This window comes from Herbaspirillum rubrisubalbicans (assembly GCF_003719195.1).
GTDB classification, from domain to species: Bacteria; Pseudomonadota; Gammaproteobacteria; order Burkholderiales; family Burkholderiaceae_D; genus Herbaspirillum; species Herbaspirillum rubrisubalbicans.
The window spans coordinates 5,457,218-5,514,683 of record NZ_CP024996.1 but is presented as its reverse complement, the minus strand read 5'-3'; the positions used below and the strand labels follow the sequence as shown (position 1 = coordinate 5,514,683).

48 protein-coding genes are annotated in these 57,466 nt (G+C 62.5%); 27 read left to right on the top strand and 21 right to left on the bottom strand.

Going from position 1 to position 57,466, the window contains the following annotated elements; all coding sequences use genetic code 11:
• Positions 1-377 precede the first annotated feature (377 nt).
• From RC54_RS24490 to RC54_RS24480, 3 genes are all read right to left on the bottom strand, one after another.
• Complete coding sequence (locus tag RC54_RS24490) at positions 378-1,205, bottom strand: ferritin-like domain-containing protein (RefSeq protein WP_058897371.1); 828 nt, start codon at positions 1,203-1,205, stop codon at positions 378-380.
• A 179-nt stretch (positions 1,206-1,384) separates the two neighbouring features.
• Positions 1,385-3,106: a sensor domain-containing diguanylate cyclase gene (locus RC54_RS24485; RefSeq protein ID WP_061788610.1), complete on the bottom strand. Its 1,722-nt coding sequence runs from the start codon at positions 3,104-3,106 to the stop codon at positions 1,385-1,387.
• Between the two features lie 14 nt (positions 3,107-3,120).
• Complete coding sequence (locus tag RC54_RS24480) at positions 3,121-4,449, bottom strand: ABC transporter substrate-binding protein (protein WP_061788609.1); 1,329 nt, start codon at positions 4,447-4,449, stop codon at positions 3,121-3,123.
• Between the two features lie 456 nt (positions 4,450-4,905).
• Here RC54_RS24480 and RC54_RS24470 point away from each other — a divergent pair, with 456 nt between their 5' ends.
• From RC54_RS24470 to RC54_RS24405, 14 genes are all read left to right on the top strand, one after another.
• The gene (locus RC54_RS24470; RefSeq protein WP_061788608.1) at positions 4,906-6,129 is read left to right on the top strand and encodes a Bcr/CflA family multidrug efflux MFS transporter; all 1,224 of its coding nucleotides are present in this window, start codon (positions 4,906-4,908) and stop codon (positions 6,127-6,129) included.
• A gap of 289 nt (positions 6,130-6,418) precedes the next feature.
• Positions 6,419-7,114, top strand: coding sequence for a FadR/GntR family transcriptional regulator (locus tag RC54_RS24465; RefSeq protein WP_058897366.1), 696 nt, complete (start codon positions 6,419-6,421; stop codon positions 7,112-7,114).
• Between the two features lie 91 nt (positions 7,115-7,205).
• The gene (locus RC54_RS24460) at positions 7,206-8,858 is read left to right on the top strand and encodes an ABC transporter substrate-binding protein (RefSeq protein ID WP_061788607.1); all 1,653 of its coding nucleotides are present in this window, start codon (positions 7,206-7,208) and stop codon (positions 8,856-8,858) included.
• Positions 8,859-8,992: 134 nt separating this feature from the next.
• On the top strand, positions 8,993-9,946 hold the full coding sequence (locus RC54_RS24455) for an ABC transporter permease (protein ID WP_058897364.1): 954 nt from the start codon (positions 8,993-8,995) through the stop codon (positions 9,944-9,946).
• 1 nt (position 9,947) lies between these two features.
• Complete coding sequence (locus RC54_RS24450; protein ID WP_017452818.1) at positions 9,948-10,853, top strand: ABC transporter permease; 906 nt, start codon at positions 9,948-9,950, stop codon at positions 10,851-10,853.
• Positions 10,850-11,941, top strand: a complete 1,092-nt coding sequence (locus RC54_RS24445) for an ABC transporter ATP-binding protein (protein WP_017452819.1) — start codon at positions 10,850-10,852, stop codon at positions 11,939-11,941. Before RC54_RS24450 ends, RC54_RS24445 begins: the two co-directional genes overlap by 4 nt.
• On the top strand, positions 11,934-12,935 hold the full coding sequence (locus tag RC54_RS24440; RefSeq protein WP_061788606.1) for an ABC transporter ATP-binding protein: 1,002 nt from the start codon (positions 11,934-11,936) through the stop codon (positions 12,933-12,935). Before RC54_RS24445 ends, RC54_RS24440 begins: the two co-directional genes overlap by 8 nt.
• Before the next feature lie 43 nt (positions 12,936-12,978).
• Positions 12,979-14,169, top strand: coding sequence for an amidase (locus tag RC54_RS24435; RefSeq protein WP_061788605.1), 1,191 nt, complete (start codon positions 12,979-12,981; stop codon positions 14,167-14,169).
• Positions 14,156-14,677: an ureidoglycolate lyase gene (locus RC54_RS24430; protein WP_174526045.1), complete on the top strand. Its 522-nt coding sequence runs from the start codon at positions 14,156-14,158 to the stop codon at positions 14,675-14,677. The genes RC54_RS24435 and RC54_RS24430 overlap by 14 nt, the downstream gene beginning before the upstream one ends.
• A gap of 131 nt (positions 14,678-14,808) precedes the next feature.
• Positions 14,809-15,705: an EamA family transporter RarD gene (gene rarD, locus RC54_RS24425; RefSeq protein ID WP_061788603.1), complete on the top strand. Its 897-nt coding sequence runs from the start codon at positions 14,809-14,811 to the stop codon at positions 15,703-15,705.
• A 41-nt stretch (positions 15,706-15,746) separates the two neighbouring features.
• Positions 15,747-17,414, top strand: coding sequence for an energy-dependent translational throttle protein EttA (gene ettA / locus RC54_RS24420; protein WP_017452824.1), 1,668 nt, complete (start codon positions 15,747-15,749; stop codon positions 17,412-17,414).
• A gap of 148 nt (positions 17,415-17,562) precedes the next feature.
• A complete protein-coding gene (locus RC54_RS24415; protein ID WP_058897359.1) occupies positions 17,563-17,856 on the top strand; it encodes a putative periplasmic lipoprotein in 294 nt (97 codons plus the stop codon).
• A 225-nt stretch (positions 17,857-18,081) separates the two neighbouring features.
• Positions 18,082-18,996 carry a ketopantoate/pantoate/pantothenate transporter PanS gene (panS, locus tag RC54_RS24410; protein ID WP_058897358.1) on the top strand — a complete coding sequence of 305 codons (915 nt, stop codon included), beginning with the start codon at positions 18,082-18,084 and terminating at the stop codon, positions 18,994-18,996.
• 152 nt (positions 18,997-19,148) lie between these two features.
• Positions 19,149-19,742 (top strand): putative pterin-binding protein, encoded by a 594-nt coding sequence (locus RC54_RS24405; protein ID WP_058897357.1) that lies wholly within the window; start codon positions 19,149-19,151, stop codon positions 19,740-19,742.
• Positions 19,743-19,781: 39 nt separating this feature from the next.
• Here the strand turns inward: RC54_RS24405 and RC54_RS24400 are convergent, their stop codons facing one another.
• Positions 19,782-21,422, bottom strand: a complete 1,641-nt coding sequence (locus tag RC54_RS24400; RefSeq protein WP_061788602.1) for an acyl-CoA synthetase — start codon at positions 21,420-21,422, stop codon at positions 19,782-19,784.
• Positions 21,423-21,611: 189 nt separating this feature from the next.
• Between RC54_RS24400 and RC54_RS24395 the strand changes: the two genes are divergently transcribed.
• From RC54_RS24395 to hisC, 3 genes are all read left to right on the top strand, one after another.
• A complete protein-coding gene (locus tag RC54_RS24395) occupies positions 21,612-22,286 on the top strand; it encodes a Crp/Fnr family transcriptional regulator (protein ID WP_058897356.1) in 675 nt (224 codons plus the stop codon).
• 78 nt (positions 22,287-22,364) lie between these two features.
• Positions 22,365-23,027 (top strand): hypothetical protein, encoded by a 663-nt coding sequence (locus RC54_RS24390; RefSeq protein WP_058897355.1) that lies wholly within the window; start codon positions 22,365-22,367, stop codon positions 23,025-23,027.
• 93 nt (positions 23,028-23,120) lie between these two features.
• Positions 23,121-24,209, top strand: a complete 1,089-nt coding sequence (gene hisC / locus RC54_RS24385) for a histidinol-phosphate transaminase (protein WP_058897354.1) — start codon at positions 23,121-23,123, stop codon at positions 24,207-24,209.
• Between the two features lie 103 nt (positions 24,210-24,312).
• Here hisC and RC54_RS24380 read toward each other — a convergent pair whose 3' ends face one another.
• Entirely contained in the window at positions 24,313-25,521 is a 1,209-nt protein-coding gene (locus RC54_RS24380) for a YbfB/YjiJ family MFS transporter (protein ID WP_061788601.1), read from the bottom strand.
• Between the two features lie 87 nt (positions 25,522-25,608).
• Positions 25,609-26,208, bottom strand: a complete 600-nt coding sequence (locus RC54_RS24375) for an HD-GYP domain-containing protein (RefSeq protein ID WP_058897352.1) — start codon at positions 26,206-26,208, stop codon at positions 25,609-25,611.
• Positions 26,209-26,477: 269 nt separating this feature from the next.
• Between RC54_RS24375 and RC54_RS24370 the strand changes: the two genes are divergently transcribed.
• Positions 26,478-27,638 carry an MFS transporter gene (locus RC54_RS24370; protein WP_061788600.1) on the top strand — a complete coding sequence of 387 codons (1,161 nt, stop codon included), beginning with the start codon at positions 26,478-26,480 and terminating at the stop codon, positions 27,636-27,638.
• An 84-nt stretch (positions 27,639-27,722) separates the two neighbouring features.
• A complete protein-coding gene (locus tag RC54_RS24365) occupies positions 27,723-28,418 on the top strand; it encodes an alpha/beta fold hydrolase (protein ID WP_058897350.1) in 696 nt (231 codons plus the stop codon).
• A 46-nt stretch (positions 28,419-28,464) separates the two neighbouring features.
• Here RC54_RS24365 and RC54_RS24360 read toward each other — a convergent pair whose 3' ends face one another.
• Complete coding sequence (locus RC54_RS24360) at positions 28,465-28,734, bottom strand: hypothetical protein (RefSeq protein WP_044531612.1); 270 nt, start codon at positions 28,732-28,734, stop codon at positions 28,465-28,467.
• 407 nt (positions 28,735-29,141) lie between these two features.
• Entirely contained in the window at positions 29,142-30,116 is a 975-nt protein-coding gene (locus RC54_RS24355; RefSeq protein ID WP_058897349.1) for an NAD(P)H-dependent flavin oxidoreductase, read from the bottom strand.
• Between the two features lie 301 nt (positions 30,117-30,417).
• On the opposite strand from RC54_RS24355, the gene RC54_RS25560 reads away from it, so the two are divergent.
• On the top strand, positions 30,418-30,573 hold the full coding sequence (locus RC54_RS25560; RefSeq protein WP_017452837.1) for a hypothetical protein: 156 nt from the start codon (positions 30,418-30,420) through the stop codon (positions 30,571-30,573).
• Between the two features lie 73 nt (positions 30,574-30,646).
• On the opposite strand, the gene RC54_RS24350 is transcribed toward RC54_RS25560, so the two are convergent.
• On the bottom strand, positions 30,647-32,359 hold the full coding sequence (locus tag RC54_RS24350; protein WP_244216416.1) for a ShlB/FhaC/HecB family hemolysin secretion/activation protein: 1,713 nt from the start codon (positions 32,357-32,359) through the stop codon (positions 30,647-30,649).
• Positions 32,360-32,558: 199 nt separating this feature from the next.
• Here RC54_RS24350 and RC54_RS24345 point away from each other — a divergent pair, with 199 nt between their 5' ends.
• From RC54_RS24345 to RC54_RS24330, 4 genes are all read left to right on the top strand, one after another.
• Positions 32,559-41,714 carry a two-partner secretion domain-containing protein gene (locus tag RC54_RS24345; protein WP_082803048.1) on the top strand — a complete coding sequence of 3,052 codons (9,156 nt, stop codon included), beginning with the start codon at positions 32,559-32,561 and terminating at the stop codon, positions 41,712-41,714.
• Positions 41,711-41,965 carry a hypothetical protein gene (locus RC54_RS24340; RefSeq protein WP_058897345.1) on the top strand — a complete coding sequence of 85 codons (255 nt, stop codon included), beginning with the start codon at positions 41,711-41,713 and terminating at the stop codon, positions 41,963-41,965. Before RC54_RS24345 ends, RC54_RS24340 begins: the two co-directional genes overlap by 4 nt.
• A gap of 209 nt (positions 41,966-42,174) precedes the next feature.
• Positions 42,175-42,522 carry a hypothetical protein gene (locus tag RC54_RS24335; RefSeq protein ID WP_061788598.1) on the top strand — a complete coding sequence of 116 codons (348 nt, stop codon included), beginning with the start codon at positions 42,175-42,177 and terminating at the stop codon, positions 42,520-42,522.
• Between the two features lies 1 nt (position 42,523).
• On the top strand, positions 42,524-42,811 hold the full coding sequence (locus RC54_RS24330; RefSeq protein ID WP_061788597.1) for a barstar family protein: 288 nt from the start codon (positions 42,524-42,526) through the stop codon (positions 42,809-42,811).
• An 828-nt stretch (positions 42,812-43,639) separates the two neighbouring features.
• Here RC54_RS24330 and RC54_RS25555 read toward each other — a convergent pair.
• The 11 genes from RC54_RS25555 to RC54_RS24270 all read right to left on the bottom strand — a co-directional run bounded on the left by RC54_RS25555 (position 43,640) and on the right by RC54_RS24270 (position 53,440).
• On the bottom strand, positions 43,640-44,044 hold the full coding sequence (locus RC54_RS25555; RefSeq protein ID WP_156481258.1) for a hypothetical protein: 405 nt from the start codon (positions 44,042-44,044) through the stop codon (positions 43,640-43,642).
• 56 nt (positions 44,045-44,100) lie between these two features.
• Positions 44,101-44,370: a hypothetical protein gene (locus RC54_RS24315; protein WP_244216414.1), complete on the bottom strand. Its 270-nt coding sequence runs from the start codon at positions 44,368-44,370 to the stop codon at positions 44,101-44,103.
• Between the two features lie 67 nt (positions 44,371-44,437).
• On the bottom strand, positions 44,438-45,346 hold the full coding sequence (locus tag RC54_RS24310; RefSeq protein WP_017450128.1) for a hydroxymethylglutaryl-CoA lyase: 909 nt from the start codon (positions 45,344-45,346) through the stop codon (positions 44,438-44,440).
• A gap of 51 nt (positions 45,347-45,397) precedes the next feature.
• Entirely contained in the window at positions 45,398-45,904 is a 507-nt protein-coding gene (locus tag RC54_RS24305; RefSeq protein ID WP_061788595.1) for a YbaK/EbsC family protein, read from the bottom strand.
• An 82-nt stretch (positions 45,905-45,986) separates the two neighbouring features.
• Positions 45,987-46,916 (bottom strand): MBL fold metallo-hydrolase, encoded by a 930-nt coding sequence (locus tag RC54_RS24300; protein WP_061788594.1) that lies wholly within the window; start codon positions 46,914-46,916, stop codon positions 45,987-45,989.
• Between the two features lie 11 nt (positions 46,917-46,927).
• Positions 46,928-48,943, bottom strand: coding sequence for an acetyl/propionyl/methylcrotonyl-CoA carboxylase subunit alpha (locus RC54_RS24295; RefSeq protein ID WP_061788593.1), 2,016 nt, complete (start codon positions 48,941-48,943; stop codon positions 46,928-46,930).
• Positions 48,944-48,963: 20 nt separating this feature from the next.
• Positions 48,964-50,598 (bottom strand): carboxyl transferase domain-containing protein, encoded by a 1,635-nt coding sequence (locus tag RC54_RS24290; RefSeq protein WP_058897340.1) that lies wholly within the window; start codon positions 50,596-50,598, stop codon positions 48,964-48,966.
• 84 nt (positions 50,599-50,682) lie between these two features.
• Positions 50,683-51,099: a YchJ family protein gene (locus RC54_RS24285; RefSeq protein ID WP_061788592.1), complete on the bottom strand. Its 417-nt coding sequence runs from the start codon at positions 51,097-51,099 to the stop codon at positions 50,683-50,685.
• Complete coding sequence (locus RC54_RS24280; protein WP_058897338.1) at positions 51,099-51,701, bottom strand: 2-hydroxychromene-2-carboxylate isomerase; 603 nt, start codon at positions 51,699-51,701, stop codon at positions 51,099-51,101. The genes RC54_RS24285 and RC54_RS24280 overlap by 1 nt, the downstream gene beginning before the upstream one ends.
• Positions 51,702-51,745: 44 nt before the next feature.
• Positions 51,746-52,930, bottom strand: a complete 1,185-nt coding sequence (locus RC54_RS24275; protein ID WP_061788591.1) for an isovaleryl-CoA dehydrogenase — start codon at positions 52,928-52,930, stop codon at positions 51,746-51,748.
• Between the two features lie 81 nt (positions 52,931-53,011).
• The gene (locus tag RC54_RS24270; RefSeq protein WP_058897337.1) at positions 53,012-53,440 is read right to left on the bottom strand and encodes a MerR family transcriptional regulator; all 429 of its coding nucleotides are present in this window, start codon (positions 53,438-53,440) and stop codon (positions 53,012-53,014) included.
• 164 nt (positions 53,441-53,604) lie between these two features.
• Between RC54_RS24270 and RC54_RS24265 the strand changes: the two genes are divergently transcribed.
• The gene (locus tag RC54_RS24265) at positions 53,605-54,669 is read left to right on the top strand and encodes an MBL fold metallo-hydrolase (protein WP_061788590.1); all 1,065 of its coding nucleotides are present in this window, start codon (positions 53,605-53,607) and stop codon (positions 54,667-54,669) included.
• A gap of 125 nt (positions 54,670-54,794) precedes the next feature.
• Here the strand turns inward: RC54_RS24265 and def are convergent, their stop codons facing one another.
• A complete protein-coding gene (def, locus tag RC54_RS24260) occupies positions 54,795-55,313 on the bottom strand; it encodes a peptide deformylase (RefSeq protein ID WP_017450119.1) in 519 nt (172 codons plus the stop codon).
• 309 nt (positions 55,314-55,622) lie between these two features.
• On the opposite strand from def, the gene dprA reads away from it, so the two are divergent.
• Both dprA and RC54_RS24250 read left to right on the top strand, forming a co-directional pair.
• On the top strand, positions 55,623-56,789 hold the full coding sequence (dprA, locus tag RC54_RS24255; protein WP_061788589.1) for a DNA-processing protein DprA: 1,167 nt from the start codon (positions 55,623-55,625) through the stop codon (positions 56,787-56,789).
• An 87-nt stretch (positions 56,790-56,876) separates the two neighbouring features.
• The gene (locus RC54_RS24250) at positions 56,877-57,353 is read left to right on the top strand and encodes a Smg family protein (protein ID WP_017450117.1); all 477 of its coding nucleotides are present in this window, start codon (positions 56,877-56,879) and stop codon (positions 57,351-57,353) included.
• Positions 57,354-57,466 lie beyond the last annotated feature (113 nt).

Below are 57,466 nucleotides of genomic sequence, written 5' to 3'. Positions count from 1 at the left end.
TCCCTCGAGAAAAGTTTTGGAAGATTTTTTTCACTGCCCAGTCGCTTTAGCAGATTGCGTGCCAATGCCCGACAATGGGCGCGCCGGCTGCATCAAAGCGGGGCGGGAGGGAGGATGGGAGGGGGGAAATGTTGTCTGCTACATCAGAATTGCGCACCAAAGCCGAGCGCCATTGTCGACAGCATCGTATCGCAGCAGCAATATTCACCAGCCTGGCGCTCGGCTGCGCGCGATCTTGGTGCGCCGTCGAAAGCGCCATGCCAGGCGGGTTTGCAGGCAATTGACCAAGCGCCTGCAAGATTGTTCAGATTGTTAACAATCGCTTTCAACCCGCGAGAAAACCCGTGACCCAGCTTGGTGCTGTGGGCGATCCTGGATCAACGCAGCAGCACCCGCTGCATGAATTGCCGCAGCGGGAATTCGATCATGTTCTGCAGCATCACCGGCAACTCCAGCGGGCGCATGATCATCTTGATGGTGGTCTCGGGTTTGAGATTGACGCGCACGGTGCGACTCATGCGCGAGGCCAGTTCCTTCAGGCGCGCCGGATCGGCGGCCAGCTCGGGCTTGTACACCAGGGCGACGTGACGGATGGCGCAATCGGCATCCTCGCTCTTCAATTCCAGGGTACGGCGGCTCAGTGTGCTCAGCACGCGCGAGCGACCGATGTTTTCCTGGCGGCGGTAGCGCCGGAAGTATTGGTAGAAGTGCTTGTAGTGATTGACTTCGTCATTGGCGATCAAACCGGCCAGGTGCTTCAAGACCGGTTCATCGGTGGCCCGCGCCAGGGCGCGGTAATAAGTCGAGGTGCCGGTCTCGACCACGCAACGCGCGGCCAGCTCCTGGGCGCGCGTCGGTTCCAGCAGTTCGACCTTGCAATACTGCGAGTATTCGTCGAGGAAGCCCTGATAGGCGCGCTGCCAGTCGAACTCCGGCCAGACATGCTCGACATAGGCGCGCAGGGCTGCACCGTGCTGCAGCTCTTCCTGCTCCCACTGCTCGCGCAGCCAGGTCTCGACTTCGGCATCGCCCGCGTAGTATTGCACCAGGTTCTGGGTGTAGAGGTCGGAGCCGCTTTCGACGAAGGAGGCGCAGGCCACCAGATAGAACAGGTCTTCATCCTGTCGCACCCGCTCTCGATCGATACGGTCCAGATCGATGTCATCGATAGTCCAGTGTTTTTTTTCTTGGCGACTCGGGCTCATCTGCAATACCTCTCTTCTGAAATGATGGTTGGTATGGAGATATGATGCAGCGCGAAGACATTGGTTCAGAGCCGCAACGAGTGTTTTGACCTAACTTTGCATTTGCCATGCGCCCCCCTGCTACCGTCAGCGTATTGTCAGCCCGGCTTGAATAACAGGATGATAGAAATTGGGGACGGTTACAGATCCTGGGTTGCATCGCTGCCCAGCACCACCCGGTTGCGTCCCTGGTATTTGGCATGGTACAGCGCCTGGTCGGCGATGCGCAGCATCTGTTCGGCGCTGGTGTGCTCGTCCGGCAGCAGCGAGGCTACGCCGATGCTGGCGGTGATGTAGCCGAAGGGCGAGTCGGCATGGGGCAGCTTGAGCTCGAAGATGGCTTGGCAGATGTTCTCGGCCTGCTGCAAGGCATGGGCGGTATCACTCTCGGCGATGATGACGCTGAATTCCTCGCCGCCATAGCGCGCGACCAGGTCGGTCGCGCGGCGCGAACTCTTCTGCAGCACGCGCGCCACGATGCGCAGGCATTCGTCGCCCGCCAGGTGGCCGTAGCGGTCGTTGTATTTCTTGAAGTAATCCACATCCAGCATCAGCAGGGCCAACGCATGACCGGAGCGCACCGAACGCCGCAGCTCATTGACCAGCGCTTCATCGAAGCGGCGTCGGTTGGCGACCCCGGTCAGGCCATCGGTGGCCGAGAGCGCCTCCAGCTTGCGGTTGGCGCGTTCCAGTTCACGCGTGCGCAGCGCCACCTGTTGTTCCAGTTCTTCCTTGTGCTGCTGCAGCTTGCCGGCCATCTCGTTGAACTTGCGCGACAGCACCGTAATTTCATCGTCCCCAGCTTGCTCCACCCGCACCGTGGTGTCGCCGCTGCCGGCCTCGCGCATGGCGCCCACCAGGCGCTGCAAGGGCAGGCTGATGCTGCGCGCGATGAGTGCTGAGAGCAGCAGCGAAGCGGCAAAGCAGAGCAGGCCGATGGCGATGATCTTGTCGCGCACCGAGCGGGTGTCGGCGTTGAGCTTGTCGCTGGGGGTGGCGCTGACCACCCACCACGAGGTGTGCGGCAGTTGGGCGATGGCGGCGTAGTAGCGCGTCTTGTCGGCCCGCGTATAGGCGATGAAGTCGCTGCTGCGGCGTTGCGTGAGGCTGGCGGTGATGCCTTCCAGCAAGGCCGGGTCGACCGTGCTGGCGTTGCTTTCGCGGCTTTGGACCACCACCGTGCCGTCGCTGGCGTCGACGATGAAGATGCTGGAATCGTAGCCCAGATCCACGCCTTCGAAGATACTGAAGAAATAGCTTGGTCGCACCCCCACGAAGAGAATGCCGGCCGGCCGGTTGTTGCCGGTAAAGCGGATCTCGCGCAGCATGGCCACGCTCTTCTGGCCATGGCCGCCGTTATAGAGCGTCCACCAGGCACGGCCGCTGAGGTCCGGGGCTTCCTCAGCCACGCGACCGATGCTGCTGGCCAGGGGGGCGAAGATCTGCGGGTCGATCACCTGGCGCTTGCGGTCCAGCAAGTACTTCTGGTTCACGTCCGGCAGCGAGCCATAGGTGTCCAGCAATACCCGCGCCACGGCGCTGCGAGCGGTGGCACTGGCGGCTTCGCTACCGCTGTAGTAGTCCCCCAGCAGGCGTTGCAATTTATCCGACAGCGCCAGCTCTTCGCTGGTGTCCTCGATTCTTTCCATACGCAGCATCAGGTTCTGCGCGATCTGCTTGGCCACCTGTACCGAGTAGGCGCGCACTTTGTCCTGAGTGGCGCGCGTGGTCTCGCGATAGGCCAGCAGGCCCGAGATTACCAGCGGCACCAACGAGACCAGGATGAAGGAAGTGATGAGCCGATAGCGGATCTCGATCTTGCGCAGAAAACCGAGCCAGAGGAAGTCGAACCGTGCGGGCATCTCGCGGCTCTCCCTTACCTGGCTGACAGACGCGCCTGTTCGGCGATGGAATCCTGCAGTACGCGCGCCGCGTGGGCCGGTGATTGACTGCCTGCCAGTACCGCTTGCAGCAAGGGATGCAAGACCTCGATGGTATTGACCGGCAGCAGCGAGTAATACAGCCCCGGCGTATTGCCGCTGGCGGCCTCGCTTGCCATCTGCTGGACCAGCGCAAACAGCGCCGGGTCACCACTGACCTCCGGTGCGATGACGCGCATGGGCGGGATGTTCTGGCGTTTGGCCTGCCAGATCGACATGCCCGGCCCATACAGGAAATCCAGGAACTGTGCCGCCGCCTGCCGATGCCGCGTGTCACTGCGCTGGGCCACGGCAAAGCCGGTCTCGCTGCCCAGCACCGGTTTGAGCGGGCGGCCCTTGTCGTTCCAGGGTGGCACGAAGACCCCGACCCGCAGGCCGCTGGTGTTCACGAGCTTGCCGGCGGCCCAGGTTCCTTGGAAGGTCATCGCCGCGCGACCCTCGGCGAACTGGCGCAAGGTGGCGTCGTAACCGGCGCGCAGGCAATCGGCCTGCACCATTTTCTTGTCCATCAGCGTGCGCAGGCGGCTGAAGATGGCAATGCCGTCGGCATTGTCCAGCTGCAAGCTGCCCTTGGCGATGCGCTCGCGCCAGTCCGGGACATTGGCCACCGCATTGGCAAAACCGTAGCTGAAGGGGCCATTGCCCAGCATGTTGGGAAAGGCGCCGGAGAGTGCCAGCGGAACGAAACCAGCCTTGCGCAGCGCCGCCCCCGCCGCCAGGAAGGCCTCGAAGTCGCCCGGAGGCGTGCTGATGCCGGCGCGCTCGAACATGTCGCGGTTGTAGTAGATCAGGGTCGTGGCCAGGCCCGAGGGAATGCCGTAGCGGCGCCCGCCCGGCGAGGTCCACTCGCGTTGCAACACGGCCAGCAGATCACCCCAGGCGCGGGTATGGCCGAGGTCGGCCAGCATCCCCTGGTCGGCCAGTGCCGCCGTATAGGGGCTGGCATTGACCGAGACGATGTCGGGCAGGCTGTCGGTGGCTGCGCGCGGCTTGAGGTTTTCCTCGACCGAATCGCCAATCATGAATTGCAGGTTGATGCGTACCTCGGGATGGGCGTGCATGAAGGCATCGGCCACGCGATGCATCTCCTCGGACCAATCCGGCGCCCACACCAGGGCGGTCAGAACCACCGGTTCGCTGACTGCTGCAGCGCTCGCCTCGGGCGTGGCGGCTTTCTCGTCGTTGCGCTCGCAGCCGTTGAGCAGCAGCGCTGCCGTCACTGCGGCGATGAGATACCGGAGGCCACCGAAGATGCGCCCGGTCATACCAGATGGCCTGCATCCTGGACTAGAGCGCGTTCCAGGCCCGCCTGTTATTGATGGCGTAGATCGGCCAAGCATTGAGTTCCCCCGCGGCTAAATTTCTTGTCGTACAGCAATGTGCCGTGGACCGTTCTCGGGTCTGCGTACGGCTCGTACTACGCTAGGCCGCTCCCAGCCCGGATTCCAGACCTATGAGAATAATGACAAGAAGTTTGCCAGCTTTTATCTCTTCCTGCACGAAGGCTGTGCGCATTTTTTGTCCTCGCGCAGTTTTTTGCACAGGGCACCTGCCACACTCTTGCTCGCATTGCTTGATCTGGCTACCTGAAGCAATGCTGACGGCCATTTATAATGTGGCCCTCACGCCGTGCGGTCTTACCCGGTTCGTTTTACTTCATTTTGCTTCACCCAGCTTGCCTCATGGCTACGCCATGGGTGTAGTTGTCTCATCCATTCCACATGCACAAACAAGATACTTCGCTCTCCACGGGCAAATTTCCCCCATGGCTGGCCGTGTTGGCCGCCCTTACCGCGATGGGCGCGCTGGCCATCGACATGTACCTGCCCAGCTTCACCGCCATTGCCCAGGACCTGGGCGTGGGCACCAATCTGGTCCAGTTGACGCTGGCCTCCTTCCTGATCGGCCTGGCAGTGGGCCAGATGTTCTATGGCCCGCTGTCGGACCGCTTCGGACGCAAGCCGCCCTTGTTCTTCGGCATCGCGCTGTATTTCGTCTGTTCGCTGCTGTGCAGCTTCGCCCAGAACATCGAGACCCTGATCGTCTTGCGCCTGTTCCAGGGCCTGGGCGGCAGCGCCGGCATGGTAATCCCGCGCGCCATGGTGCGCGACCGCATGGGGGCCGAAGGGTCGGCCAAGGCGTTCTCAATGCTGATGCTGGTATTCGGCCTGGCCCCCATCCTGGCACCCTTCATCGGCGGCCTGATGCTGGTCTTTGCCAATTGGCGCGGCATCTTCGTGGTGCTGACCCTCTTCGGCCTGCTGTGCATGGTGGGCACGCGCAAGTACCTTACCGAAACGGTCGACGTCTCCCGTGCCGAGCCGCTGCACCTGGGCCGCACGCTGCGCCAGTACTGGGGGCTGTTGCGGCATCGCCAGTTCATGTCCTTCGTCTTGTGCGGCGGCCTGGTGCAGGCCGGCATGTTCGCCTACATCGCCGGTGGCCCGTTCGTGGTGATCGAGTTGCATGGCGTCAAGCCGCAATACTTCGGCTTCGTGTTCGCCTCCAACGCCATCGGCCTGATCGCCGCCTCGCAGATCAATGCGCGCCTGGTGGTCAAGCGTTCGGCTGAACGCGTGCTGGGCAAGGTGCTATGGGTACCGGCCGGACTGGCGCTGATGGTGGCGCTGATGGTACTGGCCGGCCTGGAAAGCCTGCCGCTGTTGCTGTTCGGTTTCTTCGGCTTCCTCACCGCCTATGGTTTTACCGGTCCCAACGCCACCGCCATTGCCCTGAAGCACCAAGGCCGTCAGGCCGGCACTGCAGCGGCCTTGATGGGCACGCTGCAATTTGGCATGGGCGTGCTCTCGGGGGTAGTGATGAGCTTGTGGCATGACGGCACCGCCTTGCCGCTGGTGTCGGTGATGGCCTTCTGCGGCATCAGCGCCTTGCTGCTGTATTACTTCGTGGCCAAGCATGAGCCGGTGACGCCGGCAGTGCATTGAGCTGATCGCTCATCGAGCATGAGGTAGCAGCCCGGCCGCGTGCCGGGCTTTTTTTCGTCTTCGGTGTTGGATGCATCGTCCGTTTTCGGGAAGTACTTTTCACGTCCGCGGTGCGCCGCTGCCTCATGAACGCTCATTGTCGCTTGCCCAGCTGGTCTGGCTCCAGCCCCTAAAGAACCTTGTGAAGCCTTGCTGTACATGGCTTTGCGACCGATGGGAAGGTACTTGGCACGCTCATTGCTGAACAGTTCTTCGCGGTCTGACCAGTCAGGCCAGTGAGGACACCCCGATGAGTATGCCCAATATTGCAGCACAGACCTTGCAACGCCAGATTCTCTCCGGCACCTATGCCCCGGGAGCGATGTTGCCCAGCCAGCGCGAATTGGCCGAGTCCATGGGCATCAGCCGTGCCTCGCTGCGCGAGGCCTTGTCGATGCTGGAGGCGCTGGGTTTCATCCGCTCCGTTCCCGGCAAGGGCACGCTGGTGAGTGAACGCCAGGAGGGGCGCGTGGCCCCGCCCCAGCCACCGGCCGGTGAAGGCGGTACGAGCGCGACGGCACTGGACTTGGCCGCCGTGTTCCAGCTGCGTTACACGCTGGAGTCGGCGGCTGCCGCCCTGGCGGCGCGCCACATCAGTGCTCACGCCACGCCGCGCTTGTGGGGGATCCAGGCGCGCTTCGAGGATGCGCTCAAGAATCTGGACCTGGTCAGCGCCTCCCACGCCGATCTGGAATTTCATCAACTGGTGGCCGAACTTTCCGGTAATCCCGCCTTTTCACAGGTCGTGCGCCAGTTCGAGCGCCCCATCAGCCACAGCCTGCGCGTGCCCTTCGCCGACCGCGAACGTATCTGGGCCCCGGCCATCGAGCACCGCGCCATCGCCGCCGCCATCTCGGCTGGCGACATCGAGGCGGCGCGCCTGGCCATGCAGCAACACATCGTCAATGCGGCCCAGCGTGTGGGCCTCAGTTTTTCTACGCCGTGATGGCCCGTCTTCCGGTTCTGTGTTTGTTGTTGCGCCAATTCCGTTGCATCCGTCGTTTCCATCGTCGTCTCTCAACCAGGAAAGCACCGATATGAAATTCCCCAAGACCGCCACCCTGACGCTGGCCTGTACCCTGGCCTTCGGCGCCTTCGCCAGCCTGCCGGCCCATGCCGAGAAGGTATTGCGCATCGCCATGACCGCCGGCGACATCCCGCGCACACTGGGCCAGCCCGACCAGGGCTTCGAGGGCAACCGTTTCACCGGCATCCCCATGTATGACGGCCTGACGCAGTGGGACTTGTCCAAGGCCGACAAGGCCAGCGAACTGATTGCCGACCTGGCGCTGTCGTGGCAGGTGGAGCCCAAGGACAAGACCAAGTGGATCTTCAAGCTGCGCCCCGGCGTGAAATTCCACGATGGCTCGCCCTTCAATGCCGATGCCGTGGTGTGGAACGTCAACAAGGTGCTCGACAAGAACGCCGTGCAATTCGATCCCAGCCAGGTCGGTGTCACCGCCTCGCGGATGCCCACCCTGCGCTCGGCCAGGAAGATCGATGACCTGACCGTGGAGCTGACCACCTCCGAGCCGGATTCCTTCCTGCCCATCAACCTGACCAACCTGTTCATGGCTTCGCCCTCGCAGTGGGAAAAGAAGCTGGCCGCGGTGCCGGCCTCGGTAACCGACAAGGCCGAGCGCAGCAAGCAGGCCTGGGCAGCTTTCGCGGCCGATGCCTCGGGCACCGGCCCCTTCAAGATGGCCAAGTTCGTGCCGCGCGAGCGGCTGGAAGTGGTCAAGAACGATGGCTACTGGGATCCGGCACGCCGCCCCAAGATCGACCGCGTGGTGATGCTGCCACTGCCGGAAGCCAACTCGCGCACAGCCGCCTTGATGTCGGGCCAGGTCGACTGGATCGAAGCACCCGCCCCGGATGCGCTGGATGCCATCAAGGCGCGCGGCTTCAAGATCTACTCCAACCCGCAGCCGCACGTCTGGCCATGGCAGTTGTCCTTCCTGCCCGGCTCGCCCTGGCTGGACAAGCGCGTGCGTCATGCCGCCAACCTGTGCGTGAATCGTCCGGCCATGAAGCAATTGCTGGGCGGGCTCATGGGTGAGGCCACCGGCACCGTCGAACCCGGCCATCCGTGGCGCGGCAATCCGAGCTTCCAGATCAAGTACGATCCGGCCGCCGCCAAGAAGCTCATGACCGAAGCCGGCTATTCCGCCGCCAAGCCGTTGACGGTGAAGGTGCAGATCTCGGCCTCCGGCTCCGGCCAGATGCAGCCGCTGCCGATGAACGAATTCATGCAGCAGAACCTGAAGGAATGCTTCTTCGACGTGCAGTTCGACGTCATCGAATGGAACACGCTCTATACCAACTGGCGTATCGGCGCCAAGGACCCGAGCGCACATGGTGCCAATGCGATCAACGTGAGCTTCGCTTCCATGGACCCGTTCTTCGCCATGGTGCGCTTCGTCGATACCAAGGCCGCACCGCCGACCTCCAACAACTGGGGCTTCTACAGCAACCCCGAGGTCGATGCCCTGATCGCCAAGGCCCGCACCACCTTCGATCCCAAGCAGCGTGACGCGCTGCTGGCCCAGTTGCACGCCAAGATCGTCGACGAAGCACCGTTCGTCTGGGTGGCCCACGACACCGGTCCGCGCGCCATCTCCGCCAAGGTCAAGGGCGTGGTGCAGCCGCAGAGCTGGTTCATCGACATCGCCACCATGCACATGGACTGATGCAGCCAGCCCATCAGCGGCGCCGTATCTGCGTCGGCGCCGCTGACGTTTTCTGCACCATGCTTGGCGTTTTCTGCACCAAGCCTATTCCGCAGCACTGCTGCCGCTGCACCTGACCCGTCGCCGGAACTGCCATGATCGCCTACCTGATACGACGCCTACTCTACGCCCTGCCCATCATGCTGGGCGTGGCCTTCCTCTGCTTCATGCTGGTCCACATCGCCCCAGGCGATCCACTGGTCTCGATCCTGCCACCGGATGCCTCGGCCGATCTGCAGAAGCAGCTCATGGAGCTCTACGGATTCAACCGCAGCTATCCCGAGCAATTCCTGAGCTGGGTCTGGCGCGCTCTGCACGGTGATCTGGGCAGCTCCATTGCCACCGGTCGCCCGGTGGCCGCCGAAGTCTTCAAGGCGGTTGGCAATACCTTCATGCTGGCCGCCGTGGCCACGGTGATCGGCTTCGTGTTCGGTTCGCTGTTCGGCTTCGTGGCGGGTTACTTCCGCAATTCCTGGGTGGACCGCATCGCTTCCTTCATCTCGGTGGTGGGCGTATCGGTGCCGCACTACTGGCTGGGCATGGTGCTGGTGATCGTGTTCTCTTCCAAGCTGATGTGGTTGCCTGCCACCGGTGCCGGGCCCGATGGCTCGGGAGCCTGGGTGTGGGATATCGAGCACATGAAATACCTGCTCATGCCGGCCGTCACCATGTCCTTCATCCCCATGGGCATCATCGCCCGCACCGTGCGCGCGCTGGTGGCCGATATCCTGGCGCAGGAATTCGTGGTCGGCCTCAAGGCGCGCGGCTTGTCGGATGCGGGCGTATTGCGTCACGTGGTCAAGAATGCCGCGCCCACTGCACTGGCTGTCATGGGCCTGCAACTCGGCTATCTGTTGGGCGGTTCCATCCTGATCGAAACCGTGTTCTCCTGGCCCGGTACCGGCTTCCTGCTCAACCAGGCCATCTTCCAGCGCGACCTGCCGCTGCTGCAAGGGAGCATCCTGGTGCTGGCCATGTTTTTCGTGGCGCTGAACCTGCTGGTGGATATCCTGCAGACCATCTTCGACCCCCGTATCGAGCGAGCCTGACATGAATCTTTCCACTCCCGTCTCCTCACTCAAGGCGGCCGAGGCGCCCGCCACCGCCATGCGCCGCTCGCGCGGTCATTGGGCCAACGTCGCTGCGCGGCTGGTGCGCAATCCCGGCGCCATGATCGCCGCCGCCGTGCTGCTGCTGTTGATCGTAGCGGCCATCGCCGCACCCTGGGTAATGCCGGGCGACCCGTTCGCCGCTTCCATGTTCTCGCGCCTGAAACCCATCGGCACCGTCGGCCATCTGCTGGGCACCGATGAACTGGGCCGCGACATGTTCTCGCGCCTGCTGCTGGGTGGCCGGCTGTCGCTGTTCATGGGGATCACGCCAGTGCTGCTGGCCTTCGTCATCGGCAGCGCCCTGGGCATCGTGGCCGGCTATGCGGGCGGCTTCACCAATACCATCATCATGCGCAGCATCGATATCCTCTACGCCTTTCCCTCGGTACTGCTGGCCATTGCATTGTCCGGTGCGCTGGGCGCGGGCATCTTCAATGCACTTACTTCGCTGACCATCGTCTTCGTGCCGCAGATCGCCCGCATTGCAGAAAGCGTCACCACGCAAGTGCGGCGCAGCGATTATGTCGATGCCGCACGCGCTTCCGGGGCCAGCGCCTTCACTATCGTGCGCGCGCACGTACTGGGCAATGTGCTGGGACCGATCTTCGTCTATTCCACCAGCTTGATTTCGGTTTCGATGATCCTGGCCTCGGGTTTGTCCTTCCTCGGCCTGGGCGTCAAACCGCCCGAACCGGAATGGGGCCTCATGTTGAACACCCTGCGTACCGCCATCTACACCCAGCCGTGGGTGGCGGCCTTGCCGGGAGCCTTCATCTTCGTCACCTCGATTTCCTTCAACCTGTTGTCCGACGGCCTGCGTTCGGCCATGGAGGTCAAGCAATGAGTCTGTCTGCCCCTCTCCTCCAGCAAGATCCGCGGGATGTTGGCGGCCCGCGCCAGCCGCTGCTGGGGGTGCGCCAGTTGCTGAAACACTTTCCACTGAAACAGCAGGGCCTGCCCTGGCTGCGCGGCCCGGCCAATGCGGTGCGCGCGGTCGATGGTGTGAGCTTCGACATCATGAAGGGCGAAACCCTGGGCGTGGTCGGCGAATCCGGCTGCGGCAAATCCACTACCGCGCGCGTGCTGATGCAATTGATCGAGCAGGATAGCGGCGAACTGGTCTTCGATGGCCAGACCGTGGGCTCGCGCGCCATGCCCTTGCGCCAGTTCCGGCGCCAGGCGCAGATGGTGTTCCAGGACAGTTATTCCTCGCTCAATCCGCGCATGACCATCGAGGATTCGATCGCTTTCGCGCCCATCGTGCACGGCCTGCCGGCGCGTGAGGCCATCGCCCGCGCCCGCAGTCTGCTGGCGCGTGTGGGTTTGCAGCCGGAGCGTTTCGCCGGGCGCTATCCGCATGAACTCTCCGGCGGCCAGCGCCAGCGCGTCAATATCGCCCGTGCCCTGGCGCTGGAGCCGCGCCTGGTGATCCTGGACGAAGCCGTCTCGGCACTGGACAAATCGGTGGAAGCCCAGGTGTTGAACCTGCTGCTGGACCTGAAGCAGGAATTCGGCCTGACCTATCTCTTCATCAGCCACGACCTCAACGTGGTGCGTTTCATCTCGGACCGCGTGCTGGTCATGTACCTGGGCCAAGTAGTCGAGGTGGGGCCGGCCGAGCAGGTCTTCGATGCACCCCGGCATCCCTATACGCGCGCCTTGTTGCGCTCCATGCCCAGCATGGACCCGACCCGCCGCACCGAGCAAGCGCCGCTGGCCGGCGACCCGCCCAACCCCATCAACCCGCCACCGGGCTGCCGCTTCCATACCCGTTGCCAGTTTGCGCAACCGGTCTGCCAGCAGCGCGCCCCGGCCTTCACCGAGGCACTCCCCCTGCATGGCGTGGCCTGCTTGCGTTATGAAGCCGGCAGTGGCTACGATGCCACTGCCTTTGACATCGGCATGATGAACCAGGAGCCGCAACATGGTTGACCCCGACAAGCAAGCAATGGTGAGCCTGCGTGACCTGCGCGTCACCTTCCAGGCGCCTGGCAAGACTATCCGCGCCGTCAGCGGGGTGGACCTGGACGTGGCCGCCGGCGAAGTCGTGGCGCTGATCGGTGAATCGGGCTCGGGCAAGAGCGTCACCTTGCGTTCCATCATGCGTCTGCATCCCGAGCAGCGCACCCGCATCGAAGGCCGGTTGCAAGTCGATGGCCGCGACGTGTTGCAGATGACGGGCCGTGAGCTGTCGGCCCTGCGCGGCCATGATGTGGCGATGATCTTCCAGGAACCGCTGCTGGCGCTGGACCCGGTCTATACCGTCGGTGAGCAGATCATCGAGACCATCCGCCGTCACAAGAAGGTTTCGGCCGCCCAGGCCCGTGCGCAAGCACTGGCACTGTTCGAGAAGGTGCGCATCCCTAGCCCCGAACGGCGCCTGGATGCCTATGCGCATGAGATGTCGGGTGGGATGCGTCAGCGCGCCATGATCGCGTTGGCCCTGTCGTGCTCGCCCAAGGTCTTGCTGGCCGATGAACCTACCACTGCGCTGGACGCCACGGTACAGATCCAGATCCTCTTGCTGCTGCGCGAACTGCAGCGCGAGCTGGGCTTGTCCATCATCTTCGTCACCCACGACATTGGCGCGGCCGTCGAGGTGGCCGACCGCATCGCCGTCATGTATGCCGGGCGCATCGTCGAGCAAGGACCGGCAGCGCAATTGCTGAGTCAGCCGCGTCACCCGTACACCATGTCGCTGCTGCAAAGCCGCAGCCACGGCGCCCTGCAAAAGGGCCAGCGCCTGCCGACCATTCCCGGCGCGCCGCCCGACTTGGCCAGGCTGCCGGCGGGCTGCGCTTTCGCCGAACGCTGCGCCCATGCCCAGGCGGCTTGCCAGAGCCAGCAGCCGCCCGAGCAAAGACTGGATGCGCAGCATACGGTACGTTGCCTGCGCGCCCAGGAACTCCAGTTGGCTACCGCCTGAGTGGCGGTACCTACCACCCTCTTCGACCAGACAAGGAAACCGCATGAGTGCTGATGCCTCTACCGCCCGCTGCTTCGTCCCCTATCCCTTCGTGCCGCAGCCCCAGGTCAGCACCGGCCCGCTGGCCGGCGTGCGCCTGGCCGTCAAGGATATCTTCGATGTGGCTGGTTATCCCACCGGTTGCGGCAACCCGCACATGCTGGCCATGTCCGGTATCAAGAACAGTTCGGCGCCGGCCGTGCAGGCACTGCTGCAAGCGGGCGCGCAATTCGTCGGCAAGGTCTATACCGATGAGCTGGCCTTTTCCATGAATGGCAAGAATGCCCATTTCGGTACCCCGCGCAATGGCGGGGCGCCCGATCGCATTCCGGGTGGCTCCAGCTCCGGCTCGGCTTCGGCGGTCTCCAATGGCCTGGCCGAACTGGCGCTGGGCACCGATACCGGTGGTTCGGTGCGCGTGCCGGCCAGCCATTGCGGTCTGATCGGACTGCGTCCCACGCATGGCCGCGTTTCGTTGGCGGGCGTCATGGAACTGGCCGGCAGCTTCGATACCTGCGGCTGGTTTGCGCGCGAGATGGGCCTCTTCAGCCGTGCCGGCGATATCTTGCTGGGCCAAGACAGCATCGAGCTGCCCGAGCAGCCGCGCGTGATGGTGGCCGCCGATGTGCTGGCCCTGCTGGAGTCGCGCGTGCAGGCGGTGTTCTCACAGACGCTGGACCGCCTGGCCGGCGTGATCGGCACGCCGCAGCCGGTCAAGACCGCGACCCCGTCCTTCGATACGCTGTATTGGGCGTTCCGTCATATCCAGGGCTATGAAGCCTGGCAAGCCCATGGCCAACACATCCGTCGCCACGACTTCCAGCTCGGCCCCGGCGTGGCAGAACGCTTCACCTGGTCGGCCACCATTACACCGCAGCAGATGGCGCAGCACAGTGCGGTGCGTGCCATCTTTTCCGAAACCTTCACTCGCCTGCTGGGGCGCGATGGGGTGCTGCTCTTGCCCAGTGCACCGGATGTGGCACCGTTGTTGACCGATTCCGAGCAGTCGCTGGAAAACTATCGCAACCAGGCCGTGCGCATGTTGTGCCTGGCGGGGCTCTCGGGTTGTCCGCAGATCTCGCTGCCGCTCATGCGCCTGGATGATGCTCCCTTCGGCCTGTCGCTCATCGCACCACCGGGCAGCGACCGTTCCCTGATCCGCTATGCCGCGAGACTGATGCATGAATGCGCCTGAGGTCCAAGGTCGGCGGCGTGTGATCCTGGCGCAGCCGCTGACGCCCCAGGCCTTCGCCCCCTACGGCCACCTGATCGCGCCGGGGCCGCTTGAGCGTGACATCAACTTCGGCACCACCCGCCGCTACGATGACGTGGCCAGGCTTGATGTGCAGGAGCAGGGAGGGCGCGCCTGCGCGGCGATCTTCCGCACCGATGCGCAGACCCATCAGGCTCCCTATCCCCTGCGCGCCTTCGAGCGCCACCGGCTGGGCAGCCAGAGCTTCATCCCCATGGGTGCAGCGCGTTGCCTGGCCGTGCTGGCCGGCGATGGCGAATGCCCTGATGAGTCGGCCATCGCCGCCTTCGTGATCGAACCGGGACAGGGCGTCACCCTGCGCCGTGGGGTCTGGCACCATCCCTTGATCACGGTGGGGGCGGCCGATGTGCTGGTCATCGAGCGCCTGGCGGCAGAAGAGGATTGCCAGGTCGTGATGCTGACCATGCCTGCCGAAGTCCATCTGCCCTAGCTCCGGCGAACTGTTCAGCCCCCAAGCCGGCCCCGGCGAATCCTGCAATAATGGCGAATTGTCACCGTCGTGACCATTTTTGCTGATGTCCACACCGGCTCCGGTCGCGTGCTCATCCCGCCTTCTTGCCCATGCCTTATGCCGTCTGTGCCTCCATCCTGTGGGGCTTGTTTCCGCTGTACTTCAAGCTGCTCAAGGAGGTTCCCTCCTTCGATATCGTGGTGCAGCGCCTGTTCTGGTCCTGCGTGTTCCTGCTGGCGGTGTTGGCCTGGCGCCGGCAATGGCGCTGGATAGTCGAGCTGGCCAAACAGCCGCTGGTGGTGGGTGGCTGCCTGCTCTCGGCGCTGCTCTTGAGCGGCAACTGGACCCTGTATGTGTGGGCGGTCAATGCCGGGCGCATCGTCGATACCAGCCTGGGCTATTTCATGAGCCCCCTGATGAGCGTCTTCATGGGCTACCTGATCCTGAAGGAAAAAATGCGCCCGCTGCAATGGCTGGCCGTGTTTCTGGCGCTGGGGGCGGTGCTATGGCTAACCATCGCCAATGGCAGCCTGCCGTGGATTTCGCTCTTGATCGCGCTCACCTTCGCCTTCTATGGCCTCTTGCGCAAGACCGCGCACCTGGGCGCGCTCGAAGGCCTGTCGCTGGAAACCCTGCTGATGCTGCCGCTGGTGCTGGTGATCCTGGGCACAGACAGCCTGCGCGACAGCAATGCCTTTACCCATGCCTCCACCACGGCCAGGATCCTGCTGATCCTGTCGGGGCCGATCACCGCCGTGCCCTTGCTGCTCTTTGCGCATGGCGCGCGCCGCATTCCGTTGTCGATGCTGGGCTTGATCCAGTACATCTCGCCTACCATCCAGCTCCTGGCCGGCGTGCTGGTCTATGACGAACCCTTCGTCGGGGCCCGCGCCATCGGCTTTTGCGTGATCTGGGCGGCGCTCGCGGTATACTCCGCCGAAGGCTTGTGGCGCTACCTGCGCAGCCGTGCGCAAAGCTCGGCCGAGCCCAGCGCCGGCGGCGCCTGAACGCTGCCCTATCGTTTCCCCTCTTACTGGCAACTCATACCATGGCCCAATACGTCTTTACCATGAACCGCGTCGGCAAGATCGTGCCGCCGAAGCGGCAGATCCTCAAGGACATCTCGCTGTCCTTCTTCCCCGGCGCCAAGATCGGCGTGCTCGGCTTGAACGGCTCGGGCAAGTCCACCCTGCTCAAGATCATGGCCGGCATCGACAAGGAAATCGAGGGTGAAGCCATCCCGATGCCCAACCTCAACATCGGCTACCTGCCCCAGGAACCGCAACTCGATCCCGACAAGACCGTGCGCCAGGAAGTCGAAAGCGCCCTGGGCGAAGTCTTCGAAGCCCAGGCCAAGCTCGATGCAGTCTATGCTGCCTATGCCGAGGAAGACGCCGACTTCGACGCCCTGGCCACCGAACAGGCGCGCCTGGAAGCCATCATCGCCGCGGCCGATGGCAACAGCCTCAACCAGCAGCTGGAAATGGCCGCCGACGCGCTGCGCCTGCCGCCCTGGGACGCCAAGATCGGCGTGCTCTCCGGTGGCGAAAAGCGTCGCGTGGCGCTGTGCAAGCTGCTGCTCTCCAAGCCCGACATGCTGCTGCTGGACGAACCGACCAACCACCTGGACGCCGAATCGGTGGACTGGCTGGAGCAGTTCCTGCAACGCTTCCCCGGCACCGTGGTGGCGATCACCCACGATCGCTACTTCCTCGACAATGCCGCCGAATGGATCCTGGAACTGGACCGCGGCCACGGCATCCCCTGGAAGGGCAACTACAGCTCCTGGCTGGAACAGAAGGAAGCGCGCTTGAAGCAAGAAGAGGCCAGCGAATCGGCGCGCCAAAAGACCATCGCCAAGGAACTGGAGTGGGTGCGGCAGAACCCCAAGGGGCGTCAGGCCAAGAGCAAGGCGCGTCTGGCCCGCTTCAACGAACTGTCCGAATACGAATACCAGAAGCGCAACGAAACCCAGGAAATCTTCATTCCCGTGGCCGAGCGCCTGGGCAATGAAGTCATCGAATTCAAGAACGTCAGCAAGGGCTATGGCGACCGCCTGCTGATCGATGATCTGAACTTCAAGATTCCGGCCGGTGCCATCGTCGGCATCATCGGCCCCAACGGCGCCGGTAAGTCGACCCTGTTCCGCATGTTGGCCGGTCGCGAGACCCCGGACAGCGGCGAAGTCGTGCTCGGCCCCACCGTCAAGGTATCGCTGGTGGACCAGTCGCGCGAAGACCTGGGCAACAAGAAGACGGTCTTCGAAGATGTCTCCGGTGGCGCCGACATCCTCACCGTGGGCCGCTTCGAAATGCCCTCGCGCGCCTACCTGGGCCGCTTCAACTTCAAGGGCGGCGACCAGCAGAAAATCGTCGGCAACCTCTCCGGGGGTGAGCGCGGCCGTCTGCACCTGGCCAAGACCCTGCTGCAGGGTGGCAACGTCCTGCTGCTGGACGAACCGTCCAACGACCTCGACGTGGAAACCCTGCGCGCCCTGGAAGATGCGTTGCTGGAATTCGCCGGCACCGTGCTGGTGATCTCCCACGATCGCTGGTTCCTGGATCGTATCGCCACCCACATCATCGCCTTCGAAGGCGATTCGCAGGTCACCTTCTTCGACGGCAACTATCAGGAATACGAAGCCGACAAGAAGAAGCGCCTCGGTGAAGAAGCCGCCAAGCCCAAGCGTATTCGTTACAAGCCGGTGACACGCTGATCGCCTGGCCCGATCCCTACCTTGAACGCCGCTGATTTTCAGCGGCGCTTTTTTTGCTGGCTGAACCGGGTAAAGAGTTGTAGGGATGCATGACGCCGCCTGCCGGGCTGGCTACCATCGTAGTATGACAAGACCAACGGGAGCCCCGATGAAGATCTGCCTGGCGCTGACATGCACCCTGGCCCTGTGTACCTTGCTGTCGGGCTGTGCCACTCCGCAGCCGGTCACGCAGATCGACAAAGACACCTACTTGCTGGTGGCCAGTTCACGCTGGCATGGCAACGATGGCGTGGCCGCGCAGGGGGTGCAGCAAGCCGATGAGTGGTGCCGCCAGCAGGGCCGCAGTGCGCGCATCACTGGCAGCGAACGTTCCGAAGGCTTGTTCGGCGTGCTGCCGCCCAAGGTGATGCTCAGCTTCAAGTGCGATCGGCCTGGCCAGTAGCCGTGTCCCATGGCTCGGGAGCCGGCAGGAATCCTCCTGCGCGGGTAGAATCCCCCCCTTGCCCCGCCCACAAGGCGCCAGACCGGGAAGAGGCCGTCACACGATCCTGTGCACGATGACCTCTTCCCCGCAGTTCGCGTCATCCGCGCATTCACCATAAAAAACGCGCCATCCCGCCATGATTGTCTTCATGGCTGGGCCAGTGTTGATCATTCATCCATTGCCATGCTCGCCACCATCACCCGCCTCTTCCCCGTGTGGGCGCTGCTGCTTTCCGCCGCCGCCTACTTCTCGCCGCCGACCTTCACGCCCATCGGCAAGTACATCACCCAGTTGCTCACGCTGATCATGCTGACCATGGGCGTGACCCTCACGGTGGACGACTTCAAGCGCATCATCAAGCGCCCCGCGCCGGTGGCTGCCGGCATCATCCTGCACTACCTGGTCATGCCGCTGGCGGCCTGGATCATCGCCAAGGTGCTGCACATGCCGCCCGACCTGACGGCCGGCATGGTGCTGGTCGGTAGCGTGGCCTCCGGCACCGCCTCCAACGTGATGATCTATCTTTCGCGCGGCGATGTCGCGCTGTCGGTCACCATCTCTACGCTGTCGGCCCTGGTCTCCGTGTTTGCTACGCCCCTGCTGACTGAACTGTACGTGGATGCCTCCATCCACTTCGATGCCCATGCCATGCTCATGTCCATCGTCCAGATCGTGGTGCTGCCCATCGCCGTGGGCCTGGTGCTGAACCTGTTCGCGGGCAATCTTATCCGTCGTATCGAACCCTATCTGTCGCTGGTATCGATGGTGGCCATCTTGCTCATCATCGCTGCGGTAGTGGCCGGCAGCCAGGCCAGCATCGCCTCGGTCGGCCTGGTGGTGCTGGTGGGCGTGATCCTGCATAACGGCCTGGGTTTGCTGGGCGGTTACTGGGGCGGTCGCCTGCTGGGCTTCGACGAAGCGGTCTGTCGCACGTTGGCCATCGAAGTCGGGATGCAGAATTCCGGCCTGGCCGCAGCGCTGGGCAAGCTCTACTTTACGCCGGTGGCGGCCCTGCCCGGTGCCCTGTTCTCGGTGTGGCACAACCTGTCGGGGTCGCTCTTGGCCGGTTACTGGCGCGGACGGCCGCCGCGCGACTGAGTCCATATCGTTCATATCGACGACAACGGCCCGCTTCCCCATGGGAAAGCGGGCCGTTGTTCATGCGGCGCAGATGCGCCTACAATCCGCCATCACTGCGCGTGATCGTCTACATTCTTCACATTGCATATTCGCCAAGGAAAGGGCATTCCATGCAAAAACGCAAGTTCCTCCGTCTGGGCGCCTCGCTGCTGGCCGCTCCCGCGGCGCTGCCGGTGCTGGCCGCCGAGCGCAAGGCGGCGGCCATGTCCGGCCCGGTCCTGCTGACCGTCACCGGCGACATCGGCAACGCCAATCGTGGTCCTCTCGATCCGGCGCTGGACCAGATGATGGCCAAGCAAAAGCTCAGTTTCGACAAGGCCCACGTGTTCGATTTCGCGGCGCTCTCGGCCCTGCCGTCGGTGGAAATCCACCCCACGCTGGAATACGATGGCCGCCGCCACAGCCTGCGCGGGCCCTTGCTCTCGGAAGTGTTACGGGTGGTGGGTGCGCCCGCCGCCATCCAGAACTGCGCCTTGCGCGCCGTGGATGGCTATGCGGTGCTGGTTTCGCCGGCCGATATCGCCAAGTACCGCTTCATCGTCGCCACCCACCTGGATGGCAAGCCGATCCCGCTGGGGGGCCTCGGCCCGCTGTGGGCGGTGTATGACGCCGACAGTATCCCGGAGATGGCCGCACGCCCGGTCTCGGAGCGCTTCGGCCAATGCCCCTGGGGCTTGTACCACATCGCCGTGCGCAAGGCCTGATGCAGCGCTTGATGCAGTGTGGGCAGCCTAGGCAGCGCCTCAGACGTTGATGGCGCTGTCGGATTTCATGCGCTTGCGCAGCTCGAACTTCTGGATCTTGCCGGTGGAGGTCTTGGGCAGCGGGCCGAAGTAGATCGCCTTGGGCACCTTGAAGCCGGCCAGATGGCTGCGGCAGAACTCGGTCAGTTCGACCGCGCCGGTCTCGGCACCTTCCTTGAGTTCGACGAAGGCACAGGGCGTCTCGCCCCACTTCTCATCCGGTTGCGCCACTACGGCCGCGGCCAGGACCGCCGGGTGGCGGTACAGCACATCCTCCACTTCCACGCTGGAGATGTTCTCGCCACCGGAGATGATGATGTCCTTGCTGCGGTCCTTGATCTTGATGTAGCCATCGGCATTCATCACGCCCAGGTCGCCGGTATGGAACCAGCCACCGGCAAAGGCTTCGTGGGTGGCGCGGTCGTTCTTCAGATAACCCTTCATGCAGATGTTGCCACGGAACATGATCTCGCCGATCTCCTCGCCATCGGCGGCGACTGGCTCCATGGTGTCGGGCGAGAGTACCGTCACGCCGCTTTGCAGGTGATAGCGCACACCCTGGCGCGACTTCGCCACGGCGCGCTGGTCCACCGACAAAGCGCTCCAGGCATCCTGTTCGGCGCACACGGCCGCCGGCCCATACACTTCCGTCAGACCATAGACGTGGGTCAGCTCGAACTGCATGGCCTCCACCTTGGCCAGCACCGCCGCTGGCGGCGGCGCCCCGGCCACCATCGCCTTGACCGGACCACGGATGCCGGCACGCCAGCCCTCCGGTGCATTGGCCAAGGCCGCGTGGACGATGGGCGCAGCGCAGTAATGGGTGATGCCATGCTCGGCGATGAGGTCGAACACCAGCTTGGGCTCGAACTTGCGCAGGCACACGTTGACCCCGGCACGGGCCGCCACGGTCCACGGGAAGCACCAGCCATTGCAATGGAACATGGGCAGCGTCCACAGGTAGACCGGGTGCTTGGGCAAGTCCCATTCGAGGATGTTGGAGACCGCATTCAAGGCCGCGCCGCGATGGTGATAGACCACGCCCTTGGGGTCGCCGGTGGTGCCGGAGGTGTAGTTCAGCGCAATCGCATCCCATTCGTCAGCGGGCATCTTCCATTCGAAATGTTCGTCGCCCGTGGCCAGCAGGGCTTCGTATTCCAGATGACCGAAACGCTCGCCGGCCACCGCTGGCGGCCCCAGTTCATCGAACACTTCGACGATCTTCAGGCCCGGCAACTGGGTGCGCAACTGCTGCGCCAGCGCGGCGAATTCGCTGTCGATCAAGAGTACCTTGGCCTCGCCATGGCGCAGCATGAAGACGATGGATTCGGCATCGAGCCGGATGTTGAGCGCATTCAATACGGCGCCGGCCATCGGCACGCCGAAGTGCGCCTCCACCATCGCCGGGGTATTGGGCAGCATGGCCGAGACGGTGTCGTTCTTGCCCACGCCCAACTGCTGCAGCGCGCTGGCCAGGCGGCGCGTGCGGCGATAGGTCTGGTCCCAGTTCTGGCGCAGCGCGCCGTGGAGGATGGCGGTGCGCTGGCCATAGACGGCCGCCGCACGTGCGATGAAATCGATGGGGGTGAGGGCGGCGTAATTGGCGGCGTTGCGCCCAAGGCCGGTGTCGAAGTCTGCCATGCTGGTCTCCTTGCAGCGGGATGGTGGTAGCGGCCTGTGCATTTTTTATCAGCCGCCTGATACTTGATGATCGTCTAGGGTAGCACCGAAGCACTCTTGCGCTTTGTCATCCCGACGACAAGGCTGACATGCGACAATGTTCACCGTTTTCTTCATCTCCCTCTTCCTCTCCCTCCCATGAGCAGCCCGATGGCGCAGCTTCTGCAGCAATACGACTGGTTCGCCGCGCTGGCGCCGGAACATCGTGCGCTGGCCGCCGCCACTACCCAGCTGGCACGCTATGCCGCCGATGCCTTCGTGGCGCGGCGCGGGGAGCTCTCGCAATACTGGATCGGTGTGCATGAGGGCTTGATCAAGCTGGCCGTCTACAACATCGATGGCCGCAGCAGCACGCTCTCGGGCGTGCCCGAAGGCGGCTGGTGCGGCGAGGGCAGCGTCATCAAGCGCGAGCCGCGCCGCTATGACGTCATCGCCATCCGCGCCTCGCAGATCCTGCTGGTGCCGGCCGATACCTTCCATCGCCTCATGGCCGAGAGCCTGCCCTTCAATGCCTTCGTCATCGGCCAGTTGAACGAGCGCATGGGCCAGTTCATCGCCACCGTGCAGAACGAGCGCCTGCTCGATGTCGATGCCCGTGTGGCGCAGGCCATTGCGCAGCTGTTCCATCCGATGCTGTATCCACGCACGTCCAAGGTGCTGGAACTGTCGCAGGAAGAGATTGGTCTGTTGACCGGCCTGTCGCGCCAGCGCGTGAACCAGACCATGCGCCGCCTGGCCGAACTGGGGCTGGTGGAGATTTCCTACCAGAGCATCCGGGTGGTCGATCTGGATGGCTTGCGCGCCTTCGGCATGGCCTCGCTATGACCGGCTTGTCACCCCGGCGACAGTCTGTGCGCCGCGCCTGTCTTAAGATCGGCCGACCCTCCCGGAACTGACACGTCCATGGCCATCGTCACCCATCATCATCTGCAATTGCGTGAGTTGCGTTTTGCCGCACCGGCGCGGGTGCGGCTGTGGAAGGGCGCGGCTACGCTCAGGAGCGGTGGCGCCACGGTGGAGTTGCGCCAGGGCGAGAGTTTCACGGTGCCGTCCTTCGTGCGCTTTTCTTGCCTGGCCCATCCGCAGGTGAGCGTGCAGGGGATGCGCCCGGCCGTGTGGTCGCTGGCGCTGGAAGCGCAATCTGCCGCCGACCTGGACCGCGCTGCCGATACCAGCAAGCCGCACGCCCGCCGTCTGGCCGCAGCCATCTTCGCCCAACCGGCCGCCAACTGGCGCGCCGAGTCCATCGCCCGCGACTGGCAGATGAGCGCGGCGCGCTTGCGTGCGCTCTTGTTTGCCGAAGGCGAGTCGTTGCGCAGCCTGGTGCGCGAGCAGCGCGTGGCCTGGGTATTGGCCGCATTGGCGCGCATGGAAGATGCCGGGGTCGAGCCTGCGGCGGCCGGCTTTGCCTCACTGGCCGCCCTGCAACGCGCCTGCCAGGACTTGATCGGCCTGCCGCCCGAGATCGCCCGGCGCGCCATTTCCCTGCTCAGCAGCAGCCCGCTACCGCCGTCACTGCAGCCTGAACAGCAATCGCGCCGACCGCGCTACCGGCCCTATTTCTGAGATTTCTGCCGCGCAGCCCGCCCAGGGGCGGCAAGTTTGCTACCATCTGCGCTTTCCCTCAATTCTGTGTGGCCCGACACGGGTCGATTTCTCATGAGCAAGTTCTGGAGCCCCATCGTCAGCCGCCTGACGCCCTACACCCCCGGCGAACAACCCAAGCTCGCGCGCCTGGTCAAGCTCAATACCAACGAGAGCCCGTATGGCCCTTCGCCCCTGGCGCTGCAGGCCATCGCCGCCGAGGTCAACGACAGCCTGCGCCTGTATCCCAACCCGGATGCCGAACCGCTGAAGCTGGCCATCGCCCGCCGTCATGCCGCCGACGGCATCAGCGCGCGCGAAGTGTTCGTGGGCAATGGCTCCGACGAAGTGCTGGCCCACGCCTTCCACGCCCTGCTGCAACATGGCAAGCCTATCCTGTTCCCGGACATTACCTACAGCTTCTATCCGACCTATGCCGGCCTGTACCAGATCGAGTACCGTGCCGTGCCGCTGACTGAGGATTTCACGCTGCGCAGCGAGGATTACCTGGGCCATGGCGAGGCCATCGGCGGCATCATCTTCCCCAATCCGAATGCCCCCACCGGCTGCCTGTTGGGCCTGGAAGACGTCGAGCGCATCCTGCAGGGCAATCCCCAGCGCGTGGTGGTGGTCGATGAGGCTTATATCGATTTCGGCGGCCAGAGCGCCATCCCGCTGGTGCAGCGCTACCCCAACCTGCTGGTGGTGCAGACCTTCTCCAAGTCGCGCGCATTGGCCGGGATGCGGGTCGGTTTCGCCATCGGCCATGCCGACCTGATCGATGCGCTGGAGCGCGTCAAGAACAGCTTCAACTCCTACCCGCTGGACCGCCCCGCCATTGCCGGCGCCACAGCTGCCATCGAGGATGAGGATTACTTCCAGCAGACCTGCGGCATGGTCATCGCCAGCCGCACCGCGCTGGTGGCGCAACTGGAGGGGCTGGGCTTCGAGGTGCTGCCGTCGGCGGCCAACTTCGTCTTTGCACGTCATCCCCGGCATGATGCAGCCGAGCTGGCGGCGTCGCTGCGCGGCGACGGCATCATCGTGCGTCACTTCAAGAGCGAGCGCATCCAGCAGTTCCTGCGCATTACCATCGGCACCGATGCGGATTGCGCCACCCTGGTCGACGCGCTGCGCCGCCATCTGGGGCAGTCGCCCGCCTGAACTACCGCGCTGCGAGCCGCACGCACCGGGCGCGTGCGGCCCGATGTGCAGAAAACGTCAGGCGGCGTACAGACCCAGTCTGCGCTGTTTCAAGCATCCTGCTTCATCCCAGTGGCCGCTGCCGCCACGCCACCATTGAGCCTGCCAGCAGCATCAGTGCAGAAAACACCAGGCCGCGTTGCAGGCCCCCGGAACCATCGGCGATCCATCCCACGATGGACGGCCCGATGATCTGCCCCACCGCAAAGATGATGGTGAAGGCGCTGATGCCTGCTGGCCAATCCGCCGGGGGCAGGTTATGGCGCACCATGGCCGTGGTGGAGGCCACCGCCGACAGGAAGCAGCCACCGAACAGCAAGCCCGAAGCCAACACCGCCAGCGGTTCGGCGGTCAGGGCCGGCAGCAGGGTGGCCAGGCACAGCAGGCCGTTGAGGATGGCCAGCGATTGCCCGCCGCGGAAGCGATCCAGCATCGGCGCCCAGATACGCGAGGAAGCAAAGGTGGCCGCACCCAGCAGCGCAAAGAACAGCGTGATGCGCGAGGCGGACATGCCTTCTTCCTTGAGCAGGGCGATGACGAAGGTCATGTAGCCGATATAACCCAAGCCGAAGAAAAGATAGCCGACCAGCCCGAAGCCCAGGCTGCGTGGCCGCCAATGGCGCGCGCCCTTGGCCTGCGCCGGCGCAGTGGGCATCAGCCGCGCCGGCAAGGCCATGCACACGCTCGCCACCAGGGCCAGGCTGCCCAGCAGCACCCAGGCCCATTGCCACGGATGGGGCGCGCCCTGCGCCACGGCCGCCTGCATCACCGGTGGCACCAGCAGGGACGCGGCCACGATGCCGATCCCGGTGCCACCGTAGTACAGCCCCAGCAGCAATCCTGCGCGCTGTGCGTGCAGCGCGGCCAGGCGACTGACCAGCAGTCCGCCCGAGACGAAGATCAAGGCACTGGTCACACCCGTTACTATCCGCAGCAGCAACTGCCACAGCGTGTCGGTGGTCAGCGCCGGCAGGAAGGACAGCAGCGCGGTACCGAAGGCGCCTGCGATCAAGACACGATGGGCCTGGAAGCGTCGCATCAGCAGCGGTGTGCTCAAGGCGCCCAGCAGGTAGCCCACGGCATTGCCGGTATTCATGCCGCCGGCCACCAGGTAGGGCCAGCCGAGGTCGGCGCGCATGGGCGCCAGCAGCAGGGCATAGGAAAAGCGCGCCAGGCCCAGCGCCACCGCCGTGCCCAGCGACAGCGCCAGGGCCGTCAGGATGGGATGGCGCCGGATGAAAGGCGAGGGCACATGCGCAGCAGTGCTGGTCATGGGGGATGTCTCCGAGCGGTCTTGGTGTCGTTGTGGCGCCCAGTGTAGCCCAAGCTGCTCGCAGCCAGCAGGGCTGGCGTGAAGGCGTCAGTTGGCCAGGGGGCGCCAGTTCTGCTGCTTGACCACCTGCACGCAGGCTTCTACCACCATGGGATCGAGCCGGCTGCCGCTCTGGCGCTGGATTTCTTCCAGGGCCACCCTCATGCCCAGCGACTTGCGATAAGGACGGTCGGCCGACATCGATTCGACGATGTCAGCTACCGTCAGGATGCGCGCTTCCAAGGGCAGCGCCTCGGCACCGATGCCCCGCGGATAGCCGCTGCCGTCCAGATACTCGTGATGGCACCAGACGATCTCGGCCAGGTTGAAGGGGAAACTGATCTTGTTGAGGATCTCGTAGCCGAACTGCACATGGGTCTTGAGCACGCCATATTCGTCGGCGGTGATGCGGCCCGGCTTGGTGAGCAGATCCAGAGGAATGCGCGCCTTGCCGATGTCATGCACCTGGGCCGCCATGTGCAGCACATCGATGCGCCCGCGCGGCAAGTTCAGGTGTTGGCCTATCATCACGGCCAGCTCGGCGGTCTGGTCTTCGTGGTTGGGCGTATAGCCGTCAGTGAGCCGATGCATGGCGATCAATGCATCGATGATTTCCTGGTAGATCTTGTTCTGTTCCGAAACTGGCATTTCTGTCCCTGCGAGATTGCAGCCGCTGGCAGCGTGCATGATCGCTCAGAGCTGGGGCGCAAAGGTGCCGCCGGCAGCAGAGCTGGCGTCCACCGTGAACCTTTGCAATCCATCGACCTCTGAATGGCCACCCGAGGGGCAACCCATGCCGCTGGTCCGACCGCGCATGGCGATGCGCGTTCCCGGTTGTCGGATAATAGCGGTTTGCAATACTGAAACTCATTTCAGGAAAGAAATGATTATGTGCAGTTTACATTCATGACTTATCGATGACAACCAAGCCGTCCATTTCCCGTTCCCCTTCTCCGCTACGTCTGATCTGGCGCAAGTTTGCTATCCCCTGTTTTTTCCTGCTGCTGGGAGTGGTCTTCGCCACCTGGGCCGCTCGCATTCCTGCCATCCGCGACCACCTGCAACTCGATGCCGCCACCCTGGCCCTGGTGCTGTTGTGCGGCGGCATCGGCGCGGTCGGCTCGTTCCCACTGGCGGCCTGGATCACCGGCCATTATGGTGCGCGCCACAGTAGTCTGTATGCCGGCCTGGCGCTGCTGGTGTCGCTGCCGCTGCTGGGGCTGGCGCCCAATCTGTGGACCCTGATGCTGGTCTGCACCGTCTATGGCGCCGCCTCCAGTTGCTTCGATGTGGCCATCAATGCACTGGGCGCGCAGGCCGAGCGCGATGCCGGACGGCCCATCATGTCCATGCTGCACGGCTGGTTCTGCGTGGGCACCTTCTCCGGCGCCCTCACCGCCAGCGCCGTGGCCGGCATGGGCATCGCACCGATCTGGCATTTCCTGCTGGTGGCCGCGCTGTTTCTCTATCCGCTCTATGCCGGCTATGGCGCCTTGCCCGATGACCGTCCTGCACACGATCCCGAGCGCAAACTGTTTGCCCTGCCCCATGGACACCTGGTGGTGCTGGGCGTGATCGCCTTTTGCGGCGCCATCGTCGAAGGATCGGTAGCCGACTGGAGCGGCATCTACATGAAGGACCACATCGGCGCCAGCGACGGCACCACCCCGCTGGCCTACGCCGCTTTTGCCGGCATGATGCTCATCATGCGCATGGTCGGCGATGGCTTGAAGGCGCGCTACGACGCCCGGCGCGTGGTGTGGATCGGCACGCTCGTGGCCAGCGCCGGCATGGCCCTGGCGGTGGCCGCGCCGGGCATGGTGTGGGCCATCCTCGGCTTTGCCATTGCTGGTACCGGGGTGGCGGCGGTATTTCCCTTCGTCTTCAGCGCGGCGGGCCGGCACGGCTCCAGCGCCTTGGCTGCGGTGGCCACGCTGGGCTATAGCGGCAGCCTGATCGGTCCACCGCTGTTCGGCTTCCTGGCCCATGGCTGGGGTTTGCAGGCGGCGCTGGCACTGTTGGGCGTGCTGTGCCTGGCCATGTCGGGCTCCAGCCGCCGCGCGCAATGGCTCCAGTAGTTCTGCGGCAGTGGCCTGCAAGGGTGGCCGTAGCGCCCTACAATGACGCCTCTTTTCGACTTACCGATGCAAGGAAAAAACACCATGCGCCACCTGGCCCTGCTGCCGGGCTTCATGCTCAATGAACACCTGTGGGACGACATGCGGGACGATCTGGCCACCCTGGGTGCGCTGCACTTTGGCGATCTCGGCCAGGATATCGGCATTCAGGCCATGGCCGACGCCGTGCTGCGCCAGGCGCCGGAGCGCTTCGTGCTGTTCGGGTTTTCGATGGGTGGTTTCGTGGCCCAGGCTATTGCGCTCAAGGCGCCCGAGCGCGTGCTCGGCCTGGGCTTGCTCAATACCTCTTCGCGCCCGCAGACCGAGCGCGAATCCCAAGCCACGCTGGCCCAGATCGAGCTGGCTCAACGCACGCCCTTCAAGGGTTTGACCTCGCGTGCGCTGGCCTCTTCGCTACACCCGGCGCGCAGTCAGGAGCGTGCGCTGCTGGACCGCCTGCAAGCCATGGCGCTGGCCAATGGCAAGGAAGTGTTCCTGCGCCAGTTGCAGACCTTGCGCGACAGCAATGCCGAAGACCTGCAACAGTTGCGCTGCCCGGTGCTCATCGTCAGCAGTGACCAGGACAAGTTGCGTAGCGTGGAAGAGTCGCAAGAGATGGCGCACCAGATACCGCAGGCGCGCCTGGAAGTGATCGGCGACTGCGGTCACATGACGCCGATGGAGAAGCCGGAAGCATTGTTCAGCATCATCTCGGACTGGATCACCCGCTCGGGCCTGTGAGGCCGTCCGTGGGGCCGGTCCAGTCCGCGTAAATCATTTAGCTGAATTAACTTTCATCCAGCTCCTTAGGCGGCGCCCCTGCGGCGCGTCCGCCTGCTCCCTTGTTGATTTCATCGAGTCCGCCGGTGCCGCGCAGGTCGGTATCGACCTGGCCCTTGCGGATGTCGTCATAGGCCTGGCGTATCTCCGGGCGCTCGACCTGGTGGCCGCTGCGCGCGGGATCCTGGCGATCCACGTTCTGGTCCTGCTCATGCGGCAGACGGGGCTTGTCGTGTTTGGGATGACGATCTTTTCTGGTTCTCAGGAAGCTGGTCATGGTGAGGGTCCTCGCATTGGATGGTTGACTCTTCTTTTGCCGCAGGGCGATGCCGTGTGATGAAAGTGGCCACAGCACTACTGGCCGCCTTGCGAATGCACAAAGCGAACAGGTACGACCGAGCCGGGCATCAGAAGTGCCGTCCGTTACAAAGTGCGTGAAAAAATAAGGTTTTGTCCGACAGAGGATTCGTACAGGCGGGGTCCAGGGGCTCTCATCAAGCGAGAGGATGCGTCGCTTGGACTGGCCAGGACTGGGCGCGTTCCCGGCCACCCTGCGCGCTTGCGGTGAAAAGAAAAGGGCGGACCCCTATCGTGGCCCGCCCTTTTACTTAGTTTTACTGATGCTATTGATGAGCTGGTGACTGCGTCGAGGGGGCAAGCTCATCAATGAGCCCGCCGCGCCCCTCACAGCGCCAGCCGGGCACGTGCTGCGCGATACTCGGCTTCCAGCCGGTCCACCATCTCGGCCACGCTGGGCACGTCTTGCATCAGGCCCACGCCCTGGCCGGCGCCCCAGATATCGCGCCAGGCCTTGGCCTTGCTGCCGCCGCCGGAGCCGAAGTTCATCTTGCTCTTGTCGGCCTCGGGCAGGTTGTCCGGATCGAGTCCGGCATTGACGATGGACTTCTTCAAGTAGTTGCCATGCACGCCGGTGAAGAGGTTGGTGTAGACCACATCGGCGGCCGTCGACTCCACGATGGCCTGGCGGTAGGCCTCATCCACGTTGGATTCCCGGGTCGCCAGCCAGCGCGAGCCCATGTAGGCGAAGTCCGCGCCCATGGCCTGCGCCGCCAGCACGGCATCGCCCGTGGCGATGGCCCCGGACAGCACCAGCGGCCCCTTGAACATCTTGCGCACCTCGCCCACCAGCGCGAAGGGCGAGAGCGTTCCCGCATGACCACCCGCCCCGGCGGCCACCAGGATCAGGCCATCGACCCCGGCTTCCAGCGCTTTTTCGGCGTGGCGCAGCGAGATCACATCGTGCAGCACGATGCCGCCATAGCTGTGCACTGCGTCCAGCATTTCTTTGGGTGGCGCGCGCAGGCTGGAGATGATGATGGGCACCTGGTGCTTCACGCAGGTGGCCACGTCCTGGGCCAGGCGGTCGTTGGACTGGTGCACGATCTGGTTGACCGCGATCGGCCCGACCTTGCGTTGCGGATGCGCTTGTTGCCACTCGGCCAGTTCTTCCTGCAACTGGCTCAGCCAGGTATCGAGCAGCTCGGCCGGCCGCGCATTGAGTGCCGGAAACGAGCCGACCAGCCCGGCCTTGCACTGGGCCGCCACCAGCGCCGGACCGCTGGCGATGAACATGGGCGAGCAAATGATGGGCAGGCGCAAATCTTGCAGTGCCTGGGGATAAGCAGGTGCTGATGGCATGGTCGTCTCTCGTGGTTGTCGTTCTATCAAGGCGCAGGGCCGCTTTTGTCGGACGATTATAGGGTAAAAGGCGGCAAAAATATAACGGTCGTGCTTTTTGTTGCGCGAACAGGAAATATTCAGGAAATTATTTATATGATTTACTGTCTAGCCTGGACAGGCGCCTGGTTTTCACCGGCCGGGCGCAACCACAGGCCACGCAAGCGCTATCGGGGGCGCTTTGCGGACCGGCTCAGTCGGCACGGGCCAGCCCGGCTTTCGTTGTCGTCCTCATTGTCGTTTTTTGTCATAGGGGGGAATCATGCAAAATTTTGATCTCATCAATGTTCTCATCATCATCCTGGCCGCCGTCGCACTGATAGGGGGCGCGGTGCTGCACAAGCGTGCATTGAGGAAGAACCTGATCGAAACCAGCAAGCTGCCGGTGCGGGGCTTGCGGCGTTATCGCCAGCAGTAGTCCTGCTGCCGCCACGCGCTGTTCGAGGCCGCCCGAGGCCACCTTTGTGGCGGCCGCTTCTGTTCTGTCGTCTTCAATACGTCCATTGCAGGTTGAAGCCCCCCGTCACCGAGGCGCTCGCCCATCCTGCCGGACGGGCCAATGGCGTGGCCACGAAGAGCTCGTAGCCGAGCTTGTCCAGGCTGCCGCGCCACCCCAGCACCGCACCGCTCAAGCGGCGGCCAGTCAGGTTCTGCGTCAGCGCACCTGCTACCGCCCCGGTATCGAAACCGGCATAGATTTCCTGTCCGCTCGCGCCCAAGGCCAGTGCCACTTCATTGCGCAGGAGCCAGCCCCGTTCGGCCTGTAGCGTCAGCTCGCCATCGAAACCGCGCACCGTATAGCGTCCGCCAATGGCGAACTGGTCCTGGGTTGGCAGAGCCCCCCGGTTCCATTGGGCGCGTGCCGTCCCGCTGTAACGCAGCCTGGCGCTGCCCCATTGCCAGGGCACATTCCATGCGGCATCGGCCAGCCACAGAGCGTAACGGCTGACGATCTGCGGCAGGTCCAGTTCATCCTGGGCCTCCTGGCCCTGACGATCCAGGGCGCGCCGATAGCCCAGGTTCCCTTCCAGCACCGCCGATCCGATGAAATGCCGGTGATGCACACTCAACTCCCAGGCCGACATGCGCCGTTGTTGTGGTCCCAGAACAATCCCATCGATGAAGTTCAAGGAGCGGCGCAGCAAGAGCTTGCCCGCCAGGCTGGTCTTGCTGCTGCCACCGCGCTGCACCAGCCGCGACAATTTCAGTTCGCCGCTCTCGCTCTCTCCGCTGTAGCGCACCGGCTCAAAGGCGCCGGCCACGGTTTGGTGATACCGGCTGGCCGAACTGGTGGCCGACAGCAGCCAGTCACCGAAGGGCAGCGAGTAATGCACGGTATGGCTGCGGTTGCCACGATCACCATAGCGACCAAGACTGCGGTTGAGGCTGACGTAGAAGAGATCGTTGAGCGTCCACCAATTGTCATAGGTCAATGTCACGCCCGCCTGGTAACGACCGCTCGCACGTGTCCCACCATCATCGAGCGAACTCGAGAACCGAAACGGCAATGCCTGCTGATACTGCACCACCAGATCGCTATCGCCATCTTGCGCATCAGCTTCTTGCGAAGGGGTGATCTGGATATCGGCCTGGACCGTGGGCAGGCGCTTGAGGTTTTCCAGACCTTGCTCGATGGCGCGCAAGTTGAGGATGTCGCCCTCCGACAGCGGCAGGGCATTCAAGAGCGTGCCCCGCGGATCGGCATCCTCGGCCATGCGCAGCTTGCGCACCCGACCCGGCGCCAGCGTGAGCACCAGCGTGCCGCTGGAGAGGTCCTGCGGTTGCACCAGCACCCGGGTGGTCGTGAAGCCACGTTCGATGATGGCGCTCTGTACGCGAGCGATCACCATCTGTATGCCACGGCCACCCAGGCAACGGCCCAGTGCGCCACCTTCGTTGGCCGGCTGCCGGACTTCGCTGAGAGCAAACTGAAAGTCTTGCGCAGCTTTGCCTTGCAGGACGAGCGCATCGATCCGACTGCAAGGCTGCTCCTCTTCAGGGAAGGAAAGCGGCGTTGCCTGCGTCGATGGAAAAACCGGATTCACCACATAGGGTGTCAGTTCCAATTGCTGGCGCAAGATACGTTCCCGTTCACGCTGTAATTGTTCCTGATGGATGCCGATGGATTGCGCCGAGGTCGCCGCATAAGGCAAGCAGCTTGCCAGGCCAAGCAAGAGGGGAGAGAGCCAATGTCGTGGTTTCATAAGTTTTATGTCATCCGGCAAAAGTAGCTGTGCCGTGGGCGATGAAATAGTTAGAAAAATGAGGCCATCGCAATGTCTCGTTTTATCTCTTCCCTGAAAATCAGAGAATTCTGATTTTTAAATTTCCCTCCAAAAAATAGACTGCCCCTCGAATCGAATCGGCATCCGCCCGCTTCGACATCATCGACGGGGGCGTCCTATGAATCGGCAGTGCTATCGCTTGGTCTTCAATCGTCATAGGTCAATGCTGGTGGCCGTGGCAGAAAGGGCGTCCGTCATCAGTGGCAAGGCAGTGAGCGGCACGCGCAGTGCCGCTCGGATGATGGTGTCAGGTGCGGGGCGATGTTCGGCATTGAGGTTGAGTATTGCCCTCGCACTGGCCTGGCACAGCGTGGTCCATGCGCAGATCCTGATCGACCGCAACGCCCCGCCGACGCAACAGGCTAGCGTCCTCAGCAGTGGCAATGGCGTGCCGGTGGTCAACATCCAGCAACCCAATGCCCGCGGTCTGTCGGTGAACCGCTATCGCCGCTTCGACGTCGATGCGCGGGGCGTGATCCTTAACAATGCCGGCAGTGCCAGCAAGACCGGACTGGCCGGATATGTCGCCGGCAATCCGCGCCTGGCCGGCGGTGGCGCCCGGGTCATCGTCAACCAGATCAACGCAACCGATCCCAGCTATCTGCGCGGCTTCATCGAAGTGGCGGGCCATCAGGCCCAGGTCATCATCGCCAATCCGGCCGGCATCACCTGTGCCGGCTGCGGCTTCATCAATGCACCGCGCGTGACCTTGACGACCGGTACACCCATCATCCACCAGGGCAGCCTGGAGAGTTATCGCGTCGGCGGCGGCGTGCTCTCCATCGAAGGTGACGGGATGCAGGCCGGCAGCGCCGACTACGCCGACCTGATTGCGCGTGCGGTGCGCATCAATGCCGGTCTGTGGGCCAACCGAGTCAAGGTCAGCACCGGTTTGAATGCGGTCAGTGCCGATCATGAACAGGTGGTACCTGGCATAGCGCCGCTGGATGCCACACCGTTACGCGCCATCGACGTCGCGCATCTGGGCGGCATGTATGCCGGCCACATCTACCTGATGGCTACCGAACAGGGAGTGGGGGCGCACAACGGCGGCAAGCTGGTCGCTGACACCGAATTGATCGTCACGGCTGCCGGTCGCCTGGAGAACACCGGCACCCTGGCTGCACGCGGCCACACCCGTCTGGAGGTCGCCGGCGCGCTCGGCAACAGTGGCAGCATCGGTGGCACCACCGGCCTTACCGTGAACGCCGCCGCGCTGGACAATAGCGGCGATTTGCTCACCCCCGCTGCCCTTGAGATTGGGCTCAAGCAGGGGCTCATCAATGGCGGAAGAATCGGCAGCAATGCATCGCTCACGGTGCAGGCCGCCACGCTGGAGAATCGTCAGGATCTCTATTCAAGCCGCTCCAGCGTGCAATTGAAGATCGGTGAGCGGCTCGTCAATCGCGGCAACATCGAAGCCCGGCAGACCGTGACGGCCAATGCGACTGCACTGGATAACCAGGGCCGATTCATCAGCGAGGATGCGCTCGCCGTCATCACCCGCACCCACATCCGAAATGCCGGCACCCTGGGTAGCCAAGGCGCAGTCGACCTGCGTGCTGCCAGCGTGGACAACCAGGGCCTGATCAGTGCCGGCAAGGCCATGACGATCAGTCTGTCCGGGCAAATCAATAACGACAAGACACTCCAGGCAAGCGGCGACATCACTATCGATGCGGCGGCGGTCGACAACAAGGGCAGCGTCGTCACACCCGGCAGCTTGGCGATGCAAATCCAGGGCAATGTGCTCAACACTGGCAAGATCGGTGCGGCTGGCGCCATCGACTTTCGCGCTGCTGCGCTGGAGAACCGCAATGCGCTGTATTCGATCCGTTCCACCATCGATGTGCAAACCAGCGGCAGCACCCTCAACAGCGGCACGATGGAAGCCGCGCAAGCGCTGCGCCTGAACGCATCGGCATTGCACAACAGCGGCAAGCTGACCGCTGTTGCGGCCATGACACTGGCGCTCAAGCAGCAACTCAATAACACCGGAGAAATAGGCGCCAACGATGCCCTCGGCCTCACCGCCAGCACGCTGGACAATCGCGGCACGCTGCGCTCTGCAAACGCCGCGCTCACGCTTGCCACCGAAGGCCAAAGCACCAACTACGGCCAGATCTTGGCGGCAAAAAACATCACATGGACCGCCGCCGGCATCGACAACAGCGCCGGCACGATCGCTGGCCAAGACGTGCTGCTGGAGATGCGCGGGCAGCGCTTCAACAACCAGCGCGGCGTGGTGGTGGCGCAGCAGGATCTGCGCATTGCCAGCGGCGAACTCACTAATGCCGAGGGCCGTATCGCCGCCAAGGGCAAGCTGAATATTTCCAGCGGCGAGATCGACAACGACCAAGGCTTGCTGCAAGCCAGAAAGACGGTCGAGATCGATACCCATGGCCAGGCGCTGCGCAACACCCATTCCAGCAAGGACCAGGGCCTGCGCGCCGGTGGCGGCTTGCGGATCGAGAGTGGGCCGTTCATCAATCGCAGCGGCGTGGTGGTCGTGGTGGGTGACGCCAACCTGAAGGTCAGCCGCCTGGACAACCAGGGTGGTGATATGGTCACGGCAGGTGCGCTCAACCTCGACGCCGACAGCCTGGATAACAGCACAGGCAAACTGCAAGCGCAGAGTACGATGCGCATCGATATCGCCGGCGGTACGCTGGACAACCACCAAGGCCTGATCCGCGCCGACAGCGACCTCGCCCTCCAGGCCCGCACCCTGCGCAACGACGACACCCAGGACAAGGAGCAAGGCATCGAAGGACGCGATGTCACCATCCGCGCCACTGACGTCAACAACAACCAGGGCGCCATCCGCACTGACCGCTTGCTCAAGATCGACTCCGTGGGCAGCGTAGAGAACCGTCGCGGCCTGCTCTCGTCCAAGGGCAAGGTAGGGGTGAGCGACAGCACCCCCAATCGCAGCCTGATCATCGACAACGACGATGGCCGCATCGTCGCCGCTGAAGAACTCGACCTGCGCGCCGCGGCCCTGATCGGAAAAGGTCTGCTATTGAGCCACCAGGATCTGCGCATCGATGTCGTGCGCGATCTGGAGCAGCGCGGCCAGACCGCCGCCAGCGCCAACATCGACATTCGCACCGCCGGCAGATTCAGCCACTACGGCACCACCGCTGCCGGTGCGTCCCTGAGCATCAGCGCCAAGAGCATCGAGAACCATGCCGGCGCCGCCCTGCTCGGCAAGGAGGTACTGCTCACGGCAACCGAAGCCAGCACCTTGCTCAACCGTGGCTTGATCGACGGCGTCACCACGCGCCTGCAAGCCGGCACGCTCGACAACCTCGGCCCCGGCCGCCTCTATGGCGACCGCCTCGCCATCCGCGCCGACGTGCTGCATAACGCCCCAGAAATCGTCGAGGGCGTCCTGCGCGCCCCCGTCATCGCTGCACGCGAACGGCTGGACATCGGCGCCGGCGAGATTCACAACAGCGAACAGGCGCTGCTGTACTCGGTGGGCGATATCGCCATCGGCGGCACGCTGGGCCAGGACTACCGTGCTGCGGGCCGCGCCCGCGTCGTCAACAACACCAGCGCCACCATCAATGCCGATGGTCGTCTGAGCATCGCTGCCGATACGATCAACAACCATAATGCGCATTTCGAGACATCCGAAGAGAACAAGCCGGGGCGCAGGGTCATCAACTACCGCCTGGTCGGTTCATCGGACTTCATCTCGGCAGACAAGGCAAGACTCATCAGTATAGGTAACAACCAGATCATCGCGCCCGAGAACTGGCGCGCGATGGGCGATGAGGACAACTTCCGCCTATTGCTTCCTTCGGCAGAATATCCTTTCGACCGTTATGGCCCGCCTGTTGATTACAACCGGGAAGTCCTCAGGCGAGATTACTCCTCCGGTGGTATCGGTGTCGTTCCTGCGTATCTCAAGCCACTTCCTGAGTCCAGTACGGAAACCGCGATCCTGCCGGCATTGCCTGAGCTGTTTGTCTACCGGCCAAGCGACCGGATCTGGGATGTCTTCGGCATAGCGCGCCCCACGGCTGAAGTGCCGAGCGAGCCGGAAAAGCCGGCTGGCTGCAGCGACGCTGACAACTGTGTCAGTGGCGACTACCAGCAACGACGCGCCGCCTGGAAGGCAGTGCGCGATGCCCAGCTTCCCGCCTACGAAAAGCTCAACGAGGCCATCAGGGATTTCAACATCAGTCTGCGTGAGCGCCTGTTCGATCAATGGATCATCCACGATGGCACCGAACAGATCCGTCGCACCATCGTCACGCGCAGCGCACCGGGCATGATCACCTCGGGCGGTGGCATGGACCTGGTGGCAGGCGTGGTCAACAACTATGCCAGCCAATTCATTGCAGGCGGCGCGCTGGTCGCGGACCGTATTAACGGCACCACCATCAACAACATCGGTCCCCTGGGCCGACAGACCGTCACCTCGACAGGAACGGCCCAGCGCACTTTCGTCAAGAGCCACAGCTTCAAGGCAGACGACCGCCGTTATGAAAGCGCGCCCTACGCTTCCCAAACGATAGAAACTCAGTTCCAGCTGGAGGTCACCCCCACGCACGGCACCGGTTCCACGCGGGACGCCATTTCCCGGGCCGCCATCACGGCCCCCACGCAGCCCTTGCCGGCCACCGGCAGAACTACCGATCTGCGCGCCCCTGCGGTGGATGTGAGCCTGCCGATCAATGCACTCTACCAGGTCAACAACAGTAGCCCGACCGCGCCCCTGGTACAGACCGATGCGCGCTTCATCGGCAACCGCAACTGGCTGTCCTCGGACTTCCTGATCCAGCGCATCCGGGAACAGTCCGGCCCCGCCCCGCAGGTCCAGCGTTTCGCCGATGGTTTCTATGAACAGCAACTGATCCAGCGCCAGATCCAGGAAGCCACCGGCCAGCGTTATCTGAAGGGCTTCAACAGCAACGAAGCGCAATACCTGGCGCTGATGCAAGCCGCGTTGCGACAGGCGCAAGCCCAGCACTATGCATTGGGCATTGCCCTCTCCGAGGCGCAGATCGCCCAGCTCAAGACGGACATCGTCTGGCTGGTCAAGCAGACGGTAACGCTGGCCGATGGCCGCACCCAGGAAGTGCTGGTGCCGCAGGTGTATCTGCACCCTTCCAACATCCAGGTCAGCGGCCAGCAGACCCTGATCGCCGGCAACGATCTGGCCTTGCAGACCGCGCAGGACATCCTCAACCGTGGCGGCACGATTGCCGCGCGCAGTGGCGTCGCTCTGCGTGCCGACAACCTCCGCAACCTGGGTGGACGCATCGTGGGCGGCAATGTCTATATCGCCGCCGCCCACGATATCGACAATGCCGGAGGCAGCATCGATGCCGACCAGCAGCTCATCCTGCGCGCAGGGCGAGACATCGCCCTCACCAGCACCAGCGTGGACACGGCCAACGCCACCACCGTCGGGCGCAACATCAATCAGCTTGCCAGGGTCAGCGGCAAGGACGTAGTGATAGCGGCAGGCCGCGACTTCACTGCCAATGCCGCCGTGATCGCAGCCAGGGGAGACGTGAGCATTCTGGCGGCACGCGACGTCAACTTTGGGGCGGTGACGGAATACTTCCGCCAGGAAATCCGTTGGGCCAATGACCGGGGCGGCAGCAACTGGGTTCGCACATTGACTGGCCCGAATCTGGTGGACCGTGGCAATGGTGCGTATGGCACCACCGAGGTGGGCGTGAACCGCGCCGTGGTCACTGGCAGCCAGGAAGTCGCGACCCAGGTCAGCGGCAGCAACATCCGCATCCAGGCGGGCCAGGATGTCATCACCAAGGGAACGCAGATCGTGGCCGAGGGCGCCCTGCAAGCGCAAGCCGGACGCGACATCCAGATCGGCGCCGCCAACGCATCAGGCAGCGCGCGCGACCAGGTGCAGCGCAGCAGCAGCGGCATCCTCAGTGCCAAGACGGTACGCACGGATGACGCCAGCAGCTTCAGCCGTCAACTGGGCAGCACCTTGTCTGGCAACGCCGTCTTGGTCCGTGCGGGCCAGGATGTGAAGGTGACGGGAAGCGATGTCGTCTCCACGCAGGGTACAGCGGTGGTGGCGGGACGGGATGTGAACATTGCTTCCGCGATCGACAGCAGTACCCGACGCAGCTTCCGGCAGGAGCGCACCAGTGGGGTGATGGGGGCGGGCTTGGGGGTGACGGTGGGTAGTCGCGTTCAGAGTCGTGATGTGGATGGACGGGCGCAGACCGCTGCTGCCTCCACGATTGGCAGTGTGGAAGGCAACGTCACTATTGTGGCGGGCAATCGATATACGCAGGTGGGGAGTGATGTGCTGGCGCCGAAGGGGGATATCGATATTGCGGCCAGGTCGGTGGAGATTCGGGCGGCAGAGCAGGCCAGTAAAACCACCACCGAAGACAAGTTCAAACAAAGCGGAGTAACGCTGGCCATCACCAGTCCGGTGATCTCGGCGATGCAATCGGTAGAGCAGATGGCCGACGCCGCGAGCAAGACCAAGAGCGGCCGCGCGCAGGCACTGGCTGCTGCGACAGCAGGCATGTCGGTCTACAGCGCCGCCGGAGAGATGCAAAAAGCCGGCTCGGAAGGCAGCCCCAGCATCGGCATCAGCGCCACGATAGGCAGCAGCCAGAACGGTAGCCGCAGCGAACAGAACACGGTGACACAACGCGGCGCCACGGTGGCCTCTGGCGGCAACATGAGCATCCGTGCAACCGGTGACGGCGCCAACAGCAACATCACCATTGCCGGCAGCGACATCAATGCCAAGGGCAATCTCGCGCTGAAGGCGGACAACGACATCAACCTCATCGCGGCACAGAACAGCGACGAACAACGCAGCACGCGCTCGTCGTCTTCATGGGGTGTGGGTATCACGGCGCAGATCGGAGCAAAAAACCGATTCGGCATCACAGCCAATGCAGCGGGCAGCCGAGGCAACAGCGATGGCAAGGACGTTTCCAATGTGATGACGCAGGTGCGGGCGGGCGGTCAGGTCAACATGAATTCGGGTCGTGATACGAATCTGATTGGCGCCACGGTATCGGGGGAACAGGTGCTGGCCAACGTTGGGCGCGACTTGAACATCGCCAGCGTGCAGGACACCAGTACCTTCAAGAGCCGTGATCAGAGCATTGGTGGCAGTGCGACGATAGGGTATGGATCGGGCGCCAGCATCAGCGCCAGCCGCAGCCGTGTCGATGCCGACTATGCGAGCGTGGGGCAGCAAGCCGGGATCATGGCGGGAAATGGTGGCTTCCAGATCAACGTGAAGGGCAATACGGATCTGAAGGGGGCGCAGATTGCTAGCACGGATCAGGCGGTGGAGCAGGGAAGAAATAGCCTGACCACGGGAACACTTACCAGCAGTGATATCCAGAATCGGAGCCAATACTCGGCAGAGAGTCAGAGTGCCAGTGCCGGTACGTCAGGTGGCAAACCAGGCGGAGGCATTGGCATCGGAAACGCCTCGGGTAGCGAGACCAGCGTGACGCGTAGTGGTGTATCGGGTGCGGCAGTGACCATTACGGATGCGCAGGCGCAACAGGCCAGGACGGGACAAAGTTCGGATCAGGCGGTGGCGTCGCTGGATGCATCGGTACGCACGGGTAAGGACAGCAGCAATAGTTTGTCGAAGAGCTGGGACGGCAATCAACTGCGTGAGGATGTCGAGGCGCAGGCGAAGATTACGCAGGCGTTTGGGCAGCAGGCTTCCACGCTGATTGGTAACTATGCCGAGGAACAGCAGAAGAAGGCGGCTGATTTACGCAAGCAGGCTGCGGATACGAGTGATCCGCAACAGGCTAAGGAACTTAACGATCAGGCCAGCGCCCTTGAAAGTAAGTGGGGGCCGGATGGAAAGATGCGGGTGCTGGCACATAGCATTGTTGGTGGGTTGACGGGAGGACTTGCGGGCGCGGCTGGCGCTGCTGCGGGAACCTTGACGGCGCCGAATGTGGCCTCTGCTTTGGATAAGGCTGGTGTTGATCCTGATCTGGCCAAGGCGTTGACGGGGTTGTCGAGTAACTTGGTGGGGGCTGCTGTTGGTGGGACTGCGGGTGGTGCGGCGGCTTATAACGAGGTCGTCAATAACTTCCTGGGTCATGTCGATAGAGCGAGATTGAATGAGCTGCGTCAGAAGGCGCAGAGCAAGGTGAAGCTGACGAAGGATGAGGCACAACAGCTCGCTTTATTAGAGATCAGTGATCAGATCAGTGATGGGTTGCTCAACAAGTACCGTTCCGGGCAACCCTTGACCAAATACGATCAGCAGAATCTGGATATCTATCTGACTTGGTATGCCAAACAGAATGGCGAAGAGGCTAAACGGCAGCTTGTTCAGAACGGTAGCAATCCGGCATATAGCTTCCCTTACGCGGGATCTAGCTCTGATCGTGGTGACTATACGAGCAAGAACTTCAAGTGGCAGGACTACTGGAACCGAACTCAAAGCCCCAACGAACTTATCTTTAATGAAGCGAGAGCGAAGGCGGGGATATATCCGATCGTGACGCCTTATGAAAGTCTGACGCCTGTGGGAATGCAGTTGTCGCGTTTCTTCTCGGTTGTTGACTCGATCGCCAATAGCTCCTTAGCCAGTGGTAGTTATCTTGGCGCTACCGTGGCAGGTGCAAGTGCGAATACCCGTGATGGGCTGGCGATTGCGATGGGGCAGTTGGCGCAGATTGGGACGTCGTTCATGTTGCCAAGGGCGGGGGCTTCTTCGTTATTTGGCGCAAGTAGCAATTCTGCTGGATCAAGTGCGGAAGTGGCACAGCCTTATAAGGTCGGCGCACGCCCAGCCTCAGACTCAAAAAAATCGATGAGTGGGGCAACTAGCGAAGTCGCTTCTGTAAGCGTAGGAACGGCGGATGCGGGTGGCGAGGCTGTAGCAGGGACAGGACGTAACAATCTAAGCGGCAGCACGACCAGTTCTGTAAACCCTGCGGCGAACGCTACGAATGGGATTGCTGTTAGTTCCGCACAAGCTGCTAGATTGAAAATGCAACTATCAGCGGAACAAGCGGCCGGGGTATCTGCCCCAACGAAAATCGTAAGTTATTCTGATCACGCGTTATCTCAAATCGCCAGCAGAGACTCAGGCATAGGAGTTAATCAAGTAGCAGTTACGGATGCTTTTTTATATCCAGTATCAATTCAATACGTTCCAAGCAAATATGGGCCTACGTTTAAATATGTGGGGCAAAATGCAACCGTGGTTGTTAACCCGCAAGGAAATGTAGTTACCGCTTGGGGGACTAGTGCTAAGGGGGTGGAAAAATGATAGTAAATTTGACCGAGTCGCAAAAGAATTTATTGAAATACCTTCAAGGCAAATTGAATGACGATAAAACCGAAGCATTCAGATGTGCATTGCAAGGAAATGTAGAGATGTTGCATGTGGATACGCTTTGCGATTTGATAAATCAAGAATTTATGATGGAAGGTATTGATGAGAACTTTGAACCAAATCAATACGGTATTGAGTTAGAAGAGTTGCTGGATGCGATAAATAAACCGAGAGTTTCTGGGTAAGCAAAAAGCCCTGAAAACCCAAGCTGTTATTGCACTTCACAGGTGTGACACGTCTTAAATTTGTTTATAAGATTTACGCCACGCTGGTGTACTGCTCACGGTAACAGAAGTTCGGCCCCGCCCCGCAGATCCAGCGCCCGATCCAGGAAGCCACCGGCCAGCGTTACCTGAGAGGCGTCAACAGCAACGAAGCGTAATACCTGGCGCTGATGCAAGCCGGCCTGCAACAGGCGCAAGCCCAGCGTTACGTAGTGGGCGTTGCGCTGAGCCAAGCACAACTTGTCCAGATCAAGACGGACATCGTCTGGCTGGTCAAGCAGACGGTAACGCTGGCCGATGGCCGCACCCAGGAAGTGCTGGTGCCGCAGGTGTACCTGCACCCTTCCAACATCCAGGTCAGCGGCCAGCAGACCCTGATCGCCGGCAACGATCTGGCCTTGCAGACGGCGCAGGACATCCTCAACCGTGGCGGCACGATTGCTGCGCGCCGACAACCTTCGCAACCTGGGGGGGGCGATCACTATAATTCGGTAACCTCTATTGGAACGTGGAAATAAAATGAAGTTACGTATTAGCGGCAGCGACATAAACAATGTGAATGATTTTCATAATGTCTTTTCCAAACTGCTGGGTATCGAGCAGTATTATGGAAAGAATTATCATGCCCTTCGCGATGTGCTGAGTTCTTGGATTGAGAGACCGCTACATTTGGAGTGGACCGATTCGGATGCATCAAAAATTAAGCTGGGCGCAGATTTTGAAATAATTAAGCAGATATTTGAGACGGTTAAGTTGCACGATGAAAATTATGGTTGGGAAGATAAGTTTACATACGAATTCATGTAACAGATGAAGGTCGTTAATTTCGCTCCAGAAGCGGTACGTCTTTCTTCTCAAGAGCAACTGAGCAGTTTGTAGTCCGCGCTTACTGCTGTTCCGAATCAACGCATAGCAATTAACGAGGTGGGTGAGGTATCGCTGGTGCCGAATAAAGACTAGGTTGTCTGAATTAACTTTGGACAAGAAGGCCGAGCAACACAATATCTACAAACCAAGATTGATAAAGGTCTGCCTGGAGAAGAGCTTGAACATGCAGCTCCAAAACCATATAAAACAACGCACGGTGTTTTTAGTGTGGAAAGGAATGAGATATTGGGGCTGGTTGATGAAGCGTGGAAAATTAGAGGGGCTCTATTGCCGAATGATTCTGGCGCATACGCTGTCGCTATGGGAAGAGTTATAGTAACTGCCGGTGAGATGAATATTAAAATTATTGTTCGGCCAGGTACTAAAAAAATTATTACTGCTTATCCCATTCAATAATGGAGCTTCAAATGTTATGTCCAAGATGTGAACAAGGTGATGTTGTAAGAGCAATGATTCGTAAGACCGGAAGGCTAATTTTTGTTTGCCAAGAGTGTGAGGCAACTTGGTTGTCTGGCACTGAAATTATTAAATCAGGATTCGTTGATTTTGGAACCTATATGGAAGACATCGGTTTAGATCCCCTGTGGAGTGAGTTGGATGTTGATAATTCGTGAATAGACAGAAACCCAGTTCCGAACGTTGTCTTAATGTGGAATGAGGAGATCAATTAGGAGTTCGGCGACGTCGTCATTTCTCTGCATCACGTTTAGCTTCAGTCAATTTTTCTAAAGGAACGCTCTAACGCAATCAATCCTGCGTTGGATCCCATGCATACAATTTACTTGGAAGTACGCCTAATTTCTCGCAGGTCTTGACTATAGAAACTGGCACGGCGGCGTTCAAAGCTTTGATAATTTCATTCCTTGTCGGGACGAAGTTTTCATGTTCTGCGGGAAGAGCCCCCTCAAGTAAATGCTCAATCGCGCTCTTATTGATAGAGACGGAAAATGAGCCCTTTAATTGATCTTCATTCCATACTATGACTAAAGGGGCGATGCCGATGTTTTCCGCATCTTCTTCTGTCAAAACGCCTGGCAGATAAACTGGTCGCGACAGAGTCGAGTCATGCAAAATGTAGTTAAGTAGAGCTGTCACGAGTTCTGTATCAGCTATTCCAACAACTGAAGGCCGCTTCTTGAAAAAATTAAACATTTTTACTTCTCTGGTGCATTAATGCGTAAAAAGGCTTCAGCTTGTCAGAGCTGAGATTATGTTGCTACAGCTTTTCGCAAGGCCATGACAATGGCAATTGCTTTCTCTAGAACCTCGTCGTGACTATGCAGACCAAAGTCTTCCTTCAGTTGGGCGAGGCCATCCTTTGTCGTGGTACTGACGCGAACGTTGATCCGGCCAGCTGGATCTGAAATGAAACCAGGAATGATTGGTGACTTCAGTTCCTCCGGAGGTTTGGGTTCGCTCGGAGGTTGAGGAGCGGCCTGCGGTTTTGGTTTGTTCTTCGATCCTTTAGGTCTGCCCATCTTTATCTCCTTGGTCGTTAGAAAGTGGCTTGCCGTCTTTGTGACCCTTCTAGCTATTCTTTGGCCCTCACCCCACCCGCTTAGCCACCATCGCATTCCCCGCCCTACTCACCGACTTGCGCCCCAATTGCTGCGAGATGAACTGCCCAGCCTCCACCACCGCATCCAGGTCTACCCCGGTCTCGATGCCCAGGCCATGCATCATGTACAGCACATCTTCGGTAGCCACATTCCCGGTCGCGCCCTTGGCGTAAGGACAGCCTCCCAATCCCGCGACTGAGGCGTGATAGATGCTGATGCCCGTCTGCAAGCTGGCATAGATGTTGGCCAGGGCTTGGCCATAGGTATCATGGAAGTGGCCGGACAAGCCTTCGATGTGGAATTCGCGGATGGCCGTTTCCATCACCGGGCGGACCTTGCCGGGAGTGGCTACGCCAATGGTGTCGGCAATGTCGATTTCGTCACAGCCCAGTTCACGGAAGCGCCGCACCACGTCGGCCACGGCGTCCAGCGGCACCTCGCCCTGGTAGGGGCAGCCGAAGGCGCAACTGACCGCGGCACGCAAGCGCTTGCGATGGTCCTTGGCTGCCTTGGCCACTTCGGCGAAGCGGGCAATGGATTCGGCAATGGAACAGTTGATGTTCTTCTGCGAGAACGCCTCCGAGGCAGCACCAAAAATCACGACCTCATCCACGCCCGCTTCCAGCGCTGCGTCGAAGCCTTTCATGTTGGGTACCAGCGCCGAGTAGATCACGCCAGGCTTGCGCGTGATGCCGCGCATGACTTCGGCGGAGGTCGCCATCTGTGGCACCCACTTGGGCGAGACGAAGGAGGCCGCTTCCACATTCGGGAAGCCCGCCGCCGAGAGGCGATTGACCAGCTCGATCTTGACCTCGGCGGAAATGGTTTCCTTCTCGTTCTGCAAACCGTCGCGGGGGCCGACTTCGACGATCTTCACTTTCTTGGGCAGGCTCATCTGGCGATCTCCGTGGGCTGTGATGGCGGGCAATAGGGTGCGTCGATGATATCAGTCGGCCTGCGGTACCGCTTCCAGGCGCACATCGGCGACGGTGCCGCCGGTCATCTTTTCCAGTTGCGCGGCGCTCAGGTTGAAGACGGCGTGCGGATGGCCGGCTGCGGCCCAGACGCTGTCGAAGTTGAACAGGTCGCGGTCGATCAACATGATCGGCTTGATGACGTGGCCGACCGGGCAGACGCCGCCGATGGCGTAGCCGGTGGCGTCCCGCACGAACTTGGCGTCGGCCTTGCCGAGCGGGCCGGTCAGTGCGGTGACCTTGGCTTCGTCCACGCGGTTGGCGCCGCTGGCAATGACCAGCACCGGCGCGTCATCGGAGAGGCGGCGGAAGATGATCGACTTGGCGATCTCGGCCACGCTGCATCCCACGGCAGCAGCGGCTTCGGCCGAGGTGCGGCCGGTCGAGGGCAGCATCACGACCGGTTTGTCGTGACCCATGGCGCTCAGCAGGTCGGCCACGCGTTGGGCGGAAGAGGGAAGGGCAGCGGTATCGTTCATGGTGTGTCGGGAGCGTTAGGCAGAAGCATAAGGAGAAGCCGGAAATGATACCAGCATGACCGCCCTGCCTGCCGGGCCGGTGTCAGCAGTCCAATAGGAAGACGCCATCGCTGCGGGCGGCGCCGGCTTTTTCCAGTTGCGCTACGCACCACTGGGCCAGTGCCGCCTCCTCCATCTGCAGGTAGCGCGCATTGGTGATGCGCAACAAAGGGATGTCGCGCATCATCGCCGGCAGTTGGGCCAGCGCAATGCGGCCACGTTCGAGCAGCAGGAATTTCACCAGTACCTTGATGCCGTTGTGGGCGTTGCGCAGCGGGTCGGCTCGCAGGTAGTCGAGGCGCGAGAAGGCTTTTTCCAGCGCATCGTCGATGTCATGGAAGGGCGCGCCATGGCCGGGGATGACGGTGCGCACGTCCAGCGTGCGGATCAGTTCCAGCGTGGCGCGTGCTTCCTCGAAGCCGGATTGGCCTTCCAGTTCAGGGAAGATGATGCCAAAGCCATTGCGCCACAACGCATCGGCCGAGATCAGTACACCTTCCTGCGCGCAGTAGAACAGCAGGGCATGGGGATCATGTCCGGGCGCTGCCAGCGCGGTCCAGTCCAGCTCGCCCAGGCGCAGTACGTCACCGCTGGCGATGACCTGGTCATGCACGAAGCGCGGGCAGCGCTGGCCGGTGGCCTGGTAGCTCAGGGCTGTTTCATCCCAGTGGCGCACTTTGTCGGCTTCGGCGGCGGGGATGGCAATGCGGCAGTGGTGGGCCGCCTGCAGGGCGGCATTGCCGCCGCAGTGGTCGGAGTGCAGGTGGGTGTTGATGAGCAGGTCCAGGCGCTCGCGGCCGCGCTGGTGCAGGACGTGGCGCACCAGGGTCTGGGTCTGTTCGCCGTGGGTGACGTAGCCGCTATCGATCATGGCCACTTCATCGCGGCCGAACAGCAGTACGTTGTTGGACGATAGCCAGCCCCGCTCCAGCACGTGGATGGAGGGGGCGAGGTGCAGCGCGGGGGCGTTCATGGCAAGCAGCTTCAGGCGGCCTTGAAGTCCAGCAACTGCGCGCCCTCGGCGACCTGGTCGCCGACCGCGTAGAGCAAGGCCTGGACGGTGCCGGCGGCGGGGGCGGTGATGGTGTGTTCCATCTTCATGGCTTCCATGATCAGCAGCGCTGCGCCCTGGGCGACGCTGGCGCCTTGCTCCACCAGCAGCGCGACGATCTTGCCGGGCATGGGCGCGGTCAGGCGGCCGCCTTCGGCTTCGGTGTGGCCGGCGTGGGCCAGCGGGTCGAGGTAGCGCAGGCTGCGCTGGCCGTGCGCATCGAAGAGGTGCCAGCACTCTGCTTCGCGTACCACCGTAGCACGCAGGGTGCGGCCATCCAGCGTGATGAGCAGGTGCTCTGCGCTGGCGGCATGGATTTCCAGCGTGTGCGTGCGGCCGGCGATCTGCAATTGCCAGTGTTGGCCATCGCCGGCGTACTCGACCTGTACGCTGTGCTTGCCGGCGTCATCCTCGAAGCAGAGTGTGCGCACCAGGCGCGTGTTGAGGCGCCAGCCGCTGGTCTGGGCCCAGGGATCATGGCCGGTGCTGGCTTGCCGTTCCTGCTGCAGCAGGGCGGCGGCGGCCAGCGCCAGCGTGTCGGTGGCGGGGGCGGACAGGGGCGGGAAGAGGGTATCGCGGTGGCGCTCGATCAAGCCGGTGTCGAGCTCGGCCGTGGCGAAGGCCTGGCCCGCGACCAGCCGTTGCAGGAAGCCGATATTGGTGGCCAGCCCCACCACCTGGTATTGCGCCAGGGCGCGCGTCATGTTGCGCAGGGCGGCCTGGCGGTCGGCGCCCCAGACGATGAGCTTGGCGATCATCGGATCATAGAAGGGCGAAATCGCGTCACCCTCGCGCACGCCGGAATCGATGCGCACCGCCGCCGGTTGCGTGGCGCCGGCGGCGGCCAGCGTGAACTCCACCGCCGGCGCGCAGCGCAGATGGCTCAGCGTGCCGATGGCGGGCAGGAAGCCTTTCTCGGGATTCTCGGCATAGATGCGCGCTTCGATGGCGTGGCCCTGAAGGCGCAATTGATCCTGTTGCAGCGGCAGCGCTTCACCAGCGGCGACCCGCAATTGCCATTCCACCAGGTCCAGGCCGGTGATCATCTCGGTCACCGGGTGCTCGACCTGCAGGCGCGTATTCATTTCCATGAAATAGAAACTGCCATCCTGGTTGGCGATGAATTCGACGGTGCCGGCACCCACGTAGCCCACGGCCCGGGCCGCAGCCACGGCGGCCTGGCCCATGGCGGCACGGCGTTCGCTGCTCATGCCGGGGGCGGGCGCTTCTTCCAGCACCTTCTGGTGACGTCGCTGTACCGAGCAATCGCGTTCGAACAGATAGACGCAATGGCCGTGGTGATCAGCGAAGACCTGGATTTCGATATGGCGCGGGCGGGTCAGGTATTTCTCCACCAGTACGCGGTCGTCGCCGAAGCTGGAGATCGCTTCGCGCTTGCAGGAGGCCAGCGCGGCGTCGAAATCTTCACTGCGCTCGACCACCCGCATTCCCTTGCCACCACCGCCGGCACTGGCTTTGAGCAGCACCGGATAGCCGATGCGGTCGGCTTCGTTGCGCAGGAAGTCACTTTCCTGGCGTGCCCCGTGATAGCCCGGCACCAGCGGCACGGCGGCGGTTTCCATCAAGGCCTTGGCGGCCGACTTGGAGCCCATGGCGTCGATGGCCGAGGCCGGTGGGCCGATGAAGACCAGGCCGGCCTCGGCGCAGGCCTGGGCGAAGCCGGCGTTCTCCGACAGGAAGCCATAGCCGGGGTGGATCGCCTGGGCGCCGCTGGCCAGCGCGGCGGCGATGATCTTGTCGCCACAGAGATAGCTTTCCTTGGCCGGCGCCGGGCCGATATGCACGCTTTCGTCACAGGCGGCCACATGTTTGGCGTGCGCGTCGGCATCGGAATACACGGCCACGGTGGCGATGCCCATACGGCGTGCGGTAGCGGCCACGCGGCAGGCGATTTCGCCGCGATTGGCGACTAGGATCTTGGTGAACATGATGTCTCCTCGGTGGCGCTTCAGATGCGGAACACGCCGAATCGGGTCTCTTCGATGGGGGCGTTCAAGGCGGCCGACAAGCCCAGTGCCAATACCTGGCGGGTATCGGCCGGATCGATCACGCCGTCATCCCACAGCCGGGCCGAGGCGTAGTAGGGATGGCCCTGCGTTTCATATTGAGCGCGGATGGGTTCCTTGAAGGCAGCTTCTTCTTCGGTGCTCCAGTTGCCGCCGCGCGCTTCGATACCATCACGCTTGACGGTGGCCAGCACGCTGGCGGCCTGTTCGCCCCCCATCACCGAGATGCGGGCATTGGGCCACATCCACAAAAAGCGCGGCGAGAAGGCCCGGCCGCACATGCCGTAGTTGCCGGCGCCGAAGCTGCCGCCGATGATGACGGTCAGCTTTGGGACCTTGGCGGTGGAAACGGCTGTGACCATTTTTGCACCGTGGCGGGCGATGCCTTCGTTTTCGGCTTTCTTGCCGACCATGAAGCCGGTGATGTTCTGCAGGAAGATCAGCGGGATCTTGCGCTGGCAGCACAGTTCGATGAAGTGCGTGCCTTTCTCGGCCGATTCCGAAAACAGGATGCCGTTGTTGGCGATGATGCCCACCGGCATTCCCTGCAGGTGCGCAAAGCCGCAGACCAGGGTGGTGCCATAGCGCGCCTTGAATTCATCGAACTGGCTGGCGTCGACGATGCGCGCAATGACTTCGCGCACATCGAAGGGTTTGCGGGTATCGGTGGGGATGACGCCATACAGTTCATGGGCCGGGTAGTTCGGTTCCACACTCGCGCGCAATGCCAGTTGTTGCGGCTTGCGGCGGTTGAGGTGGCCGACGATGTTGCGGGCAATGGCCAGCGCATGGGTGTCGTCCTGGGCCAGGTGATCGGCCACACCGGACAGGCGCGTGTGGACATCGCCGCCGCCCAGTTCCTCGGCGCTGACCACTTCGCCGGTGGCGGCCTTGACCAGCGGTGGGCCGGCCAGGAAGATGGTGGCCTGTTCCTTGACGATGATGGATTCATCGCTCATGGCCGGCACATAGGCGCCGCCGGCGGTGCAGGAGCCCATCACCACGGCGATCTGCGGGATGCCTTGGGCCGACAGGTTGGCCTGGTTGTAGAAGATGCGGCCGAAGTGGTCGCGGTCGGGGAAGACTTCATCCTGGTTGGGCAGGTTGGCGCCGCCGCTATCGACCAGGTAGATGCAGGGCAGGTGATTGAATTGGGCGATCTCTTGCGCGCGCAGGTGCTTCTTGGCCGTCATCGGGTAGTAGGTGCCGCCCTTGACGGTGGCGTCGTTGCAGACGATCACGCATTCCTGGCCGGCCACGCGACCGATGCCGGTGATGATGCCGGCTGAGGGCGCGGCATCCTTGTGGTGGCCGTCGCGGTCCTGCTCGCGGTACATGCCGTAGGCCGCCAGTTGGGAGAACTCCAGGAAGGGCGTGCCGGGGTCCAGCAGCATCTGGACCCGTTCGCGCGGCAGCAGCTTGCCACGGGCGACATGTTTCTCGCGTGCCGCCGCGCCGCCGCCTTCGGCGATGGCGGCGACCTTTTGCCGCAGATCGTCCACCAGCACTTGCATGGCCTGGCGATTGTGCTGGAATTCCTCGCTGCGCGGGTTGAGCTTGCTTTCAATCTGCGGCATGGTCGTCTTTCGTCTCTTTGTTCAGTTTCTTGTTATGGTGTCGGCTGGCGGGCGCTTGTGGTGGCGCGTGAGGTGAAGCAAGCTTCAATCGTCCGGGAAGCGCCCATCTACGTAGTACCAGCGCAACTGGCCCGTGGCATCCGGCTGGCGCACGAAGTGGCTGATTTCGTGCAGGCGGTGGGCGCGGCCCGCCACCTTGAAGCGCGCCACGAATTCCACCGTGGCTTCATCGCTGTCGCTGGCGTGCTGGTGGTTCTTGATGTCCAGCCCTATCCACTTGACGTCGGTCTCGCTGGTCAACTCTTCTTCCGGCAGGGTGTCGGGGAACCAGGTGGCGCGCAGGTAGGCTTCGTCGCGCAGGGCGAAGGCGCTGTAGCGCGAGCGCATCAGCAATGCGGCCGTCTCCGGTATCTGCCCGCCACCGATGAAGCGACCGCAGCATTGGTCGAAGCTGGGCTGGCCGCAGGGGCAGGGGCCGGACTTGTCTTTCTTGTGGCTCATCAGATCTTTCCGTTCTTGAGGAAGGCTTCCAACTGAGTGAAGCGGTCAAAGCCCCAGAAGGCTTCGCCATCGACGATCATGAAGGGCGAGCCGAACACGCCGGCCTTGGCCGCGGCGTCGGTGCGCTGGCGCAGCTGTTCCTTCAGCTCCGGCGAGGCCAGCGCGGCTTCCAGGGCGTGGCGGTCGATGCCGGCATCGGCGGCGATGCGCAGTACGTGGTCGGTGACGCTGATGTCGATGTCTTCGGTGAAGTAGGCGCTGTAGAGGGTCTTGATCAGGTCCACCGCCTTGGCCGGCTGGGTCTGCTGCACCCACAGCGTGGCGCGGGCTGCGACCTGGCTGCCGATGGGGAAGTTGCTGGGGGCTTGGTAAAAGATGTTGTGGAAGCGCGCGGTGCGCTCCATGTCGTGCTTGGAATATTCGCCCTTGAGCGGGATATTGACCAGCGAGTTGGTGCCCAGTGCCTTGAAGATCGGGCCCAGCAGGATGGGGTGCCAGTTGACGCTGCGGCCATGCCTGGCGGCCAGCTTGTCGATCTCGACCGCGGCGAAATAGCCGTAGGGCGAGCTGAAGTCGAAGTAGAAATCGATGGGATTGCTCATGGTAGTCCTTGCAGGAGGGAAGAGGGGATGGCGCTCGCTCGCGCTTACAGCGTATCGGCAAACAGTTCGCGGCCGATCAGCATACGGCGGATCTCGCTGGTGCCGGCGCCGATTTCATAGAGCTTGGCATCGCGCCACAGGCGGCCGACCGGGTATTCATTGATGTAGCCATTGCCACCCAGCGCCTGGATCGCTTCACCGGCCATCCAGGTGGCTTTCTCGGCCGAGTAGAGGATGGCGCTGGCGGCATCCTTGCGCAGGGCGCGCACCTTGTCAGTGTTATCGGCGCGGTCGCAGGCCTGGCCCACGGCGTAGACATAGGCCTTGCAGGCCATCATGGTGCTGTACATGTCGGCCAGCTTGCCTTGCATGAGCTGGAATTCACCGATGGCCTGGCCGAACTGCTGGCGTTGGTGTACATAGGGAACCACCACGTCCATGCAGGCTTGCATGATGCCCAGCGGTCCACCGGAGAGTACGCTGCGTTCGAAGTCCAGACCCGACATCAAGACATTGACGCCACGGCCGACACCGCCCAGCACGTTCTCTTCTGGTACCTCGCAATCCTGGAACACCAGTTCGCCCGTATGGGAGCCGCGCATTCCCAGCTTGTCCAGCTTTTGCGCCACCGAGAAGCCTTTGAAACCCTTCTCGACCAGAAACGCCGTCATGCCGCGCGCGCCGGCTTGCAGATCGGTCTTGGCATAGACCACCAGCACGTCCGCATCGGGGCCATTGGTGATCCACATCTTGCTGCCGTTGAGCACATAGCGGTCGCCCTGCTTGTCGGCGCGCAGTTTCATGCTCACCACATCCGAGCCTGCATTGGGTTCGGACATGGCCAGCGCACCGATGAAGTCGCCCGAGATCAGCTTGGGCAGGTACTTGCGCTTCTGTTCTTCGTTGCCGTTGCGCTTGATCTGGTTCACGCACAGGTTGGAGTGGGCGCCGTAGGACAAGCCCACCGAGGCCGAGGCGCGCGAGATTTCTTCCATGGCGATGATGTGGGCCAGGTAGCCCAGCCCGGCACCGCCGTATTCTTCGCCGACGGTCATGCCCAGCACGCCCAGTTCACCCAGTTTTTTCCACAGGTCCATGGGGAACTGGTCGCTGCGGTCGATCTCGGCGGCGCGTGGGGCGATCTCGCTCTGGGCGAAGGCCGCGACCGCTTCACGCAGGGCAGCGATGTCGTCGCCGTGATCGAAACTGAGGCCGGGCAGGTGGATCATGGGTGTCTCCTGGTGGGATGGTGGTTTCTTGTGGTGTTGTGGTGATGATGGGAAAGCGGAATTGCTTGACGTTAACGTCAATCAGGCGGCGCAGATCTTGCGTTTGTTCTTGCTGGTCGCGCTCCTGGGTTTGGCAGCGGCCAGCAGTTGCCGGCATTCCTCTTCGTGGGCGGCGATTTCGGAGAGGGTCAGATCCAGGTCTTCGCGCTGCTGCTCCAGTTTTTCGCGATGCTGTTGCAGCAGGCCCAGGAAGCGTTGCAGTTGCGGCTGGGTATCCTTGGGCGACTCGTACATGTCGATCAAGTCCTTGATCTCGGCGAGCGTGAAGCCCAGACGCTTGCCGCGCAGCGTCAGCTTCAGGCGCGTGCGTTGGCGCGCCGGATAGACGCGCTGGCGCCCACCCACGCCTTCGCGCTTGGGATTGAGGATGCCGTGGTCTTCGTAGAACCGGATCGCGCGCGGGGTGATGGCGAATTCTTCAGCCAGTTCGGTGATGGTGTAGGTAGGCATGGGCGAGGTGGACGTTCAGTTGGACGTTCGTTGGTCTGGCACTTTACGTTAACGTAAAGTATATTGTGCCCTGTCGTCCAGCAGAAAATGCAGTGCTTGCCTCAGGAGCAATGTTCGGTTTTTCTGTTCTCGTTTTCTTTTCTTCTTGATCGCCAGGTTGACTGATGAATGCCCTTGAATCCCAGCTCGATTACGCCTTCGGCGATACCATGCCGGACCCCGGCCGCACCCTGCAGGTCGCGCCCGGCGTGCGCTGGCTGCGCATGGGGCTGCCCTTTGCGCTGAACCATATCAACCTGTGGCTGCTGGAAGATGAGGTAGAGACTGAGCAAGGCCGCCAGCGCGGCTGGACCGTGGTCGATTGCGGCATCGCCACCGAAGAGACCCGTCAGGCCTGGGAGAGCATCTTTGTCGAAGAACTCGATGGCCTGCCCATCCTGCGCGTGCTGGTCACGCACTGCCACCCGGATCACGTGGGCCTGGCCGACTGGCTGTGCCAGCGCTGGCAGGCGCCGTTGTGGATGAGTACCGGTGACTATGCGTTCGCTCGCGTGATGTCGGCGGCCCTGCCCGGCGCCGAAGGCACGGCGGCCACGCCGCACTTCCAGCGCCACGGGCTGGCCGATCCCGATACCATCGCCACGCTGCAAGGACGCAATACCTATTACCAGGACCTGGTGCCGGCGGTGCCACGCGCCTATCACCGGATGCAGGATGGTCATGCGGTGCATATCGGTGGACGCGACTGGGAGGTCATCACCGGCTTCGGCCATTCGCCGGAGCATGTGTCGCTGTATTGCCGGCCATTGAATGTGCTGATCTCGGGCGACATGGTGTTGCCGCGCATCTCTACCAATGTGTCGGTGTTCGCCATCGAGCCCGAGAGCAATCCGGTGCAGCAGTACCTGGATTCATTGCAGAAGTATGGCCACCTGCCGGCCGATACATTGGTGTTGCCGTCGCATGGCAAGCCGTTCCGTGGCTTGCATACGCGCATCGCGCAATTGAACGAGCATCATCGCCTGCGCCTGGGCGAAGTGCTGGAGGCCTGCGCCACGCCGCAGACCGGCGTGGATATCCTGCCGGTGATGTTCAAGCGACCGCTCGATACGCACCAGTTGTCCTTTGCGCTGGGCGAGGCGGTGGCGCATCTGCACAAGCTCTGGTACGACGGCGCGGTAAAGCGTAGGCTGGGTGAGGATGGGGTGTATCGCTTCGTGGCCGTGTAAGGCTGCGCATCAATGTCTTGGATTGATGCATGGCTTGCATCAATAAAATCAATGGAATCAATAGAAAACGCCGGCAGGGGTGACCCTGGCCGGCGTTGTCTTTTTCGTGATGAGGAGCGGCGGGGTCAGCCTGCTTTCTTTTTCATCTCGCGTTCTTCCTTCTGCAACTTGGTCTTGATGCGGTTGCGCTTCAACGGCGAGAGGTATTCGACGAAGACCTTGCCCTTCAGGTGATCCATTTCGTGCTGGATGCAGACCGCCAGCAGATCATCGGCATCGACTTCGAAGGCCTTGCCATCGGTGTCGAAGGCGCGCACCTTCACGCGCGCCGGCCGTTCCACGCCATCGTAGATGCCGGGCACCGACAGGCAGCCTTCATCGTAGACGCGCTTTTCTTCGCTGGCCCAGAGGATTTCCGGGTTGATGAAGACTTGCAGGTGCTTGCCATCATCGGAAACGTCGATCACCACCACCTGTTCATGCACATCGACCTGGGTCGCGGCCAGGCCCACGCCGGGGGCGGCATACATGGTCTCGGCCATGTCGGCCACCAGCTTCTTGATGCGCTCGTCGAAGACGGTCACGGGGGTGGCCACCTTGTGCAGGCGTGGATCGGGGTAGCGGAGGATGTTGAGCTGGGCCATACGTTTGGTTCTCGGCAATCTTGGAGTTCGGTCTCAGGGGACCTTGGACGGTCCGGATCTCGACATTTTGCGAGCCTCCGGGGAATTCATTTCGGGAATGATGTTTTAAATGTGGCCACAACGCGACGCTTCAAGCGCGGCCGCAGCACAATCGTGGTCCTGGCTGGCGGCGCTGTTGCTGGACCCGGTGGCCAGGGGTGTTTCCCGATCAAGTTGGAAAAGTGTATCACAGCCCGTGCCCTGCCTGCCCGCTGGGCCAAGCCGCACGGCGCTGTGGGCGGGGTGGTCGCAGCTCATGAAAGGTTCATCATGCTAAATCATTTACGTTCTGAGGATATCGATCAGGCTGCTGGCCTGACCGCAGACGATCCCGCCAGCCTGGCGGCGTGGTTGCGGTTGAGTTTCACCGAGGGTGTCGGTCCCTCGTTGGCGCGCCGGCTGCTGTCGACGTTCGGGCTGCCTGAATGCATCTGGCAGGCCGATCATGCTGCGCTGAGCGCGGTGGTGCCGGCGCAGGTGGCCACGGCCTTGCTGCGTGCGCCTTCGACCGTGCAGCGCGAGCGTATTGCCGCCACGCTGGCCTGGGTCCAGCGGCCGGGGCAAACCATCGTGACGCTGGCTGACGCCGCCTATCCGCAGAGCTTGCTCAATATTGCCGATCCGCCCTTGCTGTTGTATCTGCGCGGCCATCCGGCCTTGCTGGCGGCACCGGCGCTGGCCGTGGTGGGTAGCCGTAATGCGACCACACAGGGGATCACCCACGCGGCGCGTTTTTCCGAAGAGTTGAGCCGGGCAGGCTTGACCATCGTCTCCGGGCTGGCGCTGGGTATCGATACGGCGGCCCATGAAGGCGGCTTGCGTGGCGCCGGCTCGACCGTGGCGGTGATCGGTACCGGCATCGATCTGGATTATCCCCGCCGCAATCGTGCACTGGCACAGCGCATTGCCGAGGGCGGTTGCATCGTCAGTGAATATGCCTTGGGCACGCCACCCTTGGCAGCCAACTTCCCGCGCCGCAATCGGCTCATCTCGGGCCTGTCGCGCGCGGTGCTGGTGGTGGAGGCGGCGGCGCAGTCGGGCTCCTTGATTACCGCGCGCATGGCCGCTGAGCAGGGGCGCGATGTGTTTGCCATTCCGGGCTCGATCCATGCGCCGCTGTCCAAGGGATGTCATCAGTTGATCCGCCAGGGCGCCAAACTGGTGGAGACCACCCAGGACATGCTGGATGAATTGCCTGGCTGGTCGTTGCCGCAAGCTGTCCCGATGACAATATCCAACGACCGCAATGCTGATGATAATGTCGATCCGACAAGCAGGCTTGTCCTGCAGGCAATGGGTCATGATCCGCTCGATGCTGATACCTTGGCGCAGCGCTGCAAGCTCGACGTGGCCAAGCTGGCAGGAATATTGCTCACGCTGGAACTGCAGGGTTTGGTGGAACTGTTGCCCGGGGCACGCTATCGGCGCCTGGGCTGACGAAATTAATTCCCGCAGCGCCGCAATTCCTGCCATACTGGACTTGGCTGACTTGTACATTCATAACCTTCGCGATAGAGTACGAACATGTTTGATGTCCTCGTTTACCTGTACGAAACCTACTATCGCCCTGATGCCTGCCCCGAACCCGAGGCGCTCGTCAAGAAGCTGTCCGCGATTGGTTTCGAAGAAGATGAAATCTCCCAGGCACTCGGATGGCTGACCGATCTTGAAGTCGCCAATCATGAGTTCGCCGACAACTATCCCCGACAGACCGCCTTCTCCTTCGGCACCCGTATCTACGCGCGCCAGGAAAGCGATGTGCTGGGTGTGGAAGCCATCGGTTTCATCCAGTTCCTGGAATCGGCCAAGATGCTCGACCCGATCCAGCGCGAGATCGTCATCGAACGCGCCCTGGCTGCCGGCGAAGCCCCCATTACCCTGGAAAAGCTCAAGGTCATCGTGCTGATGGTCTTGTGGAGCCAGGGCAAGGAACCTGACGGTCTGATGTTCGAGGAATTGTTCCTCGACGAAGACGACACCGAGCCGCGCCTGTTGCACTGACACTGATATAACAGGCAGCATCAGCGGCCGGTCTGGCGGGGAGGGCGTCAGGCTGACATATCACTGACGTGCTGCTGACACCGCAAACCATGCCTGTTGCTTCATATCAAGCA

Bases quoted from the DNA above. Each gene is read 5' to 3' on its own strand.
- RC54_RS24430 (WP_174526045.1), top strand. From the start codon at position 14,156: ATGAATGCGCCTGAGGTCCAAGGTCGGCGGCGTGTGATCCTGGCGCAG.
- RC54_RS24290 (WP_058897340.1), bottom strand. From the start codon at position 50,598: ATGCCGCAGATTGAAAGCAAGCTCAACCCGCGCAGCGAGGAATTCCAG.
- RC54_RS24275 (WP_061788591.1), bottom strand. From the start codon at position 52,930: ATGATCCACCTGCCCGGCCTCAGTTTCGATCACGGCGACGACATCGCT.
- RC54_RS24295 (WP_061788593.1), bottom strand. From the start codon at position 48,943: ATGTTCACCAAGATCCTAGTCGCCAATCGCGGCGAAATCGCCTGCCGC.
- RC54_RS24470 (WP_061788608.1), top strand. From the start codon at position 4,906: ATGCACAAACAAGATACTTCGCTCTCCACGGGCAAATTTCCCCCATGG.
- RC54_RS24330 (WP_061788597.1), top strand. From the start codon at position 42,524: ATGAAGTTACGTATTAGCGGCAGCGACATAAACAATGTGAATGATTTT.
- RC54_RS24355 (WP_058897349.1), bottom strand. From the start codon at position 30,116: ATGCCATCAGCACCTGCTTATCCCCAGGCACTGCAAGATTTGCGCCTG.
- RC54_RS24445 (WP_017452819.1), top strand. From the start codon at position 10,850: ATGAGTCTGTCTGCCCCTCTCCTCCAGCAAGATCCGCGGGATGTTGGC.
- RC54_RS24460 (WP_061788607.1), top strand. From the start codon at position 7,206: ATGAAATTCCCCAAGACCGCCACCCTGACGCTGGCCTGTACCCTGGCC.
- RC54_RS24265 (WP_061788590.1), top strand. From the start codon at position 53,605: ATGAATGCCCTTGAATCCCAGCTCGATTACGCCTTCGGCGATACCATG.
- RC54_RS24435 (WP_061788605.1), top strand. From the start codon at position 12,979: ATGAGTGCTGATGCCTCTACCGCCCGCTGCTTCGTCCCCTATCCCTTC.
- RC54_RS24390 (WP_058897355.1), top strand. From the start codon at position 22,365: ATGGCCATCGTCACCCATCATCATCTGCAATTGCGTGAGTTGCGTTTT.
- RC54_RS24280 (WP_058897338.1), bottom strand. From the start codon at position 51,701: ATGAGCAATCCCATCGATTTCTACTTCGACTTCAGCTCGCCCTACGGC.
- rarD (WP_061788603.1), top strand. From the start codon at position 14,809: ATGCCTTATGCCGTCTGTGCCTCCATCCTGTGGGGCTTGTTTCCGCTG.
- RC54_RS24375 (WP_058897352.1), bottom strand. From the start codon at position 26,208: ATGCCAGTTTCGGAACAGAACAAGATCTACCAGGAAATCATCGATGCA.
- RC54_RS24370 (WP_061788600.1), top strand. From the start codon at position 26,478: ATGACAACCAAGCCGTCCATTTCCCGTTCCCCTTCTCCGCTACGTCTG.
- RC54_RS24300 (WP_061788594.1), bottom strand. From the start codon at position 46,916: ATGAACGCCCCCGCGCTGCACCTCGCCCCCTCCATCCACGTGCTGGAG.
- RC54_RS24380 (WP_061788601.1), bottom strand. From the start codon at position 25,521: ATGACCAGCACTGCTGCGCATGTGCCCTCGCCTTTCATCCGGCGCCAT.
- RC54_RS24285 (WP_061788592.1), bottom strand. From the start codon at position 51,099: ATGAGCCACAAGAAAGACAAGTCCGGCCCCTGCCCCTGCGGCCAGCCC.
- RC54_RS24365 (WP_058897350.1), top strand. From the start codon at position 27,723: ATGCGCCACCTGGCCCTGCTGCCGGGCTTCATGCTCAATGAACACCTG.
- RC54_RS24400 (WP_061788602.1), bottom strand. From the start codon at position 21,422: ATGGCAGACTTCGACACCGGCCTTGGGCGCAACGCCGCCAATTACGCC.
- RC54_RS25555 (WP_156481258.1), bottom strand. From the start codon at position 44,044: ATGTTTAATTTTTTCAAGAAGCGGCCTTCAGTTGTTGGAATAGCTGAT.
- RC54_RS24315 (WP_244216414.1), bottom strand. From the start codon at position 44,370: ATGGGCAGACCTAAAGGATCGAAGAACAAACCAAAACCGCAGGCCGCT.
- RC54_RS24310 (WP_017450128.1), bottom strand. From the start codon at position 45,346: ATGAGCCTGCCCAAGAAAGTGAAGATCGTCGAAGTCGGCCCCCGCGAC.
- RC54_RS24455 (WP_058897364.1), top strand. From the start codon at position 8,993: ATGATCGCCTACCTGATACGACGCCTACTCTACGCCCTGCCCATCATG.
- hisC (WP_058897354.1), top strand. From the start codon at position 23,121: ATGAGCAAGTTCTGGAGCCCCATCGTCAGCCGCCTGACGCCCTACACC.
- RC54_RS24405 (WP_058897357.1), top strand. From the start codon at position 19,149: ATGCAAAAACGCAAGTTCCTCCGTCTGGGCGCCTCGCTGCTGGCCGCT.
- RC54_RS24490 (WP_058897371.1), bottom strand. From the start codon at position 1,205: ATGAGCCCGAGTCGCCAAGAAAAAAAACACTGGACTATCGATGACATC.
- def (WP_017450119.1), bottom strand. From the start codon at position 55,313: ATGGCCCAGCTCAACATCCTCCGCTACCCCGATCCACGCCTGCACAAG.
- RC54_RS24395 (WP_058897356.1), top strand. From the start codon at position 21,612: ATGGCGCAGCTTCTGCAGCAATACGACTGGTTCGCCGCGCTGGCGCCG.
- panS (WP_058897358.1), top strand. From the start codon at position 18,082: ATGCTCGCCACCATCACCCGCCTCTTCCCCGTGTGGGCGCTGCTGCTT.
- RC54_RS24305 (WP_061788595.1), bottom strand. From the start codon at position 45,904: ATGAACGATACCGCTGCCCTTCCCTCTTCCGCCCAACGCGTGGCCGAC.
- RC54_RS24340 (WP_058897345.1), top strand. From the start codon at position 41,711: ATGATAGTAAATTTGACCGAGTCGCAAAAGAATTTATTGAAATACCTT.
- RC54_RS24360 (WP_044531612.1), bottom strand. From the start codon at position 28,734: ATGACCAGCTTCCTGAGAACCAGAAAAGATCGTCATCCCAAACACGAC.
- RC54_RS24250 (WP_017450117.1), top strand. From the start codon at position 56,877: ATGTTTGATGTCCTCGTTTACCTGTACGAAACCTACTATCGCCCTGAT.
- RC54_RS24485 (WP_061788610.1), bottom strand. From the start codon at position 3,106: ATGCCCGCACGGTTCGACTTCCTCTGGCTCGGTTTTCTGCGCAAGATC.
- RC54_RS24345 (WP_082803048.1), top strand. From the start codon at position 32,559: ATGAATCGGCAGTGCTATCGCTTGGTCTTCAATCGTCATAGGTCAATG.
- RC54_RS24270 (WP_058897337.1), bottom strand. From the start codon at position 53,440: ATGCCTACCTACACCATCACCGAACTGGCTGAAGAATTCGCCATCACC.
- RC54_RS24350 (WP_244216416.1), bottom strand. From the start codon at position 32,359: ATGAAACCACGACATTGGCTCTCTCCCCTCTTGCTTGGCCTGGCAAGC.
- RC54_RS24440 (WP_061788606.1), top strand. From the start codon at position 11,934: ATGGTTGACCCCGACAAGCAAGCAATGGTGAGCCTGCGTGACCTGCGC.
- RC54_RS24480 (WP_061788609.1), bottom strand. From the start codon at position 4,449: ATGACCGGGCGCATCTTCGGTGGCCTCCGGTATCTCATCGCCGCAGTG.
- RC54_RS24450 (WP_017452818.1), top strand. From the start codon at position 9,948: ATGAATCTTTCCACTCCCGTCTCCTCACTCAAGGCGGCCGAGGCGCCC.
- RC54_RS24465 (WP_058897366.1), top strand. From the start codon at position 6,419: ATGAGTATGCCCAATATTGCAGCACAGACCTTGCAACGCCAGATTCTC.
- ettA (WP_017452824.1), top strand. From the start codon at position 15,747: ATGGCCCAATACGTCTTTACCATGAACCGCGTCGGCAAGATCGTGCCG.
- dprA (WP_061788589.1), top strand. From the start codon at position 55,623: ATGCTAAATCATTTACGTTCTGAGGATATCGATCAGGCTGCTGGCCTG.
- RC54_RS25560 (WP_017452837.1), top strand. From the start codon at position 30,418: ATGCAAAATTTTGATCTCATCAATGTTCTCATCATCATCCTGGCCGCC.
- RC54_RS24415 (WP_058897359.1), top strand. From the start codon at position 17,563: ATGAAGATCTGCCTGGCGCTGACATGCACCCTGGCCCTGTGTACCTTG.
- RC54_RS24335 (WP_061788598.1), top strand. From the start codon at position 42,175: ATGCAAGCCGGCCTGCAACAGGCGCAAGCCCAGCGTTACGTAGTGGGC.